Annotated in this window: 55 protein-coding genes (2 of these 55 only partly in view); 29 read left to right on the top strand and 26 right to left on the bottom strand. The window is 68.0% G+C overall.

Annotated elements, in window-relative coordinates; genetic code table 11:
- The 5 genes in view from GQR91_RS14770 to GQR91_RS14750 are tightly spaced (at most 22 nt apart) and all read left to right on the top strand, a layout consistent with a single transcriptional unit that may run on beyond the window.
- On the top strand, positions 1-1933 hold the final stretch of the coding sequence (locus GQR91_RS14770) for an Ig-like domain-containing protein (protein ID WP_164727761.1). Its footprint begins 8225 nt before the window's first position; only the last 1933 of its 10158 coding nucleotides appear in the window; its start codon lies off the left edge, out of view; the stop codon is at positions 1931-1933.
- 22 nt (positions 1934-1955) lie between these two features.
- A complete protein-coding gene (locus GQR91_RS14765) occupies positions 1956-3176 on the top strand; it encodes a TolC family protein (protein ID WP_205411618.1) in 1221 nt (406 codons plus the stop codon).
- Positions 3176-5311, top strand: a complete 2136-nt coding sequence (locus GQR91_RS14760; RefSeq protein ID WP_149683232.1) for a type I secretion system permease/ATPase — start codon at positions 3176-3178, stop codon at positions 5309-5311. Before GQR91_RS14765 ends, GQR91_RS14760 begins: the two co-directional genes overlap by 1 nt.
- Complete coding sequence (locus GQR91_RS14755) at positions 5304-6485, top strand: beta-barrel domain-containing protein (RefSeq protein ID WP_235904138.1); 1182 nt, start codon at positions 5304-5306, stop codon at positions 6483-6485. The genes GQR91_RS14760 and GQR91_RS14755 overlap by 8 nt, the downstream gene beginning before the upstream one ends.
- A gap of 13 nt (positions 6486-6498) precedes the next feature.
- Positions 6499-7398 carry a 2-hydroxyacid dehydrogenase gene (locus GQR91_RS14750; protein ID WP_149683231.1) on the top strand — a complete coding sequence of 300 codons (900 nt, stop codon included), beginning with the start codon at positions 6499-6501 and terminating at the stop codon, positions 7396-7398.
- Positions 7399-7515: 117 nt separating this feature from the next.
- On the opposite strand, the gene GQR91_RS14745 is transcribed toward GQR91_RS14750, so the two are convergent.
- From GQR91_RS14745 to GQR91_RS14720, 6 genes are all read right to left on the bottom strand, one after another.
- Entirely contained in the window at positions 7516-8457 is a 942-nt protein-coding gene (locus GQR91_RS14745) for a Gfo/Idh/MocA family protein (protein WP_149683230.1), read from the bottom strand.
- Entirely contained in the window at positions 8454-9092 is a 639-nt protein-coding gene (locus tag GQR91_RS14740; protein ID WP_149683229.1) for a 2-dehydro-3-deoxy-6-phosphogalactonate aldolase, read from the bottom strand. The genes GQR91_RS14745 and GQR91_RS14740 overlap by 4 nt, the downstream gene beginning before the upstream one ends.
- On the bottom strand, positions 9089-9997 hold the full coding sequence (locus tag GQR91_RS14735) for a 2-dehydro-3-deoxygalactonokinase (protein WP_149683228.1): 909 nt from the start codon (positions 9995-9997) through the stop codon (positions 9089-9091). Before GQR91_RS14735 ends, GQR91_RS14740 begins: the two co-directional genes overlap by 4 nt.
- A 58-nt stretch (positions 9998-10055) precedes the next feature.
- Positions 10056-10769 (bottom strand): FadR/GntR family transcriptional regulator, encoded by a 714-nt coding sequence (locus GQR91_RS14730; protein ID WP_112382867.1) that lies wholly within the window; start codon positions 10767-10769, stop codon positions 10056-10058.
- Positions 10770-10854: 85 nt separating this feature from the next.
- Positions 10855-11715, bottom strand: a complete 861-nt coding sequence (gene yghU / locus GQR91_RS14725; protein WP_149683308.1) for a glutathione-dependent disulfide-bond oxidoreductase — start codon at positions 11713-11715, stop codon at positions 10855-10857.
- Between the two features lie 55 nt (positions 11716-11770).
- The gene (locus GQR91_RS14720; protein ID WP_149683227.1) at positions 11771-13021 is read right to left on the bottom strand and encodes an NAD(P)/FAD-dependent oxidoreductase; all 1251 of its coding nucleotides are present in this window, start codon (positions 13019-13021) and stop codon (positions 11771-11773) included.
- A 44-nt stretch (positions 13022-13065) separates the two neighbouring features.
- Here GQR91_RS14720 and GQR91_RS14715 point away from each other — a divergent pair, with 44 nt between their 5' ends.
- Positions 13066-13980: a dihydrodipicolinate synthase family protein gene (locus GQR91_RS14715; RefSeq protein ID WP_149683226.1), complete on the top strand. Its 915-nt coding sequence runs from the start codon at positions 13066-13068 to the stop codon at positions 13978-13980.
- A gap of 8 nt (positions 13981-13988) precedes the next feature.
- A complete protein-coding gene (locus tag GQR91_RS14710; protein WP_149683225.1) occupies positions 13989-14987 on the top strand; it encodes a 4-hydroxyproline epimerase in 999 nt (332 codons plus the stop codon).
- Between the two features lie 217 nt (positions 14988-15204).
- Here the strand turns inward: GQR91_RS14710 and GQR91_RS14705 are convergent, their stop codons facing one another.
- The gene (locus GQR91_RS14705; RefSeq protein WP_149683224.1) at positions 15205-16398 is read right to left on the bottom strand and encodes a M24 family metallopeptidase; all 1194 of its coding nucleotides are present in this window, start codon (positions 16396-16398) and stop codon (positions 15205-15207) included.
- 83 nt (positions 16399-16481) lie between these two features.
- On the opposite strand from GQR91_RS14705, the gene GQR91_RS14700 reads away from it, so the two are divergent.
- Positions 16482-16922, top strand: coding sequence for a Cif family virulence factor (locus GQR91_RS14700; RefSeq protein WP_149683223.1), 441 nt, complete (start codon positions 16482-16484; stop codon positions 16920-16922).
- A 25-nt stretch (positions 16923-16947) separates the two neighbouring features.
- A complete protein-coding gene (locus tag GQR91_RS14695; protein WP_211368618.1) occupies positions 16948-17835 on the top strand; it encodes a DMT family transporter in 888 nt (295 codons plus the stop codon).
- Positions 17836-17863: 28 nt separating this feature from the next.
- On the opposite strand, the gene GQR91_RS14690 is transcribed toward GQR91_RS14695, so the two are convergent.
- From GQR91_RS14690 to GQR91_RS14680, 3 genes are all read right to left on the bottom strand, one after another.
- Entirely contained in the window at positions 17864-18664 is an 801-nt protein-coding gene (locus GQR91_RS14690) for an SDR family oxidoreductase (RefSeq protein WP_149683222.1), read from the bottom strand.
- Positions 18665-18726: 62 nt separating this feature from the next.
- Positions 18727-19158: a DUF488 domain-containing protein gene (locus GQR91_RS14685; RefSeq protein WP_112382875.1), complete on the bottom strand. Its 432-nt coding sequence runs from the start codon at positions 19156-19158 to the stop codon at positions 18727-18729.
- Positions 19159-19189: 31 nt separating this feature from the next.
- A complete protein-coding gene (locus GQR91_RS14680; protein WP_211368617.1) occupies positions 19190-20293 on the bottom strand; it encodes an SGNH/GDSL hydrolase family protein in 1104 nt (367 codons plus the stop codon).
- Between the two features lie 73 nt (positions 20294-20366).
- Here GQR91_RS14680 and GQR91_RS14675 point away from each other — a divergent pair, with 73 nt between their 5' ends.
- The gene (locus GQR91_RS14675; protein WP_249042548.1) at positions 20367-21401 is read left to right on the top strand and encodes a glycosyl hydrolase; all 1035 of its coding nucleotides are present in this window, start codon (positions 20367-20369) and stop codon (positions 21399-21401) included.
- Here GQR91_RS14675 and GQR91_RS14670 read toward each other — a convergent pair.
- The 3 genes from GQR91_RS14670 to GQR91_RS14660 form a co-directional block, all read right to left on the bottom strand.
- The gene (locus tag GQR91_RS14670; RefSeq protein ID WP_149683221.1) at positions 21385-21891 is read right to left on the bottom strand and encodes a homogentisate 1,2-dioxygenase; all 507 of its coding nucleotides are present in this window, start codon (positions 21889-21891) and stop codon (positions 21385-21387) included. The genes GQR91_RS14675 and GQR91_RS14670 overlap by 17 nt on opposite strands.
- Positions 21892-21972: 81 nt before the next feature.
- Positions 21973-22746 (bottom strand): glutaredoxin family protein, encoded by a 774-nt coding sequence (locus GQR91_RS14665; protein WP_235904136.1) that lies wholly within the window; start codon positions 22744-22746, stop codon positions 21973-21975.
- 70 nt (positions 22747-22816) lie between these two features.
- Positions 22817-23947, bottom strand: coding sequence for a Gfo/Idh/MocA family protein (locus tag GQR91_RS14660; RefSeq protein WP_149683220.1), 1131 nt, complete (start codon positions 23945-23947; stop codon positions 22817-22819).
- A 122-nt stretch (positions 23948-24069) separates the two neighbouring features.
- On the opposite strand from GQR91_RS14660, the gene GQR91_RS14655 reads away from it, so the two are divergent.
- The 6 genes from GQR91_RS14655 to GQR91_RS19640 all read left to right on the top strand — a co-directional run bounded on the left by GQR91_RS14655 (position 24070) and on the right by GQR91_RS19640 (position 28300).
- Positions 24070-24693, top strand: coding sequence for a TetR/AcrR family transcriptional regulator (locus GQR91_RS14655; RefSeq protein ID WP_112382879.1), 624 nt, complete (start codon positions 24070-24072; stop codon positions 24691-24693).
- Between the two features lie 63 nt (positions 24694-24756).
- Positions 24757-26142: a sugar porter family MFS transporter gene (locus GQR91_RS14650; protein WP_174236662.1), complete on the top strand. Its 1386-nt coding sequence runs from the start codon at positions 24757-24759 to the stop codon at positions 26140-26142.
- A 206-nt stretch (positions 26143-26348) separates the two neighbouring features.
- Positions 26349-26786 carry a hypothetical protein gene (locus GQR91_RS14645; RefSeq protein WP_149683219.1) on the top strand — a complete coding sequence of 146 codons (438 nt, stop codon included), beginning with the start codon at positions 26349-26351 and terminating at the stop codon, positions 26784-26786.
- A gap of 38 nt (positions 26787-26824) precedes the next feature.
- Positions 26825-27436, top strand: coding sequence for a 3'-5' exonuclease (locus GQR91_RS14640; protein ID WP_149683218.1), 612 nt, complete (start codon positions 26825-26827; stop codon positions 27434-27436).
- A complete protein-coding gene (locus GQR91_RS19645; protein ID WP_235904135.1) occupies positions 27426-27950 on the top strand; it encodes a pirin family protein in 525 nt (174 codons plus the stop codon). The genes GQR91_RS14640 and GQR91_RS19645 overlap by 11 nt, the downstream gene beginning before the upstream one ends.
- A gap of 8 nt (positions 27951-27958) precedes the next feature.
- Entirely contained in the window at positions 27959-28300 is a 342-nt protein-coding gene (locus GQR91_RS19640; RefSeq protein ID WP_235904148.1) for a pirin-like C-terminal cupin domain-containing protein, read from the top strand.
- A gap of 44 nt (positions 28301-28344) precedes the next feature.
- Here the strand turns inward: GQR91_RS19640 and GQR91_RS14630 are convergent, their stop codons facing one another.
- Both GQR91_RS14630 and GQR91_RS14625 read right to left on the bottom strand, forming a co-directional pair.
- Positions 28345-30360: a M3 family metallopeptidase gene (locus GQR91_RS14630; RefSeq protein WP_149683217.1), complete on the bottom strand. Its 2016-nt coding sequence runs from the start codon at positions 30358-30360 to the stop codon at positions 28345-28347.
- Positions 30361-30369: 9 nt separating this feature from the next.
- Positions 30370-31503 carry a PLP-dependent cysteine synthase family protein gene (locus tag GQR91_RS14625; RefSeq protein ID WP_235904134.1) on the bottom strand — a complete coding sequence of 378 codons (1134 nt, stop codon included), beginning with the start codon at positions 31501-31503 and terminating at the stop codon, positions 30370-30372.
- 84 nt (positions 31504-31587) lie between these two features.
- Here GQR91_RS14625 and GQR91_RS14620 point away from each other — a divergent pair, with 84 nt between their 5' ends.
- Entirely contained in the window at positions 31588-32064 is a 477-nt protein-coding gene (locus GQR91_RS14620; RefSeq protein WP_149683216.1) for an Lrp/AsnC family transcriptional regulator, read from the top strand.
- Between the two features lie 4 nt (positions 32065-32068).
- Here the strand turns inward: GQR91_RS14620 and GQR91_RS14615 are convergent, their stop codons facing one another.
- From GQR91_RS14615 to GQR91_RS14590, 6 genes are all read right to left on the bottom strand, one after another.
- Positions 32069-32239 (bottom strand): hypothetical protein, encoded by a 171-nt coding sequence (locus GQR91_RS14615; RefSeq protein ID WP_160146846.1) that lies wholly within the window; start codon positions 32237-32239, stop codon positions 32069-32071.
- A 393-nt stretch (positions 32240-32632) separates the two neighbouring features.
- Positions 32633-33721: an NAD(P)/FAD-dependent oxidoreductase gene (locus tag GQR91_RS14610; protein WP_149683215.1), complete on the bottom strand. Its 1089-nt coding sequence runs from the start codon at positions 33719-33721 to the stop codon at positions 32633-32635.
- A 5-nt stretch (positions 33722-33726) separates the two neighbouring features.
- Positions 33727-34275 carry a dTDP-4-dehydrorhamnose 3,5-epimerase gene (rfbC, locus tag GQR91_RS14605; protein ID WP_112382886.1) on the bottom strand — a complete coding sequence of 183 codons (549 nt, stop codon included), beginning with the start codon at positions 34273-34275 and terminating at the stop codon, positions 33727-33729.
- The gene (locus GQR91_RS14600) at positions 34272-35597 is read right to left on the bottom strand and encodes an NAD(P)H-dependent oxidoreductase (RefSeq protein WP_149683214.1); all 1326 of its coding nucleotides are present in this window, start codon (positions 35595-35597) and stop codon (positions 34272-34274) included. The genes rfbC and GQR91_RS14600 overlap by 4 nt, the downstream gene beginning before the upstream one ends.
- On the bottom strand, positions 35594-36412 hold the full coding sequence (gene rfbF / locus GQR91_RS14595; RefSeq protein ID WP_311732282.1) for a glucose-1-phosphate cytidylyltransferase: 819 nt from the start codon (positions 36410-36412) through the stop codon (positions 35594-35596). Before rfbF ends, GQR91_RS14600 begins: the two co-directional genes overlap by 4 nt.
- Positions 36409-37494 (bottom strand): NAD-dependent epimerase/dehydratase family protein, encoded by a 1086-nt coding sequence (locus GQR91_RS14590; RefSeq protein ID WP_149683213.1) that lies wholly within the window; start codon positions 37492-37494, stop codon positions 36409-36411. The genes rfbF and GQR91_RS14590 overlap by 4 nt, the downstream gene beginning before the upstream one ends.
- Positions 37495-37939: 445 nt before the next feature.
- On the opposite strand from GQR91_RS14590, the gene GQR91_RS14585 reads away from it, so the two are divergent.
- The 3 genes from GQR91_RS14585 (at position 37940) to GQR91_RS14575 (ending at position 41147) form a co-directional block, all read left to right on the top strand.
- Positions 37940-38665, top strand: a complete 726-nt coding sequence (locus GQR91_RS14585) for a LuxR C-terminal-related transcriptional regulator (protein ID WP_112382890.1) — start codon at positions 37940-37942, stop codon at positions 38663-38665.
- Between the two features lie 131 nt (positions 38666-38796).
- A complete protein-coding gene (locus tag GQR91_RS14580) occupies positions 38797-39690 on the top strand; it encodes a glycosyltransferase (RefSeq protein ID WP_160146845.1) in 894 nt (297 codons plus the stop codon).
- A complete protein-coding gene (locus GQR91_RS14575) occupies positions 39687-41147 on the top strand; it encodes an oligosaccharide flippase family protein (RefSeq protein WP_149683211.1) in 1461 nt (486 codons plus the stop codon). Before GQR91_RS14580 ends, GQR91_RS14575 begins: the two co-directional genes overlap by 4 nt.
- A 3-nt stretch (positions 41148-41150) precedes the next feature.
- On the opposite strand, the gene GQR91_RS14570 is transcribed toward GQR91_RS14575, so the two are convergent.
- The 5 genes from GQR91_RS14570 to GQR91_RS14550 all read right to left on the bottom strand — a co-directional run bounded on the left by GQR91_RS14570 (position 41151) and on the right by GQR91_RS14550 (position 46079).
- Positions 41151-42488, bottom strand: coding sequence for an outer membrane beta-barrel protein (locus GQR91_RS14570; protein ID WP_149683210.1), 1338 nt, complete (start codon positions 42486-42488; stop codon positions 41151-41153).
- An 85-nt stretch (positions 42489-42573) separates the two neighbouring features.
- Positions 42574-43449, bottom strand: coding sequence for a hypothetical protein (locus tag GQR91_RS14565; RefSeq protein ID WP_149683209.1), 876 nt, complete (start codon positions 43447-43449; stop codon positions 42574-42576).
- Between the two features lie 10 nt (positions 43450-43459).
- On the bottom strand, positions 43460-43957 hold the full coding sequence (locus GQR91_RS14560) for a glycosyltransferase (protein WP_149683208.1): 498 nt from the start codon (positions 43955-43957) through the stop codon (positions 43460-43462).
- Positions 43954-45072, bottom strand: coding sequence for a Gfo/Idh/MocA family protein (locus GQR91_RS14555; RefSeq protein WP_149683207.1), 1119 nt, complete (start codon positions 45070-45072; stop codon positions 43954-43956). The genes GQR91_RS14560 and GQR91_RS14555 overlap by 4 nt, the downstream gene beginning before the upstream one ends.
- Before the next feature lie 50 nt (positions 45073-45122).
- Positions 45123-46079 (bottom strand): hypothetical protein, encoded by a 957-nt coding sequence (locus tag GQR91_RS14550; RefSeq protein ID WP_149683206.1) that lies wholly within the window; start codon positions 46077-46079, stop codon positions 45123-45125.
- Positions 46080-46397: 318 nt separating this feature from the next.
- On the opposite strand from GQR91_RS14550, the gene GQR91_RS14545 reads away from it, so the two are divergent.
- The 9 genes from GQR91_RS14545 to GQR91_RS14505 all read left to right on the top strand — a co-directional run.
- Positions 46398-47684, top strand: a complete 1287-nt coding sequence (locus GQR91_RS14545; protein WP_149683205.1) for a hypothetical protein — start codon at positions 46398-46400, stop codon at positions 47682-47684.
- Positions 47681-49009 carry an ATP-binding protein gene (locus tag GQR91_RS14540; protein ID WP_149683204.1) on the top strand — a complete coding sequence of 443 codons (1329 nt, stop codon included), beginning with the start codon at positions 47681-47683 and terminating at the stop codon, positions 49007-49009. Before GQR91_RS14545 ends, GQR91_RS14540 begins: the two co-directional genes overlap by 4 nt.
- Before the next feature lie 31 nt (positions 49010-49040).
- A complete protein-coding gene (locus GQR91_RS14535; RefSeq protein ID WP_160146844.1) occupies positions 49041-50411 on the top strand; it encodes a Wzz/FepE/Etk N-terminal domain-containing protein in 1371 nt (456 codons plus the stop codon).
- Positions 50411-51145 carry a CpsD/CapB family tyrosine-protein kinase gene (locus tag GQR91_RS14530; RefSeq protein ID WP_149683202.1) on the top strand — a complete coding sequence of 245 codons (735 nt, stop codon included), beginning with the start codon at positions 50411-50413 and terminating at the stop codon, positions 51143-51145. The genes GQR91_RS14535 and GQR91_RS14530 overlap by 1 nt, the downstream gene beginning before the upstream one ends.
- 161 nt (positions 51146-51306) lie before the next feature.
- On the top strand, positions 51307-52005 hold the full coding sequence (locus tag GQR91_RS14525; RefSeq protein ID WP_282957540.1) for an exopolysaccharide biosynthesis polyprenyl glycosylphosphotransferase: 699 nt from the start codon (positions 51307-51309) through the stop codon (positions 52003-52005).
- A gap of 10 nt (positions 52006-52015) precedes the next feature.
- Positions 52016-53176 carry a glycosyltransferase family 4 protein gene (locus tag GQR91_RS14520; protein WP_160146843.1) on the top strand — a complete coding sequence of 387 codons (1161 nt, stop codon included), beginning with the start codon at positions 52016-52018 and terminating at the stop codon, positions 53174-53176.
- Positions 53177-53219: 43 nt separating this feature from the next.
- Positions 53220-53783 (top strand): polysaccharide biosynthesis/export family protein, encoded by a 564-nt coding sequence (locus GQR91_RS14515; protein WP_160146842.1) that lies wholly within the window; start codon positions 53220-53222, stop codon positions 53781-53783.
- Positions 53783-54337 (top strand): glycosyltransferase family protein, encoded by a 555-nt coding sequence (locus GQR91_RS14510; protein WP_149683199.1) that lies wholly within the window; start codon positions 53783-53785, stop codon positions 54335-54337. Before GQR91_RS14515 ends, GQR91_RS14510 begins: the two co-directional genes overlap by 1 nt.
- A gap of 548 nt (positions 54338-54885) precedes the next feature.
- A protein-coding gene (locus tag GQR91_RS14505) for a glycoside hydrolase family 5 protein (protein ID WP_149683198.1) crosses the window boundary here: on the top strand, positions 54886-55518 show its 5' portion. Its footprint extends 624 nt past the window's final position; 633 of the gene's 1257 nt are visible here — the first part of the coding sequence; its start codon is at positions 54886-54888; its stop codon lies beyond the right edge, outside the window.

Raw genomic sequence — 55518 nt, 5'->3', positions numbered from 1 at the left:
GATCCGGCCGAGCAACGGCACGGCCTTGATCGGGACCGCCGAGGCGGGATCGACGGTGACGCTGACGGCGGGCGGTGCGCCCCTTGCCACCGTCGTGGCCGACGGCGCCGGCAACTGGCGGTTCGTGCCGGGCACCGCACTGGCCAATGGCGTCGCGGTCACCGCACAGGCGCAGGATGCGGCGGGCAATATCGGCCCCGTCGCCACCGCGCTGGTCGACAGCGTGGCGCCGGCAGTCCCGACCGGGCTGGCGATTTCGGCAGGCGGTACCGTGCTGACCGGCCTCGCCGAGCCGGGTGCACAAGTGCAGGTGACCGTGCGCGGATCGACCATGCCGATCATCGCCCCGGTGGCGGCAGACGGCACGTTCAGCGTGACGCTGCCGGTGCCGCTGGTCGACGGTCAGTTGGTGAGCGTGGTGGCGATCGATGCCGCGCAGAATGTCGGCAACCCCGCAACCGTCATCGCGCCCGATCTGGGCGTGCCGGTGGTGAGCGTGATCGAGGCGGCCGACGGCTTCGTCAACAATGTCGAAGCGCGCAGCGGCGGCGGCATCCAGGTGGCGGTGGGGCTGACCCCCGGCGCGACCGCGGGTGACACGGTGCTGGTCACCCTGACCTCGCAGAACGGCTATGTCGTACAGACGACCGCGACGCTGACCGCCGCGGACGTGGCGGCACGATCGGTGGGCGTGACGGTGCCGGTGATCGGCAACGCAGCGGACGGCCCGGCGCAGGTCACCGCGCAGATCGACGGTGGGCTGGTGTCGCCACCGGCGACGTTCGTGATCGACACGATCGCGCCGCAGACGCCGGTGCTGTCGCTGGTCGGCAACCTGCTGAGCGTATCGGGCGAGCCCAATTCGATCGTGACCGTCGACGTGTCTGCGCTGGGCACGACGGCGACCGCAACGGTGCAGCTCGACAATCGCGGCCTGGGGTCGCTGGACCTGATCGGCGGCCTGAACGTCGGCCTGTCGCTGGCGGATTTGCTGGACGCGTCGGTCAGTGCACGCGCCACCGACCGGGCGGGCAATGTCAGCAACGTCGCCGCACTGGGGCTGGAAGACGCGCTGACCGGCGACCTGCTGACGGTGAGTGGCATCCGCCTGAACACGTCGCTGATCCCGCTGTCCATCGGCCTGGTCGCGCAGACCGAGCCGGGGACGACCGTCCGGCTGGAGGTGGTGACGCCGGCGGCGACGGTGCGGCTGGCGCCGCCGGTCGATGCGAACGGCAATTTCGGGTTGAACCTGCTCGACCTGAACCTGCTGGGGCAATTGGGGCTGAGCGTCTTCGGATTGCTGAACCTGGGTGCCGGCCTGTCGGTCAACATCATCGCCACCGATCAGTTCGGCAACGACAGTGCGCGCTACGGCGTGTCGCTGCTGGGCAACGGATCGCTGCTTAGCCTGGGTGAGATCTCGGTAAACGGGACGGACGGGTCCGACGTGCTGACCGGCGTGACGGGCACCAGCGAGGTCTTCTACGGTGGTGCCGGGGCGGACCTGATCCTGGGCGTTCACAGCGGCGATGCGGTGTTCGCCGGGGCGGGTGACGATTCGATCCAGCTCACCGCTACCAACTTCCGCTCGGTGGATGGGGGGGCCGGGTTCGACACGCTGTTGCTGAGCAATGGCATCGACCTGGACTATGGGCCAGGAACGTCGGGCACGATCGCCAATATCGAGCGGATCGACCTGGGCCACGGCGACGGATCCAGCGTGCTGACGCTGACCGCGGCCGAGGTGAACGCGGTGACCAGCACCGGCAACACCCTGCAGATCACCGGCGATGCCGAGGATCGGCTGGTGGTGCGCGGGGCGACGGATACGGGCACCGACGTGACGATCCAGGGGACGGTGTACGACGTCTACAGCTTCAACGGCACGACACTGCATGTCGAACAGAACACCGTCACCGTCGTTGTGTAAGCGCCTTGGATGGGCAGCCGCCATGCTGCCCATCCTGTTGTCGCCGCTCTGGATCATGCCTGCCGAGGCCCGCACGCTGGCGGAGGCGGTGCGCATGGGACTGGCGATCAGCCCGGAGGTCAAGGCTGCGCGGGCCAGCGAGGCGGCGGCCGAAACCGATGTGCGGATCGCCAAAAGCGGCTATCTGCCCTCGGTATCGGTATCCGGCGGGCCGCAATCGTTCGACCTGGACGGGCTGGGCTATGAAGTGACGGCCGCGCAGGCGCTGCACGACTGGGGCCGGGTGCGCAGCAGCGTCGACCGGGCCAAGGCGCAGCAGGGCCGGCTGGGCGAGCAGGCGCTGGTGCGGCGCGACGAGATCGCGCTGGATATCGCCGAAGCGTACTGCGACATCCTGGTCACCGAGCGGCAGGTCGCCAATGTCGAGGCGTTCATCGCGGCCCTGAGCGGCATCGAGGCGATGACGGCGGCGCGGTTCGAGGGGCATTTCGCCGACCGGTCGGAGCCGGAACGGGTGCGGCTGGAACTGGCACGGGCGCGAGAGCAACTGGCGATCGAGCAGGGAACGCTGGTCGATGCGCGCAACCGGTATCGCCTGCTGGTGGGCGAGGAGGCGGCCGATCTGGCCGAGCCGCGGCCGATGGCCTTTACCGAGCATATCGCGGCCAAGGACCTGGGCGAGTTGATCGCGGATTCGCCGCTTTATCGCAGCGCGGTGGCGGATACGCGTACCGCGGAGGCGGACCTGCGCGGGGCAAAGGCGCAGCTCCTGCCGCAGATCAATGCCGAGGCGACGACGCTGCGCCGGCCGATCGGCGGCATCGCGCGGTCCGACACGATCGTCGGCATCCGTTTCCGCATGTCGACGATGCAGGGCTTTTCCGCCTTCCTGCGTCCGCAGGGCGAGGCGCAGCGGGTGCAGGCGGCGATCCTGAACCAGGGGGCGGTGGACCGGCAGCAGCGCCGCGAGGTGCGCACCCTGATCGACAATGCCGCGATGATGGCGGCGCGCGAACAGGCGTTGCAGACGCAAGTGGGAACGGCGGACGCGGTGGGTCAGACCTATCTCGACCAGTTCACCGTCGGGCGCCGCGACCTGATCGACATCCTCAACACGCGGCGCGAGCAGTTCGAGGCGCAGCGGCAACTGACCAACATCCATATCGACCGGCTGCGCGTGCAATTTCGCGCCGCGGCCCGGCTGGGCTTGATCGGGCCGTTGATCGAAGGGGGGCTATCCTGATGGCGACCGCACTTTCGCTGGTGCCGGACGTGCCGCCGGCGCCGCCGGTCGATCCGCTGCGCGAGGGGCTGGTGCTGCTCGCGCAATTGCTGGGCCGGCCGACCAGCGTGGCGGAACTGGGCGACGGCCTGCCGCTGAAGGACGGGCGGCTGCCGATCGCGATGGCGCCGCGTGCGCTGCGCCGGGTCGATGTCGCGGGCAGGGTGGCGGACTTCCGGCTGGCCGATCTGGATGCGATGCTGCTGCCCGCGCTCCTGGTGCTGACCGGCGGCGAGACGGTGGTGGCGACCGGGCTCGGCGACGGCACGATCGACCTGGTGTCGCCCGCCACCGGTGGCGGCGCGCAGACGCTGGCGATCGCCGAGGTGCAGGCGCGGTATTCGGGCACCGCCGTGTTCGCCAAGCCGCGGTACCGGCCGGACGGACGCGCGCTGCGGCATCATGCGGCCGTGGGCGAACACTGGTTCTTCGGGACGCTGAAGCGGTTGCGGCGCGATTATGCAGAGGTGGCGCTGGCGGCGATGACCGCGAACCTGCTGGCGATCGGGTCGGCGCTGTTCGCGATGCAGGTCTATGACCGGGTGGTGCCCAATGCGGCGTTCGATACGCTGTGGATCCTGGCGAGCGGCGTCGGCCTTGCGATCGTGCTGGAAAGCCTGCTCCGGGTGATGCGCGCGCACCTGCTCGATACGATGGGCAAGCGGCTGGACCTGAAGCTGTCGTCGCAGCTTTTCGCGCGGGTGCTGGACACGCGGCTGGCCGCCAAGCCGCCGTCGCTGGGGGCGTTCAGCACGCAGATTCGCGAGTTCGAGAGCGTGCGCGAATTCTTCACCTCGACCAGCGCGGCGATCATCAGCGACCTGCCGTTCGTGTTGATCTTCCTGGGGCTGATCGCGCTGATCGGCGGGCCGATCGTGTGGGTGCCGGTGGCGGCGGTGGTGTTGATCCTGTTGCCGGGGCTGGCGACGCAGAAGCGGTTGGGGGACCTGTCGCGGCGGAACTTGCGGGAAGGGGCGGTCAAGAACGCCATCCTGCTGGAATCGATCGAGCATCTGGAGACGGTGAAGGCGGGGCGTGGCGAGGGGCGGGCGCTCCACCAATGGGAGACGCTGACCGCGGAACTGGCGGGGAGTTCGGCGCGGACGAGCCTGTTGGCGACCGGACTCGCGTACAGTGCGTCGATGGTGCAGCAGCTCGGCTATGTCGGGGTGGTCGTGTTCGGGGTGTACCGGATCAGTACCGGCGAGATGTCAATGGGCGCGCTGGTCGCCTGTTCGATCCTGGCGTCGCGCGGCATCGCGCCGATGTCGCAGGCCGCCGGCATGCTGGGACGGTGGCAGCATATCCGGGTGGCGATGGAGGGTCTGGACCAGTTGATGGCGGCCCCCGCCGAGCGGCCCACGGCCAAGGTGTTCGTCGCGCACGAGCGCACCGAGGGCGCGTACCGGCTGGAGGAGGTGCGCCTGCAGCATGGCGACGGGCCGCTGGTGGTCGATGTCGCCGCGCTGAGCATCGGAGCGGGCGAGCGCGTCGCACTGCTGGGTGGCAACGGCGCGGGCAAGTCATCGCTGCTGCGGTTGTTGTCGGGGTTCGGCGATGCCAGTGGCGGCCGCATCCTGCTGGACGAGGTGGCGATCGGCGCGATCGATCCGGGCGACCGGCGGCGGGCGATCGGATATCTGCCGCAGGACGTGGCACTGCTGCACGGAACGCTTCGCGACAACCTCAACCTTGGTGGGTTGGCGGTGAGCGATGCGGAGATGTTCGAGGCGCTGGACGCGGTGGGGCTGGGGCCGTTCGTGCGTTCGCACCCGCGTGGACTGGACATGGCGATCCAGAGCAGTGCGAGCTTTTCGGGGGGGCAGCGGCAAGCGGTGGGGCTGGCGCGCGTTCTGTTGCAGGATCCACGGGTGGTGCTGCTCGACGAGCCGACCGCGTTCTTCGACCAGGCGAATGAAATGCAGATAATCCAGTATCTTCAGCATTGGCTGGGCAACCGGACCCTGGTGGTCACGACGCACAAGCGCAGCGTGCTGGATCTGGTGGCCCGCGCCGTGGTGCTGCGCCAGGGCAAGGTGGTGATGGACGGTCCGGTGGCCGGGCTGGTGTCGAAGGAGGGGACGGTTCGTGCTTAGCCTGACGCCCGCCGAGCGGATGCGGCGCGAACTGGCCGACCCGCTGTTGACCGATGTGCACCCGCGGTCGCGCATGATGCTGTGGACGGTGATCGCCTGCGTGGCGATCTTCGTCGGCTGGGCGACCTGGGCGCAACTGGATGTGGTCACGCGCGGCGACGGGCGCGTGGTACCCTATAGCCGCATCCAGAAGATCCAGAGCCTTGAGGGCGGCATTCTGGGCGAATTGCTGGTCAAGGAGGGCGATCTGGTCCGCGCCGGCCAGCCGCTTGTCCGGCTGGACCCGACCCGGTTCGAGACATCGTTCGCCGAGTCCTCGAACCAGGCGGCGGGTTTGCGCGCATCGATCGCGCGGCTGGAGGCGGAGGTGTTGGGGCGCGGCACGGTGGCGTTTCCGACTGGAATCGAACCATCCATACAGCGGTCCGAGATGGCGCTGTTCCAGTCGCGGCGCGAGAAGCTGCGCGAAAGCGTCGCCTCGATCGGCAAGCAGATCGGCATCGCGCAGAACCAGTTGGCGCTGATCCGGCCGCTCGTCGCCAGGCAGGTGGTGAGCGAGATGGAGGCGCTGAAGCTGGGGCAGGAGATCGCGACGCTGAACGGCAAGCTGATCGAGGTGAAAAGCAGCTATGCGCAGGAAGCCTACACCGAATTGTCGCAAAGAAAGGCCGAGCTGAGCCCGCTGGAGCCGATCGTGGCACAGCGGCAGGACCAGTTGCGCCGGACGCAGATCCTGTCGCCGGTGACGGGCCGGGTGAACAAGATCCTGATCACCACGCGCGGCGGCGTGATCCAGCCGGCCGAGCCGATCATGGAGGTGGTGCCGATCGAGGACCGGTTGCTGGTGGAGGCCAAGGTGAAGCCGCGCGACGTGGCGTTCCTGGTGCCGGGCATGTCGGCCAAGGTGAAGCTGACCGCATATGACTATACCATCTACGGCGATCTGGCCGGCAAGGTGGAACAGATCAGCGCCGATACGATCGAGGAAGACACGCCGCACGGCAAGGAGCCCTATTACAAGGTGCTGATCCGCACGGACGGCAGCCAGTTGCGGCGGGGCAGCGAGGTGTTGCCGATCATTCCCGGCATGGTGGCGGAGGTGGATATCCTGAGCGGCAAGCGCAGCGTGCTGAACTACCTGCTGCGCCCCTTGTTGAAGGCGCGGCTGGTGTAGCTATGCTGGGGGCATGACCCAACGCCCCCTCGTGCTGCTGCTCGCCGATCCGGAGTCCACCGTGGGCCGGATGGTATCCGACCGTTTCGACGTGGTGCGGGAGCCCCAAGCCGATGTGCGGGCGGTGGTGGGAACGGGCATGAGCCGCATCCCCGCTGCGTTGATCGAGGCCCTGCCGAAGCTTGGGCTGATCGCGATCAACGGCGTGGGCTATGACGGGGTCGATCTGGGCGCGGCGCGGACGCGCGGCGTTGCGGTGACGACGACGCCCGACGTACTGACCGACGATGTCGCGGATCAGGCGATCGCGCTGATGCTGGCGGCGCAGCGGCGGATCGCCGCGAACGACCGGGCGGTGCGGGACGGGCGGTGGTCGGTGCCGCTGGCCCGGCGGGCAAGCGGGCGAACCGTGGGCATCTTCGGGCTGGGGCGGATCGGACGGGCCATTGCGGCGCGCGCCGCGCCATTTGGCGGCAAGGTGATCTATGCCAGCCGGCGGGTGCATGACGACGTGCCGTGGCGGCATGTGGCGGATATCGCGGCGCTGGCGACGGCGAGCGACGTGCTGATCCTGGCGGCGGCGGCGACGGGCGAAACCGAACGGGTGGTGGATGCCGGCGTGCTGCGTGCGCTGGGCAGCGGCGGCGTGCTGGTGAATGTAGCGCGCGGGTCGCTGGTGGATGAGGCGGCGCTGGTCGATGCGCTGCGTGACGGCACGATTGCGGGGGCGGGGCTGGACGTGTTCGCCGAAGAACCGCACGTGCCCGAGGCATTGCTCGGGATGGATCAGGTGGTGCTGGCACCGCATCAGGCAAGCGCGACGGTGGAAACGCGGGCCGCGATGGCGGGGCTGGTGGTGGATAATCTCGAAGCGTTCTTTGCGGGGCGGCCGCTGGTGACGCCGTTGGTGTGAGTTCCGCTCAAATCACCCACACCCTTCCGGCGCTTTGCGCCTCCCTTCCTTTCCCAATGGGAGAGGGAGGGGGCCCGCCCGATGCAATCTGGAGGGAAGGGTGAGGGTGATAGGTCCTTACTCGTCGAACGCCTCCACCGTGACCCGCCGGCCGCGCAGGAAGGCGTCGGCGACGTGGCGCAAGGGAGCGACATCGACATCGGAGGTTCCGGCCTGCACGATTTCGGCAAAGCGGGCATAGAGGCCGGGATATTCGCCGTGCAGCCCTTCGTGACTCATCGGCGTGCTGCCGTCCGGGAAGGTGAGTTCGGCACCGCCCTTGGCGAGACGCAGCGTGCCCTGGTCCGTTTCGACCACGATGTCCCAGCTTTGCGGGCCTTCCTGCCGCCAGTCCAGGTCCATGGCGACGGGGGCACCGGCGGTATCGCGGAAGTCGACGCGCGCGGCGATAGGGGCGTCGCGGTTGGCAGGGAAATCCAGCACCGCCCGTTCGATCAAGAAGGGGCAGGGCAGGATATGCGTCGCGATCGACAGCGCGTTGATGCCGGGATCGAACACGCCGAAGCCGCCGGCCTCCCAGATCCATGCCTGACCCGGATGCCAGACGCGAACATCCTCGCGCCAGGTGATCGTCACGCGGCCGATGGTGCGCGCTGCCAGCCAGTCGCGGGCCGGCGCAACGCCGGGGGCGTAGCGGGAGTGCCAGCTTGCGAACAGGCTGATGCCCGCGGCGTCCGCCGCATCGGCAAGCGCCGCGACCTCGGCAAGGGTGGCGCCGGGGGGCTTTTCGAGGAAGACGTGCCAGCCGTTGGCGATGGCCTCGGCGGCGGCGGAGTAGCGGACCTGGGGCGGGGTGCACAGCGCGACCGCGTCCACGTCGATCCCGCTGGCGGCGAGCGCGGCGAGATCGGGGACGCTGGGCAGGTCGTCCACCGTTTCGCCGCTGCGGCTGACGCAGGCGACCAGGGTGATGTCGGGATTGGCGGCGATCGCGGGGACGTGCTGGTCGCGCGCGATCTTGCCGATGCCGACAAGCGCCAGACGGATGGGCGCGGTCACAGCACGGCCTTCACGGCGGTGACGAAGCGTTGCGCGTCGGCCGCGATCTCGGCGGCAGGCTTGCCCACGCGGTAGAGGTTGGAGCCGAGGCCGAAGCCGTTGGCACCGGCCGCGACCCACTGCGCCATGGTATCGGGCGTGATGCCGCCGACCGCCAGGACCGGCAGGTCACGCGGCAGCACGGCGCGCTGCGCCTTCAGCATGGCAGGCGTCGTGCCGTCGGCGGGGAACAGCTTCAGGCCATGTGCGCCCGCGGCGACCGCGGCAAAGCCCTCGCTAGGGGTGAAATAGCCGGGAAGCGAGATCAGGCCGGCGGCCACGCTCGCCTCGATCACCGCGGTGTCGGTATTGGGCGACACGATCAGGGTGCCGCCGGCATTGGCGACATCGGTGACCTGGGTGGTGCGCAGAACGGTGCCCGCACCGATGATCGCGCGGTCGCCGTAAGCCTTGACGATCTTTTCGATGCTGGTGAACGGATCGGGCGAGTTCAGCGGCACCTCGATCAGGGTGAAGCCGGCATCGACCAGCGCACCGGCGACGGGCAGCGCCTCGTCCGGGGTCAGGCCGCGGAGTATCGCGACGAGCGGGCAGGCAGCGAAGCGTTGCGCGAACTGCGCGGCGGGGTCGGTCATGCAAGATGCTCCTGGATCTGATGGATACCGGCAAGAAAGGCGGCGTGGCTGTCGACGGCAACGGCGGTGCCGCCGCGCTGCGCGATCGCGATCGCGTACAGGTCGCCCAGCGCACCGCCGGCGAGAAGATGGACGGTGCCGCCGGGAATGCCGGCGACCGCGCCGACATCGGCGCCGATCAGCAGGCCGCTGGCAAAGGCGGCGGCGTCCTCCGGAGCGCGGCGGCCGAGAAGGACGCCGGCGCGGATCTCGAAGAGGGCGGCGGGCAGGTCGCAGGCGCCGCTGCCCCGGGCGAGCCCTTCGCGAAAGGCGGGGCCGTCCTCGACGGGGCCGTCGAGCATGCCGGCGAGGATGCCGTGGCCGCGAAGCAGCGCGAACAGCTCGCCGGTCATTGCGGTCGCGAAGTCGGTGATGCGCGCGCCCTTCGTGAACACCCATTTATTGTGGGTCCCCGGCTGGCAGAACAGCGCATCGGCCGGCGCAAGGCCGGCGGCGATGGCGCCCAGCACCTGCACCTCCTCGCCCCGCATCACGTCCGCGCGCGGGCCGGTGGCGAGCGAGACGCCGGGGACGATGGCGACATCCTCCTCCGCAATGCGGGTCGCCTGTGTCGCCAGCGTGGGCAGGTCGGCGGGGGCAGGGACATAGGGTGCCTCGCGCCAGCCACGCGTCGAGCCGACCATGCCGGCGGCGATCACCGGCAGGGTGCCGAAGCGGGTACGGATGGCGGCGATGGCGGCGGGATAGTCGCCCGCGCCCATCGCCAGCACGCCGCGATCGTCCCGCTCGGTGGCGAGCATGCAGCCGTCAGCGGCGATCAGATAGGCGCGGCGATTGGTCGTGCCCCAGTCGATCGCGATATAGGCGCCGTCGGCGGGAACGACGTGTGGGGGAGCAGGCGACAAATCGAAGACCCTTTTTGGAATGGGGTGATTTGTAAGACAATAGCGCGCCGCCCGCAAGTCAGGCCGAGTGGGAAAGCAGCCTTTCGGTATCCTCGTGCGCCTGATCGATCAGCTTGATCGTGGCATCGCGCGCGGCGGCGGTGTCGCGGTTGGCGATCGCCTCGAACAGCAGGCGGTGCTGCGGCATGGAATCGCGGGGGCGGTGGCTGCCGCGATGCTTGAACAGGGTGGTCCAGCGCACCGCGGCGCCGATGCTGCCGGCAAGGCTGACCAGCAGTTCGTTATGCGTCGCCTCCAGGATGATGTTGTGGAAATCCTGGTCGGCGGCCTGGCCGGTCGCGTTGCCCAGCCCGTGCTGCGCCATGGTTTCCAGCGCATGGCCCATGCGGCCCAACTGGCGCGCATCGCGGCCGATCGCGGCGAGTTCGGCGGCGGCGGGCTCGACGATCATGCGCAACTGGAACAGGCTGCGCACGAAGCCGGCGGGGGGCTCGCCCTCGAACATCCAGGCGAGCAGATCGGGATCGAGCAGGTTCCAGGTCTGGCGTTCGCGCACGCGGGTGCCGGTCTTGGGCTTGCTCAAGACGAGGCCCTTGGCGGCGAGCATGCGGATTGCCTCGCGCACCACGCTGCGCGAGACGCCGCGACGCTCGGCGATCTCCACTTCGCCGGGCAGGGTGCTGCCGGGCGGGTGCTGGCCGGTGACGATCGCGATCCCGATTTCCCGCGCGATCAGCGAATGTGCGGGGCCGCGTCGTTCTTCTCTCAGCATTCGCTCTCCCATCGGGTCCGGCCCATCGACTGCGGACGTGCGCGTCGGGGCCGGATAAGTCAAACCGGTGCCGTCCTTTAGCGGCTCACTCGCCCAGCTTGTCCTGGGTGCGGGTGTCGAAATCCTTGGCGTCATGGCGTTCGTGCAACTGCTCGGTGGGGTCGCCGAACAGGCGGTTGACCATGCGGCCGCGGATGACGGCAGGGCGCGCGGCGATCTCGTCCGCCCAGCGACGGACATGGGCGTAGTCGCCGACGGACAGGAACTCGGCGGCGTCGTACAACTGGCCGAGGACGAGGCCGCCATACCAGGGCCAGGCGGCCATATCGGCGATGGTATAGTCGTCACCGGCGAGGAAGCGGGTTTCGGCGAGACGGCGGTCGAGCACGTCGAGCTGGCGCTTGGCCTCCATCGCAAAGCGGTCGATCGCATAGGCGATCTTGGTCGGGGCATAGGCGTAGAAATGGCCGAAGCCGCCGCCGACGAACGGGCCGCTGCCGACCTGCCAGAACAGCCAGGACAGGCATTCGGCGCGCGCGGCACCGGAGGCGGGCAGGAAGGCGCCGAACTTTTCGGCAAGATAGGTGAGGATCGCGCCGGATTCGAACAGGCGGACGGGCTCTGCAGCGCTGCGGTCCATCAGCGCGGGGATCTTGGAATTGGGGTTCACCGCGACGAAGCCGCTGCCGAACTGGTCGCCATCGTTGATGCGGATCGGCCAGGCGTCATACTCGGCCCCGGCATGGCCGAGCGCGAGCAACTCCTCCAGCATGATCGTCACCTTCACGCCGTTGGGCGTGGCGAGCGAATAGAGTTGCAGCGGATGTTGCCCGACCGGCAGCGCCTGTTCGTGGGTGGCGCCGGCGACGGGGCGGTTGATGCTGGCGAAGCGGCCGCCATTGTCCTTGTTCCATTCCCACACGCGGGGCGGCACGTAATCGGTCATCACCAAGGTCTCCGCAAAGCAAAACGCTGTCCGGAGGTAGCTGCGACGGCGGTATTTACAAGCCGCGGGAAAAGCGATCGGGGGCGAGGCGGGTCAGGTCGACGGGCGGCCGCTCCCCCAGCGCCAGCGCCGCGATCGCCTCGGCGGTGATGGGGGCAAGGGTGAGGCCGAGATGGTTGTGACCGAAGGCACACAGGATTCCCGCTGCCTGGCCGATGGCGGGAAGATAGTCGGGCAGGGTGGGGCGGGCACCCATCCAGCCCTCCGCATCCGCCATGGGCAGGCCGAGCGCGGCGGCATGCCGGTGCAGGCGGGCCCATTTGCGCGGATCGGGCGGCGCGGCATGGCCGGCGAACTCGACGAAGCTGGCGGCGCGCAGCCCGCTTTCGAAGCGGGTGACGATCATCGACCGGTCTTCGAACACGATCGGGGGAAGGTCGGCGGGCCAGTCCGGTTCGGGGGGCGACTGGAGGTGGTAGCCGCGTTCGGCGATGATCGGCACCTTCAGTCCGTGCGGGCGGAGCAGCGCCGCCGAACCGGTACCGGCGGCAAGGACGACGCGGTCGGCAGTCAGGCGGGCGCCGTCGGCGAGCGTGGCGGAACGGGCGTCGATCGCGGTGACGGTGGCGATCCGCTCGGTACCGCCCGCCGCCAGAAAGGCCGCGCGCGTCGCGTGTGCGAGCCGGCCGGGGTCGGCGATCTGGCCCGTGCCGGTGAAGCGGATGCCCCCGGCAAGCGGGGTGGCGATGCGGTGGCGCAGCGCATCCAGTTCATGCCGTTCGAGCGGTACGAACCGGGTGGTGCCGATATCGGCGGCGCGCCATGCGGCAAGACCGGCGGCGGCGGTTTCGGGCGTTTCCCAGACAACGACATGGCCGTTTTCGCGCAACAGATCCGGCGCGGCGATGGCATCGACATAGCGCCGCCATGCCGGCATCGCCTGAGCCAGCAAGCCGGAAAGGGCGGCCCGGCCCCGTTCGAAGCGCGTCGGCGTCGCGGCGCGGGTAAGGCGAAGCGCGAAAGGCAGCCAATGGGCGATCTGGCGTGGCGGAAGGGCCAGCGCACCGCCACGCAGGAACAGGCGCCGGGCAGCGCTGCGCACTATGCGCGGCGAAGCGATGGGTTCGGCCTGTTCGGTGGCGATGTGCCCGGCATTGCCCCAGGAGGCCGCCCGCACGTCGGTGGACGCCTCGACCAGCGTCACCTCCAGCCCAAGCCGTTGCAATGCAAGCGCAGAGCTGAGGCCGATCACGCCGCCGCCGATGACCAGAATCGTTCGGGGTGCTTCAACAGAATGGTTGCGCATGCCGCGGGTTATACCGTATACAGATGGCATTCAAGGAGTAAGACGTGAACGCATCACCTAAGCTTTGGCACGGCGTTTATCCGGCCGCCACCACCCAGTTCACCGAAGCGCTGGACATCGATCACGACGCCACGCAGGGCGTGCAGAGCGCGCTGGTGGACGACGGGGTGACCGGCCTGATCATCCTGGGCACCTGTGGCGAGAACAACTCGCTGGAACCGGACGAAAAGCGCGCGGTGCTGAAGGGCGCCAAGGAAGCGGTGAACGGCCGCGTGCCGCTGGTCGCGGGCGTATCGGAGTTGACCACGGCGCGAGCGGTGGCGTTCGCCCGCGATGCGGAGGCGATCGGCGTCGACGCGCTGATGCTGCTGCCGGCGATGGTCTATGTGCCCAAGCCCGCCGAGCTGGTCGCGCATTGCCGCGCGGTGGCGGGGGCGACGGGCCTGCCGATCATGCTCTACAACAACCCGCCGGCCTATCGCGTGTCGTTCGACTGGGAGACGCTGGACGCGCTGGTCGACGTGCCGGGCGTGGTCGCGGTAAAGGAAAGCGCGCCCGATCCGCGCCGTTTCACCGACGTGTTCAACCGCTATGGCGACCGTTACACGCTGATGGCGGGACTGGACGATGTGGCGCTGGAAGGATTGCTGCTGGGCGCGACCGGCTGGGTCTCGGGCCTGACGAGCGCGTTTCCGCAGGAGTCCGTCGCGCTGGTTGCGGCGGTGGACCGCGGCGACTGGACCGCGGCACGCGAGATCTATCGCTGGTTCATGCCGCTGCTCCACCTGGATGCCGAGCATGATCTGGTGCAGTCGATCAAGCTGGCCGAGCAGATCATGGGCCGTGGTTCGGAGCGGGTGCGCATGCCGCGCCTGCCGCTGGAAGGCGATCGCCGGGCCGAAGTGATCGCGATGGTGGAAAAGGCGGCGGCGACGCGGCCGACGCTGGCCGGCGCCTGACGGCCACGATGCGCCACACCTTTTTCTGCATCGACGGGCATACCGCGGGTAACCCGGTACGCCTGGTGGCGGGAGGGGCGCCGCTGCTGCGCGGCGCCTCCATGGCGGAGCGGCGGCTGGATTTCCTGGAGCGGTTCGACTGGATCCGCACCGGGCTGTGCTTCGAGCCGCGGGGGCATGACATGATGTCGGGCGGGTTCCTCTACCCGCCCTGCCTGCCCGACAGCGATGCCGCGATCCTGTTCATCGAGACGAGCGGATGCCTGCCGATGTGCGGGCACGGCACGATCGGGATGATCACCTTCGGGCTGGAACATGGCCTGATCACCCCGCGCGAGCCGGGGCGGTTGCGGGTGGAGGTGCCGGCGGGGGTGATCGACATCGACTATGCGGTGGCGGGACCCAAGGTCACCTCGGTGCGTATCCGCAACGTCCCCGCCTATCTGGCGGCGGAGGGGATCGCTATCGACGTGCCGGGCTTCGGGCCACTCAGCGTCGATGTCGCCTATGGCGGCAATTATTATGCGATCGTGGAGCCGCAGGGGGCGTACACGTCGCTGGACGATCTGGGTGCGTCGCGGCTGGTGGAGTTGAGCCGCACGATCCGCGAGCTGGTGCGCGCCAAGTTCGAGCCGGTGCATCCGCTGGAGCCCTCGATCCGCGGGGTCAGCCATGTGCTGTGGGCGGATGTGCCCTCCAGCGACGGGGCGGATGGCCGCAATGCGGTATTCTATGGCGAGCGTGCGATCGACCGTTCCCCTTGCGGCACGGGAACGTCGGCACGGCTTGCCCATCTGGCGGCGAAGGGGCGGCTGCAGGTCGGCGACCGCTTCGTTCATGAAAGCTATATTCGCAGCCGGTTTACCGGGCGGGTAGAGGCGGCGACCTCCCTGGGGGAGCGGGAGGCGATCATCCCGTCCATCGAGGGATCGGCGATTTCCACCGGGTTCAATACGATCTGGATCGATCGCGAGGATCCGTTCTGGGCTGGGTTCAGCGTGGTCTGATTTTCACGCGAAGGCGCGAAGGCGCGAAGATTTTTGTTCACGCGGAGGCGCGGAGGCGCGGAGAGTAGCACCGAGCCGAAGGCTCATTCCTCACCTACGGGTGGCGGCTTGTCTTCCGATCGGAAGGGGCGCACGCGGGCGCGGCCGACGCAACACCTCCGCGTCTCCGCGCGAACAAACCTTCTTCTTCGCGTCTTCGCGCCTTCGCGTGAAAATATCAGCCGAGATCGTCGATCGCGGGCTGGGGCGCGGTGAACCAGGCGGCGCCGGTTTCGGTGACGTGGAAATGATCTTCCAGACGAACGCCGAAGCGGTCGGGGACGACGATCATCGGCTCATTCGAAAAGCACATGCCGGGCGCCAGCGGGGTGGTGTCGCCGCGCACCAGATAGGCGGGTTCGTGGATGCTGAGGCCGATGCCGTGGCCGGTGCGGTGCGGCAGGCCGGGCAGGCGGTAGTCGGGGCCGAGGCCGGCCCGTTCCAGCACGCGGCGCGCGGCGGCGTCCACCGCTTCGCAGGGCTCACCGGGGCGGACTGCGTCGAAGGCGGCGGCCTGTGCCTCGTGTTCGATGGTCCAGATGGCGCGGATGTCGTCGCCGACGTCGCCGAACGCGTAGGTGCGGGTGATGTCCGAATGATAGCCATCGGCAAGGCAGCCGGTGTCGACCAGCACGAGGTCGCCGTCGCGCAGGATGTCGTCTTGGGGCAGTCCGTGGGGGAAGGCGGTGGAGCGGCCGAATTGGACGGCGCAAAAGGTGCTGCCGGTCGAGCCGAGCGCGCGGTGGGCGGCGTCGATGAAGCGGATGACTTCCGACGCGCGGATGCCTTCGTCGAGGATGCGTGCGGTGCGGCGGTGCACCTCCAGCGTCATCGCCTTGGCCTGGGACAGGAGGGCCAGTTCGGCGGGAGATTTGATCATGCGGCAGCCGTCGATGACGGGGCTGGCGTCGATCAGGGTGACGTGGGGAGCGTCGCGGCGGATGCGGTCGACGAAGAGGAAGGCGAGGGCGGGGTCGATGGCGAGGGTGGTGGCGTTCGCGGCGCGCAGGGCGTCGGCAACCAGAGCGGAGGGACGTTCATCCTCTTCCCACAAACAGACATCACCATCGATGCCGATGCCCGCTTCGAATGAGCCGAGTTCGAAGGCGGGGCAGATGAAGATCGGGTCGCCCGCGATCGGCAGCAGCATTGCGACCAGCCGCTCGGTTGCGCCCCAGGCGAGGCCGGCGAAATAGCGCAGGCTGGCGCCCGCACCGACGATCAGTATGTCGGCGCCCGCCCCGGCCATCAGCGTGCGGGCGCGGGCGATGCGAGCGCGGCGTTCGTCGCGGGTGATGGCGGGGGCAGGGGTCGCCCAGGGGTGCAAGGCGCCCAGTTCCGCTGCCGCCGTCGAACCGCCGATACCTGCCATCGTCCCACACTCCGTTGTTGCGCGATCGTCTTGGCAGAGACGGCCGGGGACTTCCACTGCGACGGCGCGTTGAGGCGACAGCGATGATGGAGGTGCGGATGCTGTTTGCGGTGACGACGGTGCTGGCGGCCGCTTCGGTCGCCCCGGCCGAGAAGACGCCGGCGGCGGCAAGGGCGGTGGTCGAGCGGTATTATGCGGCGATCGCCCACAGGGATTTCGGCCGCGCCTACCGGTTGTGGAGCGACAATGGCCGCGCAAGCGGCAAGACGTTGCACGGCTTTACCCGTGGGTTCACGCAGACGGCGGATACGCGGGTGTTCACCGCCCCGCCGGTGAACGGCGATGCCGCTGCCGGATCGGTGTTCGTCACGGTGCCGGTGCGGGTCGAGGCGCGATTGAAAAGCGGCTTGCGCCAACGCTTTGCCGGACGCTACGTGCTGCGCCGCGTGAACGATGTCCCCGGTGCGACCGCCGAACAGTTGCGCTGGCACATCATGTCGGCGCGGCTGACGCCCATTCGATGATACCCCGTCCAAGGAATTTCCAACCATGCTGCAACATGGCGTGCTGCTGGCCTTTCTGTCGTATAGCGCCTTTGCGCTGAGCGATGCGTCGATCAAGCTGCTGGAAGGGACGATCAATCCGTTCCAGCTTGCATTTACCGGCGCGGTGCTGGGCTTTGCCGCGGTGCCGTTCGCACGGCGCAAGGGGGAGCGGTGGAGCGATCTGGTGCGGTCCAGCCGTCCGGGGCCGTGGTTCGTGCGGGCGGTGGCGTCGGGCATCTGCGCGGTGTCGAGCGTGGTGGCGTTCACGCGCCTGCCGATGCCGGAGGCGTTCTCGCTGATCTTCCTGATGCCGATCTTTGTCACGATCCTGTCGGTCGTGCTGTTGAAGGAGGAGGTAGGCGTCTGGCGGTGGGGCGCGGTGGTGCTGGGGTTCGTGGGCGTGCTGGTGGTGCTGCGACCCGGCTTTCGCGCGCTCCATCTGGGGCATCTGGCGGCGCTGTCGGCCGGCGTCACCGCGGCGATCGCGATCGTGATGTTCCGGGTCGCGGGGCCGGGCGAGAAGCGGATTGCATTGTACGGCGCCGGGTTGATCGGGCCGCTGGTGCTGAACGGGTTGCTGATGATCCCCGGCCTTGCCATGCCCACGCCAAGGCAGATGGCGTTCATGACGAGCTATGGCCTGCTCGCGGCGCTGGGCAATGTGCTGCTGATGTTCGCCGCGCAAGCCTCGCCCGCCAGCCGGATCGCGCCGCCGCAATACAGCCAGATGATCTGGGCCGTGGGCCTGAGCTACTGGCTGTTCGGGCAGTCGGTGGACGAGGCGACTTTCGTCGGCATCGCGATCATCGTCGCGGCCGGGCTGCTGACCTGGGCGCGTGAGCGGATCAAGGTGCCGGTGTGGCTGCGGCGGATGCCGATGCGGCCGCGCTGACCGCGGCCGCGCCTGCATCGCCCCCGCTCTATCCGTTGTCGCTGAAGCCGGGATAGAGCGTCATGCCGCCATCGACATAGAGGGTGGTGCCGGTGATATAGTCCGCTTCGTCAGAGACGAGCCAGGCGACGGCGCGGGCGACATCCTCCGGCTCGCCGATGCGACCATAGGGGATGAGGCGGAGCAGCTTTTCCAGCGCGTCCTTTTCCTCCCATGCCTCGCGGTTGATCGGGGTACGGATGGCGCCGGGCGAGATGGCGTTGACGCGAATATTCTCGGGCGCGACCTCCTGCGCCAGCGACTTCATCAGCATGGCGACCCCGCCCTTGGTCGCGGCATAATTGACGTGGCCGGCCCAGGGGATGATATCGTGCACCGAACTCATCGACACGATGGCGCCGGCCGCGCGGGTCGGGGCGGCGGCACGGTCCTGCGATCGGAAGCGGCGGATCGCCTCGCGGCTGCACAGGAACTGGCCGGTGAGGTTTAGCGAGATCACCGCGTTCCAGTCGGCCAGCGTCATCTCGCCGATCGTCGCATCCTTCTGGATTCCGGCATTGGCGACAAGGATATCGACGCGGCCGAAGCGTTCGACGGTGCGGTCGAACATCGCCGTCACCTCCTCCTCCACCGCGACGTCGGCCCGGTGCGCGAAAGCCTCGCCACCGGCCTGTTTGATCTCCGCCACCAGAGCCTCGGCGGACTCCGCGTCGCCGTGATAGTTGACCGCGACCTTCGCCCCGCAGGCGGCGAGGTGGCGCGCCACGGCAAAGCCGATGCCCGAACTGGCACCGGTGACGATCGCGCTTGCCCCGTCGAGTTTGGTCATGCTGTGCTATCCCGGTTGCCTTTACCAGCGGCTACAACACGGCGACGGGGATCCGCGATCCCTTATGGAAACAGATGGGTGACGGTGGCATCGGGCATCACCGCCTCCACCAGCAGCGAGCGGTGGCAGCCATGGGGTTGCCGCTCGAAGCAGAGCAGCGCGGTGGGCCGCTCCTGCGCCAGATCGCGAAGCTGCGCGCCCTGAAAGATCGCCTCCGGCAGTTCGAGCTGGCCGGCATAGATGGTGGCGAGGCGGGCATGGTCGAGCTTGCGCGCCGCCTCGCGCCCCTCGGGCGGGGTGCCGAGCGCCTTCAGCCCGATATAGTCGATGCCGGCCTCGCGCAGGCCGTTCGCCAGGATGTTCTTGGAAAAGCCGGGGCGGCGTGACAGCGGCACCGCCCGGACATCGGCCAGAAGCGTGACGCCGGCGGACTGGAGGGCGGCGATCAGGTCCGCCTGGGTGGCGCCCTCATAGCCGATGGTGAAGATCTGCATGGACGGGAGATGGGGTTCGGGGCGGGGGGTGTCACCCCTTCCAGGCGGCGGGGTCAGCATCGATCGCCCTGGCAACGGCATCGGCGATGGCGGCATCGTCCGCGGTATCGGGATGGGCGTGGCAGCCGGTGAAGCCCAGCTTGTGCACGGGAGCGTAGGACAGGCGGGTGTCGCCGGCCGCGCGCAGGCGGGCATGGACCTGCGCGATCTGCGCCGCAATCTCGCCATCGGCGAGGTCGGTGGACCAGAGGATGATCCGTGCCGCGGGATGGCGGGCGCGCAGCGTCTGCACGAAGCGGACATAGGTCTGCTGATAATCCGCATGGAGAGCGTCCCGCGTCTTCCATCGTTCCGTCGGGCGCAGCGGGGTGGAAAAGTCGTTGGTGCCGAGCGCGATAACGATCACCTGCGGCGACCAGCCGCGATCGTCGGCGGGATGCGCGTGGTCGAGCGTCGCATAAGGATAGGCCTGGGGCAGGGTGTCGGCGGCGAACCCGTCATAATTGCGCACGATGCCGCGGCCGGAGATCGCATTGACCCGGTAATCGGCATCGTAGCGCGCACCGAGCAGGCCCGGCAGGCCCCGGGCAGTGTCGGTGGTCGACCAGACCTGATCCTGCGTGCAGGTGTTCGAAGTGGCGGTGTTGCCATAGCCGACGGTATGCGAGTCGCCGATGAATTCGATGCGGCGGGCGCGTGCGCGCAACGGCCGCGCCGTGGTACCGGCGGGCGCGAAGATGCCGCCAAAGGCGGTCGCCTCCGCCTGACTTTCGCTGACCACGTCGATGCGCAGGCGGTGGTTGCCCGGCGTCAGGCCGGCGATGCGGTAGAGGCCGGGCTTGGGTTCGACCAGCGACGCCGGAGTGCCGTTGTCCACGCGCGCGGTGAGGTGGACGCGACCCTTGCCGACCGCAAAGGCGATGGTGGAGCCATGAAAGGCGCTCTCGAAATAGGTGCCGGGCCATTGGCGGAGCAGTTGCGCGCCGTCCTCCACGGTGCGGCCACCGACTTGCATCGGCAGCGCGCGCAAGGTGGCGGGTGTGTCCGCGATCCGGGTGATGGCGAGTGGCGGCGCCTGCGTAAAGGCGGACGCCGCAACCAGGCCAAGTCCCACCGCCAACATCATGAACCGCATCACGATCCCCAAATAAGACAATTTTCTTTAATGCTCTGTTCGGGCAAGCATAGCGTTCTGGCAGAGGATGACCATGACAATGCAACAGCGGGATGGATGGAGCCGGCGCGCGACGCTGGCGGGGGCGGCGGCGATTGTCGCGGCGTCGGGACTGGCGACCGGACGGGCATGGGCACACGCTGCGGCGCGGTCGCTGAGCAATCCGGCGGCGTCGGCGGAGGCGCGGGCGCTCTATGCATGGCTATGGTCGATCTATGGCACCAAAACGCTGACCGGACAGCAGGAGCAGAATTTCAAATCGGCCGGGGCGGGGCTGGAGCTGAACCATATTCGGCGGGTGACCGGCAAGGCACCGGCGCTGCTGGGGTTCGACTATATGGACCCGGAGGATCAGGCGGCGACCAATGCGCGGGCCCTGGCCTGGCACAAGGCGGGCGGGATCGTATCGATCTGCTGGCATTGGGGGGCGCCGGATATCGGCACGGGTTATGAGAACTCCAAAAAGGCGTTCGGCGTCGAACAGGCGCTGGTCGCGGGCACGCCGCAGAACCGGGCGATGATGGCCCAGATGGCCGGCGTCGCCGATCTGTTGACGCAATTGCGCGATGCGCGTGTGCCGGTGCTGTGGCGACCCTTTCACGAGTTCAGCGGCACCTGGTTCTGGTGGGGGCAGCATGGGCCGGATGGGTTCAAGGCGCTGTGGCGGCTGATGTACCGGTATTTCACGACCGAGCGGAAGCTGGACAATCTGATCTGGGTGCTGGGCTGGGCCGGGCAGAATGTCGATGCCGCCTATTATCCGGGGCGCGACTGCGTCGACGTGGCGGGCGCCGACCTTTATGTCGACGATCACGGCAACCTGGCGCCGATGTTCGGGCAGGTGAAGGCGATCGTCGGGACCAGCGTGCCGATCTGTCTGCACGAGAACGGGCCGATCCCGGACCCGGCGACCCTCGGGCCGCAGGCGGACTGGCTGTGGTTCATGACCTGGCATACGCGCTGGCTGACCGATCCGGCGCAGAACCCGCCCGCGTTGCTGCGCGACTATTACCGGTCGGCGCGCTACCTGACCAAGGACGAACTGCCCAGGGTCAGGCCGTGGGGGTGACCATCAGGGTCAGCGCGGGGCCTTCATGGCCGGCGACCTGGAGCAGGTAGCGGCCGGCGCGCAGGTCGAAATCCACTATCTTGCGGATGCCCGAGCAGGCGGGGCCATGGCCGTGCGCGACGGCGGTCGCGGTGCGGCCCGCGGCGACGACATCGACCCAGGCGGGGGTGCCGAGCGCGACGCGGTAGCGGCCGGGGCGGGTGACGGCAAAGGCGAACAGCCCGCCCTGGGTGGTGGGGGGAGACGCCTTTTGCGGCGGTGGCACGGTGAAGGCGAGATCGGCGAGCGGATGCAGCGTGGCGCGAACCGAGGTGCCGATCGGCAACATGGCACGCGATACGCCGCGCGTGCTTTCCGCCGCCGCGATCGGCGCGCTCTGTCGCCAGCCGGACAGCATGGCGGGCAATGGTGCGGGCGGCGTGGGACAGGGCGCAGATGCCGCCGCCTGCGCGGCAGCGAGCGCTGCGGCATGGGCCAGCATTGCGAGCATCTGTTCCTCCAATAATCGGGCGATATCGCGGCGGCTATATTACGGCCGGGGCGGATCGAACAGGCCGGGCGGACAAGTCGTTCAATTCATTGAAATAGTGCCCGAGATCGCGAGCGTCATCGCCAGTGCCATCACCACCATCATCACGTTTTCGGTGAGTGACACGAAGCCGAGCGGCACATTGCCGCTGCCGCCGACACAGGCACATTTCAGCGTGCGGCGCTCGACATAGACCGCCCGGAACACCGAGACGGCGCCGATGCCGCCAATGACGAGGGCGACGGGGATCGAGACGATCGGCAGCACCCCGGCGAGCATCAGCGCGCCCGCGCCCAGTTCCAGAAACGGATAGGCATGCGCATAGGGCAGGTAGCGGCGGGCGAGCAGGTCATAGCCGATGAACATGGTCGCGAACCGCTCGATATCCTGCAGCTTCAGCATGGCGAGCAGCATCATCGATATTGCGATAAAGCGACCGGCCCCGACGAGGCCGATCAGCGGGGTGGCGGTGAGCATGTTGATCGCCAGCGCGATGAGCGCGGCGACTGCGAACACCGCGATGACCGGGGTGTAGCTCGTCGCCTGGGGATCGCGGACCTTCAGCGCGAAATGGCGTCGCAGATCGTCATAGCCGCCGATCCGCCGGCCATCGATGAAGATTTGCGGCGTGGTCTTCACGTCGTGCTCGGCCTTGAACGCGTCCTGCTCGGCGCGGGTGGTCAGCCAGCGATCCTCGACGGTGAAGCCGCGGCGGCGGAGCAGGTCGAGCGCCTTGATGCCGAACGGGCAGATATGTTGGGGCATGACCATGCGGTACAGGGTGGCCGTCTTGGTCCGCGGGTCGCCGGTCATCATTCACTCCTTCTCGGCCAAGCCATATAGGAGCGAGCCCGGCGCCGCGCAGGGGCGGCGCCGGGCAGGTGGGTCAGCGCGTCGGGCTGTCGGCGTTGACCGTCTCGGGGGGCGAGACGGGGGACAGGCGCTGTTCCTGTGCGTCCGGATCGATGCGGCGGCTGCGGGCGAGGGGCTCGACCGCGACCGGGCCGCCCGATTTCAGCGCCTTCACGACCGCCTCGATCACCAGAATGTCGGCAAGACCCTCCTCGCCGTCCGGCTCGGGCGTGCGGTCCTCCAGGATGCAGTCGGAGAAATATTTCATCTCGCCGCCGAACTGGTCGGTCGCGTTGAACACCTGATGCTCGGTATCCTGGCCGATGGTGCGGATCTGTTCGAGCGACTTGCCAAAGGTATAGGCCGGGTTGAGCGTGATCGACCCCTTGGTGCCGGCGATGGTCAGCGTCTCGACGCCGTTCAGATAATAGCTGACAACGAACTGCGCGAAGCGGTCGCCCGGCAGGCGCAACGTGACGGTGATCGTGTCGTCCAGATCGCCGAAGCCGGCCTCCGGATGACGGGTGCCGACCGCCGAGACGACCTCGACCGGCTCCGCCCCGAACAGATAGCGGATCGCGTTGATCGGATAGGCGCCCATGTCGAACAGCGGGCCCGCCTCGATACCGTGATGGGCGCGGTGGTTGGCGGGGTCGAGCATCTGGCCGAAGCAGGAGGTGAAGGCGAGGACGTCGCCCAGTTCGCCCGCGCGGATGCGGCGGATGGCATCCAGCGTCGCGGGTTCGAAATGAAGGCGGTAGGCGGTCATCAACTTCGCCTTGCCCGCCTTTTCCGCCGCCAGGATCGCGCGGGCCTGTTCGGCGGAAACCTCCAGCGGCTTTTCGCAAAGAACGTGGATGCCGGCGTTCAGCGCCGGGACCGCGAACTCGGCATGGCGCCAATTGGGGGTGCCGATATAGATCGCGTCGATCGTGCCCGACGCGATCAACGCATCGAACTGGTCGTAGCGATACCGCCCCTCCACGCCGTACGCGTCGCCGACCTTGGCGAGCTTTTCCGCGTCGCTGGAGACGAGCGCGGTCACCTCCGAATTGCCGGTGTGCTTGACGCCGGGCAGCATCGCCGACTGGGTGATGTCGCCCAGGCCGACCATGGCGTAGCGGACCTTCTTGCCACCCAGTCCGAGTGCCGATGCGAGGCTCATGCTGATCTCCGTTTTCGTTTGCAGTCGCGGCAGGAACGAACGGCGTGCGCCGCGTTCCCCCGGCCGCCGCAAAAAAGCCGGTGGGTGGACTTGGCGCCGGGCAGACTTATATACCGCTCGTTATGGAAACTGTGACCGACGTTCCCGACTGCACCGTGACCAAGGGCCGGCCGCGCGAATTCTGCGTCGACGCCGCCCTGGCCAAGGCGCTGCGCGTGTTCTGGAGCAAGGGATATGACGGGGCGTCGCTGGCCGATCTGACCGGCGCGATGGGGATCACCAAGCCCAGCCTGTATGCCGCGTTCGGCAACAAGGAAGCGTTGTTCCACAAGGCGCTGGACCTGTATGAGGCCGAGAAGATGGCCTATGTCCGCGCCGCGCTGGACCAGCCGACGGCGCGGGGCGTCGCGGAAGCGCTGCTGCGCGGAGCGGTGGATGCGCAGACGCGGTGCGACGAGCCCCATGGCTGTCTGGGCGTGATCAGCAGCGTTGCCTGCGGCCCCGAGGCGGAGTCGATCCGCGAGGCGGTGGTGGCGCGGCGCGCCTCGTCCCACCGCATGTTGCTGGAACGGTTCGAACGCGCACGCAGCGACGGCGACCTGCCGCCGCATATCGACCCGGAAGGGTTGACCAGCCATCTGTATGCGATCCTGCAGGGCATGGCGGTGCAGGCCGGATCGGGCGCGCCGCGCGAGGCGCTGGACCGTCTGGTCGAAACGAGTCTGGCACTCTGGCCGAGCCGCTGATCCGCCTCTAGAAAAGCCTGCGACGCACGGGCGGGACGCGCGTGGAAGCGGGAGACTAAGTGCATGCAGGTGGTGCGAACGACCGGCGGTTCGGCCGACGAACCATCGCTGCTGAACCCCGGACTGATCGCCTGTATCGCCACCGCGGCGCTTGCGGGCCTGTTGTTCGGGTTCGACACCGCGGTCATCTCCGGCACCACCGAGGCGATGGTGCGGACCTTCCGGCTCGATCCCTTCTGGCTGGGCATCACCGTGTCGGCGGCATTGTGGGGGACGCTGGTCGGCGCGTTGACCGCCGGGATCCCGGGCGACCGGTTCGGCAGCCGCAATACGCTGCGCGTGCTGGCGGTCTTCTATGTCGTCGGGGGGCTCGGCTGCGGGCTCGCCTGGGACTGGGGATCGCTGGTGCTGTTCCGGGTGATCGCGGGACTGGCGGTCGGTGGATCGTCCGTGCTGGCACCCGTTTATATCTCCGAGATCGCGCCGCCCAGCAAACGCGGCGGACTGGTCGCGGCGTTCCAGTTCAACATCATCCTGGGCATCCTGCTCGCCTATGTGTCGAACGCAATCATCGCGTCGATGGACCTGGGCCTGAGCGACTGGCGGTGGAAGTTCGGGGTGAGTGCGGTGCCCGCGGTCGTCTTCCTGCTGTTGTTGCTGCGCATCCCCAACAGCCCGCGCTGGCTGGTCGGACGCGGCGCGACAGCGGAGGCGCGCGATGCGCTGGGGCGGATCGGCATGAACGCGGCGCAGGTGGACCGCGAGATCGACGCCATTGAACGGGCGGGCGAACAGGCGGCGACCGAACAGCCGGGGGGCGAGCGCCTGTCGTGGCGGCGGCATTCCAAGCCGATCATGCTGGCGATCCTGGTCGCCGGGTTCAACCAGCTGTCGGGCATCAACGCACTGCTTTATTATCTGAACGACATCTTTGCGGCGGCGGGGGGATCGCTGTCCGCGGATATGCAGGCGGTGATCATCGGGCTGGTCAATGCGCTGTTTACCGTGGTCGGGATGCTGCTGATCGACCGGCTGGGGCGGCGGACGCTCTTGTTGATCGGATCGGCGGGGATGGCGGTGTGCCTGAGCGTCGCCGGACTGGCGATGGGCGGGATGCTGCCGGCGCATCTGGTGCTGTGGGCGCTGATCGGCTTCATCGCCTTCTTCGCGCCGAGCACGGGGGCGGTGATCTGGGTATATATCAGCGAGGTGTTCCCGACCGGCGTGCGCGGGCGGGGCAGCGCGGTCGGTGCCTCCACCCATTGGGGGCTGGACGCGGTGATCGCGGCGGGCTTCCCGGTGGTGGCGGCGATGTCGGCAAGCCTGCCCTTCCTGTTCTTTGCCGTGATGATGGCGCTGCAGTTCGTGGTGGTGCTGGTCTATTTCCCGGAGACCAAGGGCGTGCCGCTGGAGGAAATGGAGCGGAAGCTAGGCATCGGCGCAGCCTGACGCAGGGGGCCTTTCCAACAAAAATACCGTTCGGTACAGAAAGCCGTTGACGGGTCCGCCAGCCGCTTTTATACCGGCTGGTATAGAAGATGGTCGCAGCCGATCGCGGCGGACCATCTTGGGATTTTGGTCAACGGTCGGCGTGACGGACGCCGCCGGGCTGCGGCTCGGCGGGTGCGGCCGGCCATGTGCAGGGAGTGATGGGCATGGCATATCTCGGCTTTTCCGAACTGGGCGGCCCGGCAATGGCGCGTGCGGCGGTGACGCGGCCGGTAAAGGCGCCTGCGCCGGCCCCGCGTGCAGCGAGCCTGTCGGCGCTGGAATGGCAGGTGGTGGCGCTGGCCCAGAAGGACCGGATCGCGACGCTGCGGTCGCCCGGCCGGCTGGCGATGGCGATGGGTGCGCTGTTCGGCGAGCGGCACAATCCGCGGCTGGCCGACCCGCAGCTCGAGGCGCTGCGCCGGATGGCGGTGCTGAGCTGGCACCATGGCTATACCGTGGCCCCGCATGAGGTACGCCGGTTCCTGGCGGCGGGCTATTCGGCCGATCAGTATGAATTGATGGTCGACAGCATCAATGCCGGGCGCACCGCGCGCGGCGCCAATACCGGGCTGGTGATCGCAGAGGTGCCCGCCGCCGCCTGACGCGGCGCCGAATGGCCTGCCGGTGCGTTGAACCGGCCATGTTGGTGTTTCTGGATTTCGAGGCATCCTCGCTGAACAAGCATGGCTATCCGATCGAGGTCGGATGGGTGTTCGAGGATGGCGGCAGCGAGGCGCATCTGATCCGGCCTGCGCCCGGCTGGGATGACTGGGACGACGAGGCCGAGGCGATCCATCACATCTCGCGCGCGATGCTTGCCGCCGAGGGTACGGCCCACGATGTCGTGGCGCAGCGGATGGTGGCGGTGCTGGCGGGGCATGACCTGCTCGCGAGTGCGCCGTCCTGGGATGGCAAATGGTTGAGCGCGCTGTTGCGGGCCGCCGGCCTGCCGCGGCACACGTTGCGGCTGCGCGATACCGAGGAGGCGCAGGGCGAAACGGCGCGGGCGATCCTAGCGCCGGTACTGGCGCAACCCGCGCTCGATCAGGCGGTGTACGATGTGATGACGCTGGTCGAGGTGCGCCGGGAAGGGCCGCCGCGCCACCGGGCGCTGGCCGATGCCGAGGACGAACGGGCGCGCTGGTGCATGGTGCGCGACGCGGCGCAGGCCAGGGCCGACGACTTGGCGCACCGCGCGGCCGGCGGCGCAGTAGCTCCGCCCCCCCCCAAGGAGTTTGCCCATGACCCATGATCGGTCGCTGACCGCCACCCATTCCGCGCTGCGCGACGATATCGGCGACCTCGTCACCCGGCGGCCGGTGCCGGGACCCGGACTGGCACAGGTCGATCCCTTCCTGTTCCTCAATCATCACGGACCGCAGGTCTATGCACCGAATAATGGCGGATTGCCGTTCGGACCGCATCCGCATCGCGGGTTCGAGACGGTGACCTTCATCCTGTCGGGCAGTCTGGCGCATCACGATACGGGCGGGCACCAGAGCGTGATCGAGGCGGGCGGGGTGCAGTGGATGACGGCGGGGTCCGGGCTGATCCATGCGGAGGTGTCGCCGCCGGCGTTCAAGCGCGAGGGCGGAGCACTGGAGATATTGCAGCTTTGGGTGAACCTGCCGTCGCGGCTGAAGATGACGGCGCCGCGCTATACCGGGTTGCAGGGCGATGCGATCCCGGTGCTGACGGTGGAGGGCGGCAGTGTGGCGCTGGTGTCCGGCGCGTATGGGGGGCCGAGGGGCCGATTAGGTCGCTGACGAGCGTGATGCTGGCGGTGGTGAGGCTGGCGGCGGGGGCGGCGATCACGTTGCCGGCGCCGAGGGCGCGCAGCGTGCTGTTCTACACGGTGGCGGGATCGGTCGAGGTCGGCGGCGACACGGTGGCGCCGTGGCAATTGGCGACCTTTGCCGATGATGGCGAGGTAATCACGGTGCGCAGCGCGGCGGGTGCGGTGCTGTTGTTCGGGCATGCCGATCCGATCGACGAGCCGGTGGTGGCGCATGGACCGTTCGTGATGACGACGCGCGAGGAGATTTCGGACGCGATCCGCGATTACCAGGCGGGGCGGTTCAACGGGACGGGGCCGTTGCTGGACGTCGGGGCCTGAGCGAAGCGGGGCAGGCGTCGATCGCCTGCCCCGTTGCCCCGCGATCAGGCGGCCAAGCCGTGGTGGCGGAGCAGCGCATCCGGCTCCGGCGCGCGGCCGCGGAAAGCGCGGAAATTGTCGCTGGCGCTACGGCTTGCACCCCGTGCGAGCACCTCGCGACGGAAGCGTTCGCCGGCCGGCTGACCCTCTGCGGCAAAGGCGGCGAAGGCGTCCGCCGAGAGCAGCTCGGCCCAGAGATAGCTGTAATAGCCGGCGGCATAGCCTCCGGCGAAGATGTGCGAGAAGCCGTGGGGGAAGCGGTTCCAGGCGGGGGGCACGATCACCGCCACCTCGGAACGCACGGCGTCCAGCACCTCCATGACCCGCGCGCCCCGGGCCGGATCGTAATCGCGGTGGAGTCGCAGGTCAAAGGTGGCGAATTCGACCTGACGCAGCAGGAACAGCCCGGCCTGGAAACGGCGCGCGGCCAGCATTTGCGCGAACATGGCGTCCGGCAACGGCTCGCCGGTGGCGACATGGCCGGAAAGCTCCGCCAGAGTGGCGCGGTCCCAGGCGAAATTCTCCATGAACTGGCTGGGCAGTTCGACTGCGTCCCATTCCACGCTGGAAATGCCGCCGATCGAGGGCAGATCGACCTCGGTCAGCAGATGATGGAGAACGTGGCCGAATTCATGGAGCAGCGTCACCACGTCGCCGTGCGCGAGCAGGGCGGAGCCATCGGCGGTGGCGGGCGGGAAGTTGCAGGTGAGATAGGCGACGGGTCGGTGGAAGCGGTCGGCATCGCGGAAGCGCGGGCGGCACACGTCCATCCAGGCGCCGCCACGCTTGCCGGCGCGGGCGTGGAGATCCAGATAGACGCCGGCGACGACCGCACCGGCGGCATCCACCACATCGTAGAAGCGGACATCGGCGTGCCAGGTCGATACGTCATCCCGCTCGACCAGTTCGACATTGAAGAGGCGGCGTATCAAGGCGCGGGTGCCCTGCATCACGCGGGGCAGCGGGAAATAGGCGCGGATCGCCTCCCGGTCGACGCCGTAGCGCTCGCGGCGCAGCGCCTCGGCAACGAAGCCGGTATCCCATGGCATCAACTCGGCGATGCCGAACCGCTCGGCGGCGAACTCGCGTGCTTCGGCCAGTTCGGCCTCGGCCAGCGGGCGGGCACGGCGGGCGAGATCGGCAAGAAAGGCGAGCGCCTCGTCCGCCGACTGCGTCATCTTGGTTTCCACCGAACGCGCCGCGGCATCGGAGAAGCCGAGCAGTTGCGCCGCCTCATGACGCAGCGCCATGATACGCTCGATCCGGGGGCCGTTGTCGAGGCTGGTATCGGCCGCCTGGTCGGATGCGCGGGTGGTGTAGGCGCGGTACAGGCGGGCGCGCAGGTCGCGGTTGCGGGCATGGGTCAAAACCGCCTGCACGCTGGGTTCGCGCAAGGTGACGAGCCAGCCGTCCAGATCCTTTTCCGCGGCATAGCCGGCGAGGATCGCCTTGGCGGTGTCAGGCAGGCCGTCCAGCAGTGCCTCGTCGGTGACGTGCTCGCTCCACGCCTCCGTGGCGTCCAGCACGGCGTTGCTGAACTCGGTGGCCAACTGGTTCAGCTCGACGCCGATCTGGCGGTACCGCGCCTTGGCCTCGTCCTCCAGCGCGACACCGGCGAGACGGAAATCGCGCAGCGCCAACTCGACCGCCCGTTCGGCGGCAGGGGACTGGCCGGTCGCATCGACCAGCGCATAGGCCGCATAGAGGCGGGCGTCCTGCGCGGCTTCCATGCCATATTCGGCGAGCATGGTCTGCGCCTGCGCATAGGCGGCGCGGTATTCGGGCGTGTCGGCGACGGCATGGAGATGCCCGGCGGGCGACCAGCCGCGCGCCAGGGCAAAGCCCGCCCGCTCGCTGGCGAGAACGACGCTGTCGAAGTCACGGATGTTGGAGCCGGCTATCGCATCGGCGGCGGCGCGGCCCTGTTCGATCAGACCGGTGACAGCGGGAACGAGATGTTCGGGGCGGATCGCGGCGAAGTCGGGCAGATCATGGTCGGCAAGCAGGGGATTGGGGGACATGAAGGCTCCTTAGGGCCGCCGCAGCAGGGCGTTGCGCAGTTGAACTTCGGCAGTGTCGACCGCCGTGGCAAGGCCTTGTCGGGCCAACCAGTCGCGATCCTGATGACATTCGGCGTAGCGATCGCCTGCATCGCACAGGATGGTGGCGATCGATCCCGATTGCCCGGCGGCGTGCATCTGGGTGGCAAGCAGGGCGGTGGCGACGAAATTGAGCCCGGTCGAGGGACCGACGTGGCGGCCGAGCAGATCACCCGCGATACGCATGCCCGCGATCGAGACGGCATCGGGCAGCTTCATCATCCGGTCGACGGTGCCGGGCAGGAAGGAGGGTTCGACGCGGGGGCGCCCGACCCCTTCGATCCGCGACGGGCGATCGGCGGTGGCATCGGGATCGGCGTCGCGATACCCCTCGAAAAAGGCGCTGTGTTCGACATCGGCGACGCACAGCCGGGTGGAAAGGCCGCGATAGCGCAGGTGGCGGCCGATGGTGGCGGCGGTGCCGCCGGTGCCGGCACCGGCCACGATCCAGGCGGGGAGCGCATGGGGTTCGCCCGCCATCTGCTGAAGGATGGCCGAGCCGATGTTGTCGCAGCGCCAGTCGGTGGCGCGGGCCGCGTTGGTGAACTGATCGAGATAGACGCCGCCCTGCGCCCGGGCCAGCGATGCGGCCTCGGCATAGAGCGCATGGGGCGCGACGAGGTGACACAGGCCCCCCTGCGCCTCGATCGCGCGGACCTTTGCCACCGAGGTGCCGACCGGCATGACGGCATGGAAGGGCAGGCCGAGAAGACGGGCGAAATAGGCCTCCGACACCGCGGTCGAGCCCGATGACGCCTCGACCAACGGCGTGTCGCAGCGGATGACCCCGGCGACAAGGCCGGCGGTGAACAGCGACCGGGCCAGACGATGCTTGAGGCTGCCCGTCGGGTGGGCGGATTCGTCCTTCAGATACAGGTCGATGCCCGGGGTCGCGGGCAGGTGCAGCGTGAGCAGCGGCGTTTCCGGGCAGCGCCGCCGGTCGCGGTCGATGATGGCGAGTGCGGCATCGACGAAGTCGCGATCGTCCGGGCGTTCGGTGGCGATGACGCCCAGCGTTTCGGCGAGCGGGCAGGAGGGGGGCAGCGTGGCGAGGGGCATCAGCATGCGCCAAAGGGTATCTCGATTGCACCGTAAAAACCTCCCAAACTTTGCTCGATTTGGGCCGAGCATTGGGATAATCTTACCGTCATGACGGCCAATCTCGACAAAATCGACTTCGCCATTCTCGACGAGGTGCAGCGGGACGCGACGCTGTCGGTGGCGGAGGTCGCCAACCGGGTGCACCTGTCGCACAATGCCTGCTGGCGGCGGATCAAGCGGCTGGAGGACGAGGGCTATATACGCGCACGCGTCGCGCTGCTCGATCCAGCGAAGCTGAATGCAGGGATGACCGTGTTCGTCAGCGTGCGTACCGCGGAGCATTCGGCGGCGTGGCTGGCGGAGTTTTCGGCGGCGGTCCGCGACCTGCCCGAGGTGGTGGAATTCTATCGGATGGCGGGCGAGACCGATTATCTGATCAAGATACGGGTGGCCGACATCCAGGCCTATGACCGGGCGTACAAGCGGCTGATCGAGCGGGTCCGCCTGACCGATGTGAGTGCGGCGTTCGCGATGGAGGAGATCAAGTGCAGCACCGCCATCCCGTTGCCGGGGCGGGACGGATAAGTCCCTACCAGCCGGGCGGCAGCAACCGGGCGAAGATGCCGAACTGGCGAGCGCGTGCCTCGCGCCGCCGCCATTCCGCCGTTGCACGTGCCGCACGGTCGTGCAGCGCCGCCAGTCGCGCATCGCCGTGCAGATCGGAGAGGCGAACGGGCAAAGGCCGGTGGCTCACGGGCATGGCGATCCTCCCTGCATGATGTTGGTCCCTTGAAGATAATCGGTAGAGGCGCGCTTGCGATCGGCAATTCCGGCAGGCCGCCATCTCGGAAGGAGTGTTCGGGGGCAGAGGTATGACCACCGTGCTGGCGATTGGGCTGGCCTGCCAAAAGCGTAGGATGGGGACGGCGGGGCGATCGGCTGCCCCGTGCCGCATGGCCCGACAGAGGCAGGGCGGGCCGCCAAGGCTACCTTCCGAAACGTGCACGGCGGCGGCCCCGACCCACCCCCGGCGGCCCCCGTCGCCGTGCCGGAATTTCCCTATGCACGGCGCAAGCCGACCTGTTCCGCGATATACCGCCCCCGATACGGGTCCGGTACAGCCGCTCGGCGGCCAGGCGAGACGGGTTGTGCCTCAGGCGATGCGGAGGGCGACGTCGTCGGCGATGGCGAGCGAGGCGGTGAGGCCGGGGGATTCGATGCCGTAGAGGTTGACCAGACCGGCGAGGCCGTGTTCGGTGGGACCGTCGATCGCGAAGTCGGCGGCGGGGTCGCCAGGACCGCCGAGCTTGGGGCGGATGCCGGCATAGCCGGGGGCGATCCGGCTGGGGTCGAGCGCGGGCCAGATGCGGGCGGCGGCCGCGCGGAAGCTGTCGCCGCGGGCGGGGTCGACGCGGTAGTCGATAGTGTCGATCCATTCGACGTCGGGGCCGAAGCGGGCGTTGCCCGACAGGTCGAGGGTGAGGTGCGTGCCGAGGCCTCCGGGCACGGGCACCGGATAGATGAGGCGCGTGAAGGGCACCCGGCCGGCATAGGTGAAATAATGACCGCGCGCGTAGCGGAGCGTTGGGACGTGTTCCAACCCCTCGGTCGCCGCGGCGAGTGCGGCGGCGCCCAGGCCGGCGGCGTTGACGATGCGGGTGGCGGTCAGCGCGGGCTCGCCGTCCACCATGACGGTCCAGCCGCCGCGCCCCGGCACCAGCCCCGACACGCGCGTGCGGCAGGCGAGGACAGCGCCGGCATCCTCGGCATCGGCGAGCAGCGCCTGCATCAGTCCGTGGCTGTCGATGATCCCGGTCGATGGCGACAGCAGGGCTCCGGCGCAGCGAAGTTCCGGTTCGAGCGCGCGCGCGTCCGCGCCGGTGAGTGCCACCAGATCGTCGACGCCGGCGGCGCGCGCATCGTCCATGATGCGCGACAGGGTGGCGAGCTCGGCAGCCTCGAACGCGACGATCAGCTTGCCGATGCGGCGATGGGCGACGCCGCGCATCCGCGCATAGGCGTAGAGATGTTCGCGCCCGGCGATGCACATGGCCCGCTTGCGGGGCGTCGCGCCGTAATAGAGGCCGGCATGGATCACCTCGCTGTTGCGCGAGCTGGTGCCGTTGCCGACCACGGCGTCCCCCTCCACGAGGATCGTGGACAGGCCGGCGGTGGCGAGCCGCCGGGCGATGGCGAGGCCGATGACGCCTGCGCCCACCACCACCGCATCGATATCGGCCATTTGGGTCAGAGCGCCGGCAGCGCGGCGCGGTCGATCAGCGGCCAGGCGGCATCTTTGGGCGAGACGACGGTGGCGACGAGCGGCCATGCGATGCCGAGTTCGGGATCGTCGTGGCGAAGTCCGCCTTCCGATGACGGCGTATACAGGGCGGAAACCAGATAGGTCACCTCGACATCGTCGGTCAGCGTCTGGAAGCCGTGCGCGAAGCCCGGCGGCACGTAGAGCTGGCGACGGTCGCGATCGTCGAGCAGAAAGGCCTCGGAGCGCATATAGCTGGGCGAGGCGGGGCGCAGATCGACGATCACGTCCAGGATCGCGCCGCGCACGCAGCGGATCAGCTTGGCCTCGCTATGCGGTGCGCGCTGGAAATGCATGCCGCGCACCGTGCCCTTGTGCGCGGACATCGACACGTTCTGCTGCACATAGGCCGGGATCATGCCGGCGGCGGTGAACTCGTCCTGACACATCGACCGGGCAAAGAAGCCGCGTTCGTCGCCGCGCTCCTCCAGTTCGATCAGCAGGGCGTCCTGGAGATCGGTCTTGTGGAATTTCATGCGGCTAGGCTCCTGGTGGAGAACAGGGCGGCCTGTTCGGCGTAGAGGCGATCGACGAGGCGGCCTTCGGGGATGGCGACATCGGCGTAGGTGAGGATGCTGTCCCGGGCGACGAAGCGGGTGACGGTGCAGTCGAGCGCAAGGCCGAGCGGCAACAGGCGGTCATGTTCGATCACCGGATAATTCTCCGCCACGCCGTAGCATTCATAGCCGCCGAACTCGGCAATGCGGTCGCCGGGATGGAGGTCCTTCTTGGCGGCGGCGACCACGCCCACCTGCGGCCCGCCCGAGGGGGCGAGCACTGCGTCGCCGAACAGCGCGGCGCGCGCGATCGAGGTCGGCACCTCGAAATGGCAGAGATGATAGGGGGTGTAGAACAGGTAATAGGGGCCGGCGCCAAGCTTGTAGAGGTTGAGGAAATGCTGCTGGCGCGGGTCGTCATGCGTGCCCAGCACGAAGACGCCGGGGCCGGGGCGGGCGCCGACGACATAATCGACCAGACCGGGCCCATGCGTGTCGAGCGCATCGGCCAGCGGCGCGATGATGTCCTCCAGCGGTTGCAGCGGCACGGTGGGATCGCGACCCGTGGGATCGGGGCCGACCATGCCGCGCTGCGCGACGCGAAAGCCGGTGCCGTTGGCGACCACCGCCTGTTCATAGGAGATCTTGGTGCCATCGGCGAAGGAGGCGACCATGGCGGGCTTCTGCCCCCATTTCTCGGCAAAGCCGGCCTGGGTGGTCGGATTGCGATACGGGTCCTGCAACCCCTTGATATTGCCGCACAGGACGGGCGTGACCCCGAGGCCGCGGACGAAGCGGACGAGGTTCATCTGCACCCCCGGCTGATCGCCGTCGGAGAAGGTGTAGATGACGCCGGCCGCATCGGCACGCGCCTTGAGCACCGGGCCGACGGTGCCGTCCAGTTCGGCGTTCATCTGCACGACGTGCTTGCCCGCCTCGATCGCGGCGAGGACGACGGTGGCGGCATAGTCGACCGAGCCCGTCACCTCGACCACGACATCGATGCCGTCCGCCTGTGCAAGCCCCACCGCATCGTCGGTGACCGCGATACGGCCGGTGGCGATCGCGCGTTCGATCGCAGGACGGTCGTCGCAGACCAGAGGTGCGATGCCGAGTACCTCGACCGCGGCGACCGCGGTGGCAAGGTTGCGGTTGGCGACCGCGACGACGCGCATCCCCTTGGTGGATCGCACGATCTGGCGGACGATGGCGGCACCCTGGAAGCCGGCGCCGACGATGCCGACGCGGATCGGGTTGCCGGCCGCTTCGCGCGCGGCAAGCGCGGTATCGACGAGGATCATGCCGTGCGCCTCAGTGGCGTGACGCTGGCGGGTGCGGTGTCGTGCCAGACCTTCCAGGGCGGGCTGCCCCCCTGCCACAGGCTTTCGAGCAGATGCTTGTCGCGCAGCGTGTCCATGCTCTGCCAGAAGCCGTCATGACGATAGGCACCGAGCCGGCCGGCGGCGATCAGCCGGTCCATCGGCTCATTTTCCAGCACCGTGTCGTCATTGTCGATCAGGTCGAGCATCTCGGGCGAACACACGAAGAAGCCGCCATTGATCATGCCCCCGTCCGACTTGCCCTTCTCGCTGAAGCCCTGCACCTGCGTGCCGCCATCGATGCGCAGCGCGCCGTAGCGACCCGGTTGCGACACGGCGGTCAGCGTGCACCAGGCGCCGCTGTCCTTGTGCTGCTGGACCAGCGCGGGGATATCGACGTCGCTGACGCCGTCGCCATAGGTCAGGCAGAAGGGCCCGTCCTGAAGCAGATGACGGGCGCGGCGCAGACGGCCGCCGGTCATCGAATCCAGCCCGGTATCGAGGATGGTGACACGCCAGTCCTCGGTCGCGCAGCTCAGCCATTCGACGGCACCGGTGCCCAGATTGACCACCATGTCGCAGTTGCGCGCCTGATAGTTCAGGAAGTAGCTGCGGATATAATCGACCTTGTAGCCGCCCAGCACCACGAAATCGGTGATGCCGTAATGGGCATAGATCTTCATGATGTGCCACATGATCGGCTTGCCGCCGATCTCCACCATCGGCTTGGGGGTGACGGTAGTTTCCTCGGCGAGGCGGGTGCCGAAGCCGCCGGCCAGCAGAACAGCCTTCATCATGCCGCCTCCTCGATTTCGGGCGTCCAGTGGGGGGCGTCCGGCTTCGACCAGTGGAGGTCTTCGCTGAGGAAGCCATCGGCGATCAGGCCTTTCAGGACCTGAAGCCGGATCAGCGAGGAGGTGCGGAAATCCGGGTCGGCGAAGTCGATCCCCTGAAGACCTGCGATCAGGCCCTGGATGGAGTCATCGAGCGATAGTTGCGGACGGTGCGCCGGCGCCAATTGCGCAAAGCGGCTGAAATCGACCTGGTAGGAGCGGGAGTCGACCGGCGCATCATGGTTGATGGACACAGTGCAACCGGGGACGAGACGACCCACCGCCTGCGCCAGATCGCGGACCTGGTAATTGGCGGTGGTGGCCCCGGCATTGACGACGAGGTTGCGGCCGCCATGATCGGCGGTGCGCGTCGCGGCCCATTCGATCGCGCGCGCCATGTCGGCCACGTCGATCAGCGGGCGCCAGGGGGTGCCGTCGGAAAGGATGGTGATGCGGCCGGTGGCGAGGGCGCTGGCGACAAAATCGTTGAGGACGAGGTCGAGGCGCAGGCGCGCCGACATGCCGCAGGCGGTGGCGAAGCGCAGGCTGGTGATGACGGTGTCGCCGCCGATCGTGGCCAGCGCCTGTTCGGTGCCGATCTTGGAGGCGGCATAGGCGGTGATCGGGTTGACCGGATCATCCTCGCGCCGCGGCCCGCCCTGGGCGATGCCGTATACGCTGCAGCTGGAGGCGAAGACGACGTTTCGCACGCCGGCATCCGAGGCCGCCCGGGCGAGCGACACCGCCGCCTCGCGGTTGATGGCATCGGTGACGCCGGCGAACCGCTCTCCCATCGGGTCGTTCGACACCGCCGCCAGGATGACCACCGCGTCATAGCCCTGAAGGTCGCCGGCACGCAGCGCGCGCGCATCGCCGAAGCTCTGGCGGTTCAGGTCGCGTTCCGGTAGGCCGTTCCGCGTCGTCAGGCAATGCGCGAAAAAGCCCGCGTCGAAGCCGTCGAGGACGGCGTCAGGAAACCGGCTACGCAAGTGACGGACCACCGCGGGCCCGACATAGCCCATATTGCCGGTGATGAGGATCTTCATCGACGCACCCCTTCGTGGATGACTGTTCCAAAAACTGCCGCCCGTTGATGCGGGCTCATTCGGCAGCAGGTGCAACATTCCCGAAGCTAGGCCCCGTGTCGCCCCGATCATCGGGACATCATCCCAGGGGCGTACATAGAGATTCTTACATGTTATTCGGGCACAGCATAATGAATGTGATTTTATTCCTGAAATTGACCAAGTTGTTGCGAGTCCCATTTTTGGCAAGATGTTAATGGTGACTTCTAATTACCGACGTAGTAACCATTTTGTGCCTTGGGCAGGTTAACGTGCTTTAATGCATAATGACTGCTGTTGACTGACTTTCCGGTTACATCGTCTGCGAATTCGGACGGCGAGGGAGGCAGCCTGAGTATAGGGTGCGACCCGGTTGGAACATGCAACGTGACTTGAGGGGTTAAGCCACGCAACGAGGGGGACCATCATGATATCGGACATTCGGGTTACACTGCTGGGGAGCAATCCCATCGCCCTTGAAGGGCTGGACCGCGTGCTGAGGGAGCAGGGGTTCCGTATCACCGCCTTGGTGTCCGATCCGGACGATGTGGCGCAGGCGGTGGCCCTGCACCCCGACGACTGCAATCTGGTGGTGGTGGACGGGCTGGCGACGCCCGACCGGACGCTGACCCAGGACCTGCTGGAAGCATCGCCGGCCGCGCGGATCGTGATCCTTGCGGACCAGTTCGATTTCGACGTGATGGCGCGCAATTTCGACCAGGGCGCCTATGGCTATATCGTCAAGCGGATCGCATCGACCTCGCTCATCAAGCTGCTGAACCTGGTGGCGGACGGCGAGAAGGTGATGCCCAGCAACCTGGCCGAGACGCTGCGTCATCATATCGGGCAGAGCGAGCCGGTGGGCAGCACCGCATCGATCCAGGCGGCCGGGCTGTCCACGCGCGAGGTGCAGATCCTGACCTGTCTGGTGTCGGGCAATCCCAACAAGATCATCTCGCGCGAGCTGGGCATCAGTGAGGCGACGGTGAAGGTCCACGTCAAGGCGATCCTGCGCAAGATCGGCGTGCAGAACCGTACCCAGGCGGCGATCTGGGCGCTGGGCGAGCGGGGAAACGCGCCGACGGCTGATGGTCATCCGAGCCATCATGCCCGCCAACTGATCCAGCAGCGCATCGGACAGCAGCTGCAATAAGGGGCGAACCCCGCCGGTCAGCCGGCCGGGGTATATCGGAATAGCGCGCGACGCAGTGCAGCATGGCCTTATCCTGAAGACGCGCCCGATCAGGGGGCCCGCCATCGGAGCGGAGGCGAAGGGGAATGCGCATGTCGATCGTCTGTGCCGTGGTGCTGACCTATAATCGGCGGTCGATGCTCGACCAGTGCCTGACCGCGCTGGTCGGGCAGTCGCGCGTGCCGGACCGTATCCTGGTGCTGGACAATGCCAGCACCGACGGCACCGCGCCGTTCATCCGCCGCGAATGGGGCGAACGGGTGCAACTGGTGTCGCTGCCCCGCAATGTCGGCGCGGCCGGCGGCTTTCGCGCCGCCCTGCACGATGCGTTCGAGACGGATGCCGATCACGTCTGGATGATGGACGACGACGTGTTGCCGGACCGTGACGCGCTGGAGCGGTTGCTGGCGGCGGACGAGACGCTGGCGGGGCAGGGGGTGAGCCCCAGCTATCTGGTGTCGCGCGCGCGCGGCCGGAGCGGCGCGCTGACCGACGTGCCCGACCTGGACCGGCGGGCCAACGCGATCGGCTTCCAGAACTGGCCGCTGCTGCTGGACCATGGCATGGTGCCGACCAGGGGTGCGACGTTCGTGTCGATCCTGCTGCCGCGCGCCACGGTCGAGGAACATGGCCTGCCGCTGGCGGACATGTTCATGTGGGGCGAGGACCGCGAATATACCGTGCGGATCAGCCGCGAGCGGCCCGGTTTCCTGGTGGGGGGCAGCACCGTGCTGCACGCCCGCGCGACGGAGGGCCAGCTGGACATCCGCACCGAGCGCAATCCGGAGCGTATCCGCTACCATTATTTCATGGTGCGCAACACGACCTTCACCACCCGGCGGTACGAGCGCAAGCGGCAGTTGATCTACCTGCTGATCCGGCAGACGCGGCTTGCCGCCGGGATGGCGACGCGCGGCCGCTGGCACGGCGCGGCGCTGATCCTGCGCGGCCTGTTGCACGGCTTCCTGTTCCAGCCCGCCACATGAGCCGTGCGCGTATGGGCGGCCACGCCGCCTGGGCCGTGCTGGGCCAGGGGGCGGGGCAGATGTTGTCGCTGCTGGTCTTTCTGGTCATCGCGCGGTTCGTGTCGCAGGCCAGTTTCGGGCTGGTCGCGGTCAGCCTGGCGGTGGTGGAGGTGGTGCGGCGTCTATTGATCGACCCGGTCACCAACGCCACCAATGCGCGCACCGAGGTCAGCAACCGCGATTACGACCTGTGCTTCAACGTCATCCTGATCCTGGGTGGCCTGAGCGCGGGCGTCGTCGCGTTGAGCGCGGCGGAGCTGACCCGGCTGATCGGCTCGCCGGAAGCGGCGCCGGTGCTACGCGTGCTGTCGGTGATCCTGCTGGTGATGGGGCTGGCGGGCACGCACGGCGCGTGGCTGGCCCGGCAGATGCGTTTCCGGGCGCTGGCCGTGCGATCAACGCTGTCGGTGGTCGCGGGCGGCGTGGTGGGGCTGGGCATGGCGTTCGCCGGGTTCGACCTGTGGAGCCTCGTCGGCCAGCAACTGACCATCAACCTGTTCAATATCATCACCTTGTGGGTCAGCGCGCCCTATCGGCCGCGGCCCTGGCTGCCATGGGCGGGTTTGCGCGACCTGTGGAGGCGGGCGCGGCATATCTCGCTGGGCGCGGCATGGAATGCGGTGGCGACCGATGCCGACCTGTTCTTTGCGTCCGCATGGTTCGGGCCGGCGGCGGCGGGCATCTACAACGCGGCCAAGCGGATCATGCTGTCCGCCAACATGATGCTGGTCAACGCGATTTCCTCGGTCACGCTGCCCGCGCTCGCCGGGATCGCCGACGACCGGGCACGCGCGCGCGCCTTTGCCGCCGGGCTCACGATGATGAGCCTGGCGGTGGCCCCGGCCTTTGCCGGGCTGGCCGCCGCCTCGCCGTTCCTTGTTCACCTGCTGCTCGGCGCGCGGTGGGAGGCGTCCGCGCCGATCCTGACCGCGCTGGCGGCAAGCGGGTATCTGGCCGCGCTGGGGCAGTTCGCCAGCTCCGCGCTGCTGGTGGAGCAGCGATCGCATCATGATGCGTTGACGTCCGGGGTGGCGGCGGGGGTGAACGTGGCGATGCTGTGGATCGCGGCGCCGCATGGACCGGTGGCGCTGGCGGCGGGGGTGTCGATGGCGACGCTGATCGTACTGCCGCTGCGCCTGCGCTTTGCGATGCATGCGATGGGGCTGGGGTGGCGGACGATCGGCACGGCGCTGTTGCCGTCGGTGGCGGCGGCGGTCGCGATGATGGTCGCGCTATTCGCGATGCGGCCGGTGCTGGCGGCGGTGCTGCCGGGGCCGGTGGTGCTGATGGTGATGATCCCGGCGGGCATGCTGCTCTATGGCGGGTTGCTGCGCATGGTGGCGCCGCAACTGTTCCGCACGACCTTTGCCACCGCGCTGGAAATGGCCGGCCGCGGCAAGCGGCCGGTGGAGGCGTGATGGCTAGAGGGTGAAGCGGGTGCGCACGAAGATGCGGACCTGATCGAAGCTGGGGGCGAAGGCGTCGTTCCGGACGGAGCGGTCCAGATAGCTGACATCGCCTTCCAGCGCGAAGTTGCGGTTGACGCTGTAGCGCGCGCCCGCCGACATCTCCCACACCTTGTCGCGACGCGGATTGTCGCGGAAGTCGTTGTAGCGATAGCCGGCACCGACATTGAGGATAAGCTCGCGCAGCAGCTCGAAATCGGCACGGCCGGACAAGGCGGTGCTGATATAGCCGGACGCGTTCTGAAGCACGGCTTCCTCGACGGTACGCGATGCCTGCGCCGACAAGGTAAGGACGGGGGTGATGAAATAGCGCAGGTCGCCGTTCAGCGCGAAGCCCTTGATCTGGCCGATCGCGGCGCGGTCGTAATCGCGCCAGACATAGCCGGCGCCGACCGACCCCTGGATCAGCCGGTTCGCGCCAAAGGCGATGCCGGCCAGCGCGGTGGTGGTGGTGCCGGTGAGGTTGGGGACGCCGGGGGCGATATTCTCGCGCCGATAGTCGATCGATCCGCGCACCCCTTGCGCGAAAACGGCGAGGTCGGGGCCGATTTCATATTCTCCGCGCAGGGTTCCGCGCCAGCTATGGGAGTCGCGCACGTCCTGGTCGATGCGACCGATGGGCGCACCGGTGATCGACAAGGCGTTGCTGTCGCGGAAGTTGAGGTTGATGTAATCGACCTGCGCCAGTGCACGCACTCGGCCGATCTCGTAACGACCGCGCGCCCAGCCAAGCGTCTGGAGATAGCGGACGGGGCCGACCCGGCCGTTGGGAAAGCCGCTGGAGTCGCGTCGTTCGATCAGTTGCGAGAAATCGGCCCCGGCCTCCAGCACGGCGCGGGTGCCGGTTTCGTAGCGGCCATAGGCCGCGGTGCGGTAGCTGGTTTCGTTGGCCTGGGATTCGTCGGCGAAGCGCGCGAAACGGCCGCTCGCCTCCAGCCGGAGCTCGCCACTGGAGAAATTGTCGCTGGCGACGAGCGAGGGTTCGACCTGGACGAACAGGTCGCCCTGGCGGTTGGTTTCCACGCCGAAGGGATTGCTGTCGGCCCCGATGCCGGTGGTGATGCTGGGGAAAAGCCGCCAGTTGCCCAGGGTTACGCCGACCGGATCGAAGGCGGGTCGGCGGCGGCGGGCGACGTCGAGGTCGATGCCCTGATCGGCGCCCTGGTCGATGCGCAGTGCCGGGATCTCGCCCAGCCGGGGCAGGGTGGCGGCCTGTCCCCAGGCATTCGCCGGGATCAGCGACAGGCCGAGCGCGAGCAGCCCGGAACGCGCGGCGTGGATGGTCTTCGTCATGGCAGTTCCCCCCTTTTGATAACGGATGCCCGGCGGCGGGGCGGCCGATCGGCAACGACCCTTGCCCCGATGCCGGCGTGATGGATCAGGCCGGCGCGAGCGCGCCGTCGAAGCGGTGGATCAGGTCAACGGTGCTGCGGATGTTGCGCTCGCTGGAGGCGCCGAACAGGATCGAGCGCACATAAGGCTCGTTCACCACCCATTCGATCGCCTCGGCCGGCGGGATGGCGCCCGATGCCAGCACCGACATGGCGATGACACGTGCGGGCCATTCCTGCGTCGCCCGGCGATATGCCTCGATCCCGCCGGACATGCGAAAGCCGATCTTGTTGACGTTGGCGCAGACGATCGGGTTCCTGATGCCGACGCTGTCGAGCGCGGGCAGCAGCATGGGCAGGTTCATGGTGATGAAGCCGGCCTCGGCGTTGTAGCGCTTCTCGATATGGTCGGCGAAGATCTTGAACGCCTCGAAATAGCCGAGGCCGAGGATCAGGTCGGTGACGACGTTCTGGACGAAGACGATGGGCGTCTCCAGGCCCTTGAACGGCTTCATCTCGGCATCGATCAGCAGGGTGGCGACGCTTTCCATGTCGCGGGTGAGCAGCGCCTTGCCACCGCGCATCGCCGCGTCCAGCAGGCCGCCGCCGGGCAGGAAGCGCTTCAGTGCGTCGAAATAGCCATATTCGGTGACGGCGTTGGCGTATTTGTGCGCATAGGGCATGCAGGGGTAGAATTTGAAGCCGGCCCATTCCTCCGGCTGGTCGCGGACGACCTCCGCCACCTCGGCGATGCGGTCATGGGTGGTGCACATGAACACGTCGACGCCGGCATTCTTCGCGCCCCGCAGCGTTTCCATGATCGGGGCGAGGTCGGCAAAGCGCATCGACTGTTGCCGTGCCTTCTCCTCCGACATGTGGTTGATGCCGAAGAACTGATTGTCGCCGAACAGGATGCGATCCATCGGGTGATCCTTATGAAGCGGCCGGAAGGCCGTGGAGAAAGGCGCCGATCCGCTGCGTCATCGCGGGCGGTGCGGCGGTGGAGATGGCGGCGGCGGGCGCCGCGGGGTGGGCGAGATGGTGGTCGATCGCGGCGTGAAGCGCGACGACGTCGTCCACGATGGTCAGGCCGGCCGTGTCCCGGAACCGCGCGGCGGTGTGGAGCTGGTGGTCGGTGGTATGCTCGCCAAGCGAGGCGAGGCGCGGCAGCATCACCATCGGCCGCCCGGTTTCCAGCGCCTGCACGATCGATCCGATGCCGACATGCGCGACGAACAGCGAGCATCGCTCAAGCAGCGCCATGTAGCGCGGATGCGGCACGATGCGCACCCAATCGGCGTGGCGCGGCTCATAGGTGCCGTCGCCGATCTGGATGGTGACCGGCGTGGCGGGATGTGCCGCCGCCCACCCGTCGACCGCCTCCACGAAGCGGTCGAAGGGCAGCATTGAGCCCACGGAGGCGAAGATCATGCCCGCTTCAGCGTCCAGCCGAACAGGCCGGCGCGCATCGCGGGGCGCTGCGGCACCGGCTTCAGCACCGCGGTGGCGCGGGCAGGGACGACGCCGCGGGCGCTGTCGCGGATCATCGACAGCGTCCGGTCGGTGGCGGCGCCGCTGGCGAAATCGTTGACATAAGGGCCGGCGGGATTGCGCATCGCCGCGACGAACCCCTCCATCTGCGCCGAATATTCCTCGCCGCGGAGATAGAAGGCGGGATGATCGGTCAGTTCGGTAATGTATTTGATCGTCCAGCCCTTGCGATAGCCCTCGGGCGGCGTGCCGTTGGTGCCGATAAAGACCTGTATCTCCTGGCGATCGACGGTGATCTTGCCGTGATCGCCCCACAGGCAGAGCTTGGTCGTCATCTTGCGCGCGGTCTCGTCCGCCCAGTTGACCGAGACCTGACCCGACACGCCGCCGTCAAAGGACAGGTTGGCGAACACCGCGTCATCGACATCGGTCGACCATTGCTGCGTCATCTGCGCGCCCGAGCAGGTGACCGGCGCCCCGGCATACCAGTTCATCAGGTTCACCGGATGCGCGGCATAATCGTAGAGGCAGCCGCCCCCTTCCGACGACTGGCTGCGCCAGGTCTTGGCAGCGGGCTTCAGGACGACGGGGCCGTAGGCCTCGGCATGGATGTGGCGCAGGCGGCCGAGCGCGCCGAGATCGAGAAGGCGCTTGGCCTCGCCAAAGGTGCCCACGAAGCGGTTGTGATAGCCAACCTGGCCGACAAGCCCTGCGCGCGCCGCCTCGTCGGCGATGGCGCCGCTGGTATCGGCATCGAGCGTCATCGGCTTTTCGCAGAAGACATGGATGCCGCGCGCCATCGCCTGCCGGATCATGTCGGCATGGAAGCGGGTGGGGGTGGCGACGATGACGCCGTCAAGACCGGGCAGGCTCAGCGCATCGGCATATTGGGCCAGATAGGGGATGTTGGCATATTTCTGCACCATGCCGCCGAGCAGCGCGGAGGTGTCGCACACCGCGACGACCTTCATCCCCGGCGTGGCGTTGGCGATAGCGAGGTGGGAGATGCCCATCTTGCCCAGCCCGACAAGGGCGACGTTGAACGGTTCGGTCATGGTCTTCGGCTCCGTATCGGAAAGGGTCGTGAACAAGGGTCGCGGCGCCGTCACAGGCGGGCGACGAAGGCGCGGGGCTGGCCCAGCGCCCGGTGGCGCAGCACCATCTCCACCTGACGCAGCGCCAGCTTGGTGCGGGCATGGGCGTGGTAGCGGGCAAGGAAGATGTCCGGCGCGAAGGGCAGATGCGCCTGCGTCGCCAGAAACTCCTTGTCGGCGGGCAGGTGCAGCACCGCGCGGTCGGTGAGGGTGGACAGGCGCGGCTGGGGAAAGGGGCGCTTGGCGGTCCACCAGCGCACCACCGTACCGCGGGCACCAAGCTCGCAGATCGCGCCGCCGCGCGCGACGTGGAGGTTGAGCGCGGTGGAGACCGGCGCCTCGTCCCCGCTGTGGTAAAGATCGGCGTGACGCCGCCAATAGCGCGGCTCCACCATGTCGAGCAGGGTGGTGAGCGTCCGGAACTCGGAGGAGCGCGCGACGATCAGCTCGCCGCCATACCAGCGCGGGCTTGCGATCGGCTCGGGCGCGATGGCGTGGATATCGGCGGCGGCGCGGTTGCCGGACTCCGCGGTCATCGCCTCGCTGATGTCATAGGCGCCGATCGCGCCGGGCGCGGGCAGGTCCCTGTCCCCCAGCGCCCGCAGGAACACCGCGTCGAGATCGACGATCAACGCTATGGCGTCGGCGGGACGCGCGGCAAGGTCGCGGATCACGTCCAGCTTGTGATGCGCGGCCCGGTGCAGCGCGCCCGGATCGAGCCGCGACACGAACTGCCGCTGGGTGAAGGTGACACCCGGCGGCACGCCCAGTTCGGCAAAGTCGCGTTCCAATATGTCGGCGCGATTGGTGACGATGGTCGGGTGATAGCCGGCGGCCAGCGCCGAACGCGCCATCAGCGCGGCACAGCGGATATAGGTCGCCGCCGCGTTGCCCGGATCACGCAGATTGGGAAAGCGGGTCGAGCCGTCGTCCAGGACGAGCAGACCCGTCACCTGAACCCTATCCATCAGGCAAGTCCTTCCAAAGATCGCTGGCTAATCAAATATGGGTACGGCAAATATTCATGGTGGTGAGTCAGCATCAGCAAACATTCCAATCAAGTAGTGCCGTTGCCGAAGGACTTGCATAAACAATCAATTGGTGAAAGACCCTATAAAGGACAGCCGGCCAGGGGGTGGTGTACGGCGATGCCGGAAAAGATCATGACATTTGGGCGACAGCACAGCCGTTTTATTGATCCTGTTAAGGAAGCGGGCGCCGAATACTCGCCTTCCGGAGCAGCGGATACTCATGAAGGCGTAGGGGAAAACCTGCGGATCGCCTGGTTGCCGGTGCTGCTGACCGTGGCGGCATTGTCGTTCAACGGCGTGCTGGCGATCGTGAACGCGCATGGGCCGTCGCTGACCATCACGCAGGTCGCGCTGGCCGAATTCGGCATATTGGCGGCCGTGGCGCTGAGCGTGATCGCATTCGGGCTGCGGGTCGAGGATACGCCGCCGGTCGGCCTGGGCGTCGCCTTCCTGTTGCTGGCCATCGGATTGTCGTTCGCCAATGGCGGCTTCGCGATCGAGGCGCTGCGCAACGTGACGATCATCGTGCTGTTCACGATGCTGGGCATGCGGTGCAACATGCCGACGATCCGGGCCGCCTTCGTCGCCGGCGTCGGGCTGGTGGTGGCGGTGATGCTGATGGAGATCGCCTCCACCGAGCTTTACGCCAAGATATTCAGCCCGTTCAGCTATTATCAGAACACGCGCGGGCTGGGCGACGTCGACCAGAGCGATATCGGGTTGTTCGGCAATGCGCTGGGGTTCGAGGGGCGGTTCAGTTTCGGCCTGTTCACCACGCCGCGCACCTCGTCCATCTTCATCGAGCAGACCTCGATGGCGAATTTCGCCAGCGTCGTCGCCATCTACGTGGTGGCGATGTGGGACCGGATCGGCTGGGCGGAACGCGCGCTGACCGCAGGGTTCGTGCTGCTGGCGCTGTTGTCGAACAACACCCGGCTGGGGTCGACGCTGGCGGTGCTGACGCTGGCCGGATACTGGCTGTACCCGCGCCTGCCGCGGGCCGGGCTGCTGCTGTTCCCGCTGGTCCTGCTGGGGCTGGCCACCGCGTTGTCGGCGCATCTGGGTCCGTCCAAGGAGGACGACCTGGCCGGGCGCATCGGCCTGTCGGTCGACTTCCTGGCAAAGACGGACATGGCCGCGGTGCTGGGCGGGCGGGTGTGGGAGGCGGGCCGCTTCGTCGACAGCGGCTATTCCTATGTCCTGTATTCCAGCTCGCTGGCCGGCGCGATCCTGTTGTGGCTGTATGTCGGCCTCGTCATCCCGTTCCGCTCGCCCGAACAGCGGCGCTGCGCCTGGGCGACAGGGGTGTTCCTGTTCGTCAACCTGCTGATCGCGGGCAATGCGGTGTTCAGCACCAAGGTGAGCGCGATGATGTGGCTGCTCGCCGGGTTCATGCGCGCCGGCAGCTTCGCGCCCGCCGCCGCACCGCCCAAGCCCCGCGCCGTGCGGCGCTTCGGCACCGGTTTCTCCTTTCCCGCGCACGTCCGTGCGCCTTCCCCGCTTCTGACAGGAGGGTCTATGCAAGACGGCTTGCGGCGATGACGGCCAAGCAGATGATGCTGGCCGCGCCCTATCCGGACGATCGATCGACGTCCGCGCGCTGGTTGAAACGCCTGAAGGCGTGGCTGATGGGCACGCCCCCACCACGCCGCCTGCCCGAGCCGGTAGAGCCGGTGCTGGAAACGGCGGCGTCGCCCTCCTTCCGGGCGACGGCCGATGCGGTGACGCAGGACGATGAGTTGCCGCCCAAGCGGATGCCGGGCCGGTTCGGCGCGAAGAATGCGACCGCGCGGATCATCGAGGCGTTCGATTCCGCCCATCCGGTGCGCCAGCGCAAGGACCTGCACGGCCGCGACGACAAGCTGGACACGCTGTTCGAGGCGGTGCTGTTCAGCCGCCAGCACGCGATCATCCACGGTGCGCGGGGGTCGGGCAAGACGTCGCTGGCGCAGGTGTTCGGCGACTATGCCGACAGCCAGGGCGCGGTGGTGATCTATACCGCGTGCGAGGCGACGGCGAGCTTTGCCGAGCTGCTGCGGCCCTATCTGTCGTTCATCCCGGAATCGGCGGTGCCGTTCGCGGAAAAGGCGCTGTTCGCCCGCGAGCGCGAGGCGCTGTCCGCCGAGTTCGGGCCGCGGCAGGTGGTCGATCTGGTGTCCCGCCTGTCGCCGGACAGCCAGACGATCCTGATCCTGGACGAGTTCGACCGGGTCGAGAGCGAGGCGGTGAACAGCCAGATCGCCACGCTGATGAAGCTGCTGTCGGACGCGAGGGTCCCGGTACAGGTGCTGCTGGTCGGCATCGCGCGGACGCTGGACGAGCTGATCCTGTGTCACCCTTCGCTGCGCCGGCACCTGACCCCGATCCCGATTGGGCGCATCTCGCGCGAGGATACCCACCGGTTGATCGACCGTGGTGCGGAGCGTGCGCAGGTCCGCTTCGACGAGGCGGCGCGCGCCGAAATCGCGTCGATCTCGTGCGGGTCGCCCTACCACGTCCAGCTGTTCTGCTACGTCGCGGCGATCGAGACGGTGCGGCGCGGCGGCGAGGTGATCGACCTGGAGGCGACGCATCGCGGGCTGGCGCGGGCCTTCACCATCTGGGCGATGCTGAACCACGAGGATGCCGACATCTTCGACGCGCTGGTCGCCGATCCGGCGCAGCCGGTCGACGCGGTTGAGCGGATCGCACGCGAGGCGGCGGTGCACGACAGCTTCGTCGGCGACGAGGCGGACGCCGCCATCTTCGGCGCGGCGGTACGCGCCGACGACCGGCAGGCCACGCGCTTCCATTTCCGCGACGGCGCGGCACCACAATTCCTGCTGGCGAAGCTCGCCACGCGCGAACGACAGACAGAGGCGGCCTGACCGCACCAAGAACAGGGAGGGTATAAGGGCGATGTTTTCTTCCGATATGGCGGCCGCGCTGAAGGCGCGGTGGAAACTGATCGTGGCGGTGCTGATCGCCACGCTGGTGCTGGCGGGGATATGGCTGACCACGGTGCAGCGCACCTATGTCGCCACCGCGTCGCTGTTGTTCGACGACCGGGGGCCGAACCCGGCGTTGCAGGACAATCCCCAGCAACAGGACGACCGGTCGATGCTGGGCACGCAGGCGGACATCATCCGCAGCGATGCGGTGGCCCGGCGCGTGGCGCGTAACGAGCGGCTGGTCCGCCATCCCGAACTGCGCACCCGCTGGCTGGAGGAAGGCAAGGGCGAGGGCAGTTTCGAGAACTGGATCGTCACCGACCTGCTGGCCCATCTGGAGGTGGCGCCGGAGAAGGACACCAACGTGCTGGCGGTGCGCTTCCGTGCGTCCGACCCGACCTTCGCGGCGCGCATGGCGAACAGCTTTGCCCGCAACTTCGTAACGATGCGGCTGCAGATCAGCACCGATACCGCCAAGCAATATGCCACCTGGTTCCAGAGCCGCACCGACGAGGTGCGCCGCAACCTGGAGGCGGCACAAGCCAAGGTGACCGATTTCCAGCGCAGCCACGGCCTGATCGACGGCAATGTGCTGGCGCTGGAATCCGACCGGCTGAACGCGCTGTCGGGCCAGTTGGCCAATGCCGAATCGAGCGCCGCCGACCTTCGCTCCCGCGCCGGATCGCGTGTGTCGGAATCGCCGGACGTGCAGCAGACCGCAGTCGTCGGCATGCTGCGCCAGCAGATCGCCGCCAATGACGCCAAGGTCAGCCAGCTGGCGGCGACGCATGGCGACAGCCACCCGCTGCTCGTCGCGGCGCGCAGCGAGCTGGACGTGCTGCGCGCACGACTGGCGAGCGAGACGTCGGCGGCCAGCCAGTCGGTGCGGGTCGCCAGTTCGGCGGCGGCGACGCGCGAGGCGCAACTGAGCGGCCTTGTCGCGCAGCAGCGTGCCCGGATGATGCAGATGACCGGCTATCAGAGCCAGTTGGAGGCGTTGCAGAACGACGTGGCCACCGCGCAGAAGGCGTATGACAACGTCACCCAGCGCCTGAACCTGATGCGGCTGCAAAGCGGCCTGCCGACCACCAATGCGCAGCAGATCGACCGTGCCACCGCGCCGCTGCTTCCCGCCAGCCCGAACGTGCCGCTGCTGCTACTGTTCGCGACGCTGGGCGGGCTGGCGCTGGGCGTGATCGCGGCGATGCTGGCCGAATGGAGCCGCCCGCTGGTGCGTACCGCGGGCGGGCTGATCGATGCCACCGGCGTCCCCGTCGTCGGCAGCTTCAACTTCGCGCCGTTCCGCCACGGACGGGCGCATGCCGTGGGAGGGATGTGATGCGCATTCGATCGAGCGAACACCGCGTGCTCGTCGCGGACCGGGTAGAGGCCAACGAGAACGAGCCGCGGCGGACACAGCCGGACGTGGTGCTGGCGCCCGAGGATGCGCGGCTGAGCAGCTATGCCCGTGCGGCCTATGACCCGGACGATCCGGTGGCGCGCATGGCCCGCTCGCTGCGGCTGTCGATCGCGGCCTCCACCCGCGCCGATGCGATGCCGGTGCGATCGGTGGCGATCCTGGGGATAGGGGCGCCGTTCGAGGCGTCCGTGGTCGCGGCCAACCTGGCCATCTCCTATGCGCAGGCGGCGACGCCGACGGTGCTGGTCGATGCCAATCTGGCCAGTCCGGCGCAGCATGCCCTGCTCGGCATGCCGCAGACCGCCGGGCTGGCCGCGGCACTGGCCGGGGACGACGATGCCCGCTCGCTGGTCGAGCCGTCGGCGGTGCGCAACCTGTCGGTGCTGGTGGCGGGACGGTCCGGGCCGGACGCGGCGGTGCTGCTGGACGGCGAGCGCTTCCACCGAAGGGCGATGCCGCTGCTCGACAGCTTCGGCATGATGGTGGTCGATGTCGGCATGACCCACAACGATCCCCCGACGCTGTGCGAGGCAGTGGATGCCGCGATCCTGATCGTGCGCCGTGGTTCGACGCCGGTGGAGGCGATCCGCCACGTCGCCGACCGGCTGGGCGAGATGCGCACCGCGCTGGTCGGCACGCTGCTGGCGACCTGATCCCGATATGGGACGGGCGGCGCGAGTCTTCTCAAGGGGAGTAGCGCCGCCCCCTCTTATGCACCGGCCCGGCGGCTTGTGGCGGTGCGGCAGGGTAGGGTAGCCTTGAGGCAACAGGGGCAAAATTCTTTGGCGCAACGCTGAGAATATTGGGGGTCGACATGCAGAACCTCGATGGCTGCGCAACCGATGACATACTGGATGTCGATGGTGTCGTCGCCGACGATATCACGCAAACATCGGGGGTCATCGCGGTCGAGAACCATCCGGCTACGGCAATATCGAAGCGGATACTGGATATTGCGGTATCATCCGCATTGATCGTCTTCGTACTCCCGGCGCTGATCCTGGTGTCGATGCTGATCCGGGCGACCAGCCCCGGGCCCATCCTGTTCCGCCAGCGGCGCAGCGGGCTGAACGGCGAGGCGTTCGAGGTTCTGAAGTTCCGCACCATGTTCTGCACCGAGAATGGCGAGGAGATCCGCCATGCCACGCGCCGCGATGCGCGGGTGACGCCGCTGGGTGCGGTGCTGCGCGCGACCAGCATCGACGAGCTGCCGCAGCTGTTCAACGTCCTGCGCGGCGACATGTCGCTGGTCGGACCGCGGCCGCACGCGCTGGCGCATGATCGCCATTATGCGCTGCTGGTCGCCGATTACATGAAGCGGTTTGCGGTGCGGCCCGGCATCACCGGGCTGGCGCAGATCCGGGGCCTTCGCGGCGAGATCCACGACCTGTCGTGCATGGAACGCCGGGTGCGTGCCGACTGCGAATATATCGAGCGGTGGAGCCTGGCCTTCGACCTGGCGATCATCCTGAAGACGATCCCCCGCATGGTGCGCGACCCCAATGCCTATTGAAAGGACCCGAATGCGGATCACGCATGCCACGCGCCAATATGCCCCCGGCATCGGCGGCATGGAGAATTATGTCGCGCTGCTGGCGCAGGAACAGCGCCGGGCCGGGCATCAGGTGCGGGTGGTGACGCTGGACCGCATCTTCGACGGCGACGGCACGCGGTTGCCGGAGCGCGAGGTGATCGACGGCATCGAGGTGGTGCGCGTGCCGTTCCGCGGCAGCCGCCGCTATCCGCTGGCGCCGGGCGTGGTGGGCGCGGTCGGGCGGCCCGATGTCATCCATGTCCATGGCCTGGAATTCTTTGCCGAGGCGCTGGGCTGGACCCGCTGGCGGCACCGGGCCGCGCTGGTGATGACGTCGCATGGCGGCATCTTTCACACCCCCTTTGCCATGCGGATGAAGCGGCTGTGGTTCGCGACGATCAGCCGTGCGACCCTGACCCGCTATCACACGGTGATTGCCTCCAGCCTGCAGGATGCGGACAGCTTCGGCCGGATCGCGGCCGGGCGCGTGGTGCCGGTGGAAAATGGCGTCGACGTGGCCAAGTTCGCCGGACTGGCGCAGCCGGGCACGAAGACGATGATCTATTTCGGACGGCTGGCACCGCACAAGGGCGTCCACCGGCTGCTCGCCTGGTTCGCCGGCCTGCGCGAAGTCGATCCGGCATGGCGCCTGATCGTGGCGGGCAAGGAAATGGGCGTGACCATCGCCGAGCTGCGGTTGGCGGCGCACGAACTGGCGCTGGACGATGTGGTCGAATTCCACGGGTCGCCCAGCGACGAGGCCTTGTGCGACCTGATCGCGCGCAGCAGCGTCTATGCCTGTCCATCGGGCTATGAGGGCTTCGGACTTGCCGCGGTGGAGGCGGCGTCGGCCGGCCTGTTCCCGGTGCTGAGCGGCATTCCGGCCTTTCGCCGGACGCTGGACCGATTGGGGACCGGGCTGACCATCGGGTTCGACTATGGACGTGAGGTGGATGTGTTCCTGGAGGCGCTGGCCGTGTTCGAGGCCGATGCCGGCCGCGCCGAGCGACTGGCGGCACCGCTGGCGAGCTTTGCGTGGAGCGGCATCGCCGACGAGATCGAGCGCATCTATCGCAGCGCCACCGGAGGCCGGGGCGGCGTTCGCCCGGCATTGTGGCCACAGGAGGCGACCGTCGCGACGGTGCCGTGACGGCGATGGTTCGGGGGCATTCGTCAGGAGAAGGAGTGGGGTCATGCGTAAGACTATGATGATGGCAGGAGCGATGACGGCAGCGGCCTTGCTGGTCGGGTGCGCCGCACAGCCGCTGCCGGTGGAGAGCGCCGCCGCGATGCCCAGCGCCTATACGCTGGGCGCAGGTGACAAGCTGCGCATCACCACCTTCGGGTTCGAGGAGTTCAGTGGCGAATTCATGGTCGCGGCCGATGATTCGCTGGCAATGCCGATGCTGGGCACGGTGCCGGTGCGCGACGTGACCCCGGACCAGTTGAGCCGCAAGCTGGAGGCGGCGCTGGGCGCCAAGGGGCTGGTGCGCCAGCCGCGAGTCAGCACGGAAGTGACCAAATACCGCCCTTATTATATCTCCGGTGAGGTCAACCGGCCCGGCAAGTACGACTTCGCCAGCGGGCTGACCGTGATGCAGGCGGTGGCCGATGCCGGCAGCTTCACCTACCGCGCCAAGAAGAAGATGGTGTTCATCAAACGCGCCGGCGCGCCCGCCGAGGTGGCGGTGCCGGTCACCGCATCCGCGCCCGTGCTGCCGGGCGACACGATCCGCGTGGTGGAGCGATATTTCTGATGGGTGCGGGCTCCATCGCGCTGGCACGGGCGGCACGCGGGCGAGGGGAGGGCGGCCCCTCCCGCCCGGTTCCCGACAAGACGGCGCCCGCGCCGTCTGGTGCACGCCGTCCGCGCCTCCTGGCCGGTGCATCGGGTGGCGGGCATTGGGTGGAGTTGCGCCGGCTGCGTGCCGCGTTCGAGGGGTTCGACGTGGCCTATGTCTCGACCTTCGAAAGCTATGCGGAGGTGGTGGCCGGGCATCGCTATTATGCGGTGCCCGACGCGTCGCGCTTCAGCCTGAAGGGGTTTGCGCCGATCTTCGCGCGGGCGCTGGTCGTGATGGTCCGCGAGCGACCGGCGGCCTTCATCACCACGGGATCGGCGCCGATGCTGCCCTTCCTGTTGATGGCGCGGCTGTTCGGGGTACGGACGCTGTGGATCGACAGCATCGCCAATGCCGAGCATCTGTCGACTTCCGGCCGAATCGCCAAGCGGCTGGCCCATCGCTGTCTGGCGCAATGGCCGGAGGTGGGCGCGCAGGAAGATATTGAGTGCTGGGGCCGGATTGTGTAAAAAAACCGACAGAATGCTGCTTAAGTAGCGGTTGACCCGAACCGGAGGTAGAGCGCCTACTCCCTTCGGAATACTTGTTTATGCTCAATAATATTAGGTATGATCCGGTCGTTACCTCAAGAAGGGCGGCCATGATCGACGCGTCTCCCCTTGCCGGACCGATGGACCTCGCACGCACGCGGCCACGGCGTTGGCGATCGTCGCTGCTGAAGGGGGTAATATTCGCATGTCCCATCAACATCATCGTCTGGGGAATGGTGATCTGGATGGCCCGGTAACGGGCGCGCCCCGCGATTGCCGCCACTGAATATGAAACATCAGCATTAGCACGGGGCGAACGCTGCCCCGAGCGCGAGAGCCTCGGGCGGACGTCCGGGCGTAGCCGCGCTCCACACACATCCCTTCCGCACCTGTATCGTAACAGCCGCCCCGGCACGTCACCGGGCGCGGAGCAAAGCGCGTGCGCCGCGTGCGGCGGCCGCGTGCCCCGAGAGATTGATCATGGTAATTATGTGCTTATCCCGCCCCGTCACCTGCCAGGAGCATGCATGATGCGCAGCCCGGTGGATCAAGGCCCGGTCGGCCGGCGCGAATTGTTGCGCTGGATCGCCGCGGGCAGTGCCGTCTTCGTATCCGGTTGTGGCGGCGATGGTGGCAGCAGCGGATCGGCCAGCGCCGCGGTGGACGTGGTCACGGGATCGGCGTCTGCGCGGCGCCCGATACCCGCTCCGAGCCCGACGCCGACGCCCGCACCGGCCGCAGCCGCCTTCACCATGCCGTTCCGCTCCGGCGTTTCCTTCTCGACGATCGAAGGCGCGGCGGACTCGTTGCCCGGCCATCTGAACGGAGAGGTGTTCGTCACGCCGACGTCGCACTTCGCCTATTATGCCGGCAAGGGGATGGACCATATCCGGCTGGAGGGTTCGTGGGAACGGTTACAGCCCCGGCTGAACGGCCCGTTGGGCGAGCAGTTGTTCGATCATTATGGCGATCCCAACAATCCGCTGCGCAATCCGGTATCGCTGGTGAAGCATTATCTGGACCAGGCGCACGCGGACGGGCTGAAGGTGATCCTCGATCTGTGTCACAATTACGGCGAGCGGTGGGTCGGCTATGACGGGAGCTGGGGGCGCAAGTCTAAGGCGCAGCTCGGATCCAGCACGGTGCCGATCAGCGCCTTC

This window comes from Sphingomonas carotinifaciens (genome assembly GCF_009789535.1).
Lineage (GTDB): Bacteria > Pseudomonadota > Alphaproteobacteria > Sphingomonadales > Sphingomonadaceae > Sphingomonas > Sphingomonas carotinifaciens.
The sequence above is the reverse complement of the archived record's forward strand: the minus strand, read 5'-3'. Positions and strand labels throughout refer to the sequence as shown.

Bases quoted from the DNA above. Each gene is read 5' to 3' on its own strand.
- GQR91_RS14720 (WP_149683227.1), bottom strand. From the start codon at position 13,021: ATGCGCAACCATTCTGTTGAAGCACCCCGAACGATTCTGGTCATCGGC.
- GQR91_RS14510 (WP_149683199.1), top strand. From the start codon at position 53,783: ATGGGTGCGGGCTCCATCGCGCTGGCACGGGCGGCACGCGGGCGAGGG.
- GQR91_RS14515 (WP_160146842.1), top strand. From the start codon at position 53,220: ATGCGTAAGACTATGATGATGGCAGGAGCGATGACGGCAGCGGCCTTG.
- GQR91_RS14640 (WP_149683218.1), top strand. From the start codon at position 26,825: ATGTTGGTGTTTCTGGATTTCGAGGCATCCTCGCTGAACAAGCATGGC.
- GQR91_RS14760 (WP_149683232.1), top strand. From the start codon at position 3,176: ATGGCGACCGCACTTTCGCTGGTGCCGGACGTGCCGCCGGCGCCGCCG.
- GQR91_RS14520 (WP_160146843.1), top strand. From the start codon at position 52,016: ATGCGGATCACGCATGCCACGCGCCAATATGCCCCCGGCATCGGCGGC.
- GQR91_RS14730 (WP_112382867.1), bottom strand. From the start codon at position 10,769: ATGCTGAGAGAAGAACGACGCGGCCCCGCACATTCGCTGATCGCGCGG.
- GQR91_RS14625 (WP_235904134.1), bottom strand. From the start codon at position 31,503: ATGCTGATGCCCCTCGCCACGCTGCCCCCCTCCTGCCCGCTCGCCGAA.
- GQR91_RS14560 (WP_149683208.1), bottom strand. From the start codon at position 43,957: ATGATCTTCGCCTCCGTGGGCTCAATGCTGCCCTTCGACCGCTTCGTG.
- GQR91_RS14630 (WP_149683217.1), bottom strand. From the start codon at position 30,360: ATGTCCCCCAATCCCCTGCTTGCCGACCATGATCTGCCCGACTTCGCC.
- rfbF (WP_311732282.1), bottom strand. From the start codon at position 36,412: ATGATGAAGGCTGTTCTGCTGGCCGGCGGCTTCGGCACCCGCCTCGCC.
- yghU (WP_149683308.1), bottom strand. From the start codon at position 11,715: ATGACCGATTACGTGCCGCCCCGCGTGTGGGAATGGAACAAGGACAAT.
- GQR91_RS14540 (WP_149683204.1), top strand. From the start codon at position 47,681: ATGACGGCCAAGCAGATGATGCTGGCCGCGCCCTATCCGGACGATCGA.
- GQR91_RS14740 (WP_149683229.1), bottom strand. From the start codon at position 9,092: ATGACCGACCCCGCCGCGCAGTTCGCGCAACGCTTCGCTGCCTGCCCG.
- GQR91_RS14685 (WP_112382875.1), bottom strand. From the start codon at position 19,158: ATGCAGATCTTCACCATCGGCTATGAGGGCGCCACCCAGGCGGACCTG.
- GQR91_RS14585 (WP_112382890.1), top strand. From the start codon at position 37,940: ATGATATCGGACATTCGGGTTACACTGCTGGGGAGCAATCCCATCGCC.
- GQR91_RS14710 (WP_149683225.1), top strand. From the start codon at position 13,989: ATGCGCCACACCTTTTTCTGCATCGACGGGCATACCGCGGGTAACCCG.
- GQR91_RS14665 (WP_235904136.1), bottom strand. From the start codon at position 22,746: ATGATGACCGGCGACCCGCGGACCAAGACGGCCACCCTGTACCGCATG.
- GQR91_RS14695 (WP_211368618.1), top strand. From the start codon at position 16,948: ATGCTGCAACATGGCGTGCTGCTGGCCTTTCTGTCGTATAGCGCCTTT.
- rfbC (WP_112382886.1), bottom strand. From the start codon at position 34,275: ATGAAATTCCACAAGACCGATCTCCAGGACGCCCTGCTGATCGAACTG.
- GQR91_RS14675 (WP_249042548.1), top strand. From the start codon at position 20,367: ATGACAATGCAACAGCGGGATGGATGGAGCCGGCGCGCGACGCTGGCG.
- GQR91_RS14670 (WP_149683221.1), bottom strand. From the start codon at position 21,891: ATGCTCGCAATGCTGGCCCATGCCGCAGCGCTCGCTGCCGCGCAGGCG.
- GQR91_RS19640 (WP_235904148.1), top strand. From the start codon at position 27,959: ATGCTGGCGGTGGTGAGGCTGGCGGCGGGGGCGGCGATCACGTTGCCG.
- GQR91_RS14690 (WP_149683222.1), bottom strand. From the start codon at position 18,664: ATGACCAAACTCGACGGGGCAAGCGCGATCGTCACCGGTGCCAGTTCG.
- GQR91_RS14660 (WP_149683220.1), bottom strand. From the start codon at position 23,947: ATGAGCCTCGCATCGGCACTCGGACTGGGTGGCAAGAAGGTCCGCTAC.
- GQR91_RS14550 (WP_149683206.1), bottom strand. From the start codon at position 46,079: ATGGATAGGGTTCAGGTGACGGGTCTGCTCGTCCTGGACGACGGCTCG.
- GQR91_RS14570 (WP_149683210.1), bottom strand. From the start codon at position 42,488: ATGACGAAGACCATCCACGCCGCGCGTTCCGGGCTGCTCGCGCTCGGC.
- GQR91_RS14600 (WP_149683214.1), bottom strand. From the start codon at position 35,597: ATGATCCTCGTCGATACCGCGCTTGCCGCGCGCGAAGCGGCCGGCAAC.
- GQR91_RS14555 (WP_149683207.1), bottom strand. From the start codon at position 45,072: ATGACCGAACCGTTCAACGTCGCCCTTGTCGGGCTGGGCAAGATGGGC.
- GQR91_RS14650 (WP_174236662.1), top strand. From the start codon at position 24,757: ATGCAGGTGGTGCGAACGACCGGCGGTTCGGCCGACGAACCATCGCTG.
- GQR91_RS14680 (WP_211368617.1), bottom strand. From the start codon at position 20,293: ATGCGGTTCATGATGTTGGCGGTGGGACTTGGCCTGGTTGCGGCGTCC.
- GQR91_RS14610 (WP_149683215.1), bottom strand. From the start codon at position 33,721: ATGGCCGATATCGATGCGGTGGTGGTGGGCGCAGGCGTCATCGGCCTC.
- GQR91_RS19645 (WP_235904135.1), top strand. From the start codon at position 27,426: ATGACCCATGATCGGTCGCTGACCGCCACCCATTCCGCGCTGCGCGAC.
- GQR91_RS14765 (WP_205411618.1), top strand. From the start codon at position 1,956: ATGCTGCCCATCCTGTTGTCGCCGCTCTGGATCATGCCTGCCGAGGCC.
- GQR91_RS14575 (WP_149683211.1), top strand. From the start codon at position 39,687: ATGAGCCGTGCGCGTATGGGCGGCCACGCCGCCTGGGCCGTGCTGGGC.
- GQR91_RS14580 (WP_160146845.1), top strand. From the start codon at position 38,797: ATGTCGATCGTCTGTGCCGTGGTGCTGACCTATAATCGGCGGTCGATG.
- GQR91_RS14565 (WP_149683209.1), bottom strand. From the start codon at position 43,449: ATGGATCGCATCCTGTTCGGCGACAATCAGTTCTTCGGCATCAACCAC.
- GQR91_RS14535 (WP_160146844.1), top strand. From the start codon at position 49,041: ATGTTTTCTTCCGATATGGCGGCCGCGCTGAAGGCGCGGTGGAAACTG.
- GQR91_RS14705 (WP_149683224.1), bottom strand. From the start codon at position 16,398: ATGGCAGGTATCGGCGGTTCGACGGCGGCAGCGGAACTGGGCGCCTTG.
- GQR91_RS14750 (WP_149683231.1), top strand. From the start codon at position 6,499: ATGACCCAACGCCCCCTCGTGCTGCTGCTCGCCGATCCGGAGTCCACC.
- GQR91_RS14620 (WP_149683216.1), top strand. From the start codon at position 31,588: ATGACGGCCAATCTCGACAAAATCGACTTCGCCATTCTCGACGAGGTG.
- GQR91_RS14615 (WP_160146846.1), bottom strand. From the start codon at position 32,239: ATGCCCGTGAGCCACCGGCCTTTGCCCGTTCGCCTCTCCGATCTGCAC.
- GQR91_RS14525 (WP_282957540.1), top strand. From the start codon at position 51,307: ATGCAGAACCTCGATGGCTGCGCAACCGATGACATACTGGATGTCGAT.
- GQR91_RS14700 (WP_149683223.1), top strand. From the start codon at position 16,482: ATGATGGAGGTGCGGATGCTGTTTGCGGTGACGACGGTGCTGGCGGCC.
- GQR91_RS14590 (WP_149683213.1), bottom strand. From the start codon at position 37,494: ATGAAGATCCTCATCACCGGCAATATGGGCTATGTCGGGCCCGCGGTG.
- GQR91_RS14530 (WP_149683202.1), top strand. From the start codon at position 50,411: ATGCGCATTCGATCGAGCGAACACCGCGTGCTCGTCGCGGACCGGGTA.
- GQR91_RS14645 (WP_149683219.1), top strand. From the start codon at position 26,349: ATGGCATATCTCGGCTTTTCCGAACTGGGCGGCCCGGCAATGGCGCGT.
- GQR91_RS14655 (WP_112382879.1), top strand. From the start codon at position 24,070: ATGGAAACTGTGACCGACGTTCCCGACTGCACCGTGACCAAGGGCCGG.